This window comes from Bartonella sp. AP3QHHD, from assembly GCF_042195765.1.
In the GTDB taxonomy this organism is placed as follows: domain Bacteria; phylum Pseudomonadota; class Alphaproteobacteria; order Rhizobiales; family Rhizobiaceae; genus Bartonella.
On record NZ_JBHIPC010000012.1, the window covers coordinates 1 to 57671 of the forward strand.

At 37.2% G+C, this 57671-nt stretch carries 48 protein-coding genes (1 of these 48 running past the window's edge); 34 read left to right on the plus strand and 14 right to left on the minus strand.

Annotation, left to right across the window (positions count from 1 at the left end; translation table 11 throughout):
• The 16 genes from ACFIL7_RS00190 to ACFIL7_RS00265 all read left to right on the plus strand — a co-directional run.
• On the plus strand, positions 1-970 hold a 970-nt coding region (locus ACFIL7_RS00190; RefSeq protein WP_375683231.1), incomplete at its 5' end, for a Vomp family autotransporter.
• The gene (locus ACFIL7_RS00195; protein WP_375633892.1) at positions 967-1569 is read left to right on the plus strand and encodes an invasion associated locus B family protein; all 603 of its coding nucleotides are present in this window, start codon (positions 967-969) and stop codon (positions 1567-1569) included. The genes ACFIL7_RS00190 and ACFIL7_RS00195, both read left to right, overlap by 4 nt.
• A gap of 909 nt (positions 1570-2478) precedes the next feature.
• Positions 2479-3789, plus strand: coding sequence for a Ppx/GppA phosphatase family protein (locus ACFIL7_RS00200; RefSeq protein ID WP_375633894.1), 1311 nt, complete (start codon positions 2479-2481; stop codon positions 3787-3789).
• Between the two features lie 29 nt (positions 3790-3818).
• A complete protein-coding gene (locus ACFIL7_RS00205; RefSeq protein ID WP_375683232.1) occupies positions 3819-4565 on the plus strand; it encodes an RlmE family RNA methyltransferase in 747 nt (248 codons plus the stop codon).
• 150 nt (positions 4566-4715) lie between these two features.
• Positions 4716-5741 carry a GTPase ObgE gene (obgE, locus tag ACFIL7_RS00210; RefSeq protein WP_375633896.1) on the plus strand — a complete coding sequence of 342 codons (1026 nt, stop codon included), beginning with the start codon at positions 4716-4718 and terminating at the stop codon, positions 5739-5741.
• Between the two features lies 1 nt (position 5742).
• Positions 5743-6882 carry a glutamate 5-kinase gene (gene proB, locus ACFIL7_RS00215; protein WP_375633898.1) on the plus strand — a complete coding sequence of 380 codons (1140 nt, stop codon included), beginning with the start codon at positions 5743-5745 and terminating at the stop codon, positions 6880-6882.
• 45 nt (positions 6883-6927) lie between these two features.
• On the plus strand, positions 6928-8184 hold the full coding sequence (locus ACFIL7_RS00220; protein ID WP_375633900.1) for a glutamate-5-semialdehyde dehydrogenase: 1257 nt from the start codon (positions 6928-6930) through the stop codon (positions 8182-8184).
• A gap of 29 nt (positions 8185-8213) precedes the next feature.
• Positions 8214-8807: a nicotinate-nucleotide adenylyltransferase gene (locus tag ACFIL7_RS00225; RefSeq protein ID WP_375634603.1), complete on the plus strand. Its 594-nt coding sequence runs from the start codon at positions 8214-8216 to the stop codon at positions 8805-8807.
• A 111-nt stretch (positions 8808-8918) separates the two neighbouring features.
• Positions 8919-9305: a ribosome silencing factor gene (gene rsfS, locus ACFIL7_RS00230; RefSeq protein WP_375634602.1), complete on the plus strand. Its 387-nt coding sequence runs from the start codon at positions 8919-8921 to the stop codon at positions 9303-9305.
• 1 nt (position 9306) lies between these two features.
• The gene (rlmH, locus tag ACFIL7_RS00235) at positions 9307-9789 is read left to right on the plus strand and encodes a 23S rRNA (pseudouridine(1915)-N(3))-methyltransferase RlmH (protein WP_375618083.1); all 483 of its coding nucleotides are present in this window, start codon (positions 9307-9309) and stop codon (positions 9787-9789) included.
• Positions 9790-9922: 133 nt separating this feature from the next.
• Entirely contained in the window at positions 9923-11164 is a 1242-nt protein-coding gene (locus tag ACFIL7_RS00240; protein WP_375634022.1) for a murein hydrolase activator EnvC family protein, read from the plus strand.
• Entirely contained in the window at positions 11154-12464 is a 1311-nt protein-coding gene (locus tag ACFIL7_RS00245) for a S41 family peptidase (protein ID WP_273790634.1), read from the plus strand. The genes ACFIL7_RS00240 and ACFIL7_RS00245 overlap by 11 nt, the downstream gene beginning before the upstream one ends.
• Before the next feature lie 39 nt (positions 12465-12503).
• Complete coding sequence (locus ACFIL7_RS00250) at positions 12504-13031, plus strand: RNA pyrophosphohydrolase (protein ID WP_375633905.1); 528 nt, start codon at positions 12504-12506, stop codon at positions 13029-13031.
• 99 nt (positions 13032-13130) lie between these two features.
• Positions 13131-13691, plus strand: a complete 561-nt coding sequence (locus ACFIL7_RS00255; protein ID WP_375633907.1) for an invasion associated locus B family protein — start codon at positions 13131-13133, stop codon at positions 13689-13691.
• Between the two features lie 327 nt (positions 13692-14018).
• A complete protein-coding gene (locus ACFIL7_RS00260) occupies positions 14019-14312 on the plus strand; it encodes a YggT family protein (RefSeq protein WP_375633909.1) in 294 nt (97 codons plus the stop codon).
• A 22-nt stretch (positions 14313-14334) separates the two neighbouring features.
• Entirely contained in the window at positions 14335-14649 is a 315-nt protein-coding gene (locus ACFIL7_RS00265; protein ID WP_375618079.1) for a DUF167 domain-containing protein, read from the plus strand.
• 53 nt (positions 14650-14702) lie between these two features.
• On the opposite strand, the gene ppa is transcribed toward ACFIL7_RS00265, so the two are convergent.
• The 3 genes from ppa to mgtE form a co-directional block, all read right to left on the minus strand.
• Complete coding sequence (gene ppa / locus ACFIL7_RS00270) at positions 14703-15233, minus strand: inorganic diphosphatase (protein ID WP_375633911.1); 531 nt, start codon at positions 15231-15233, stop codon at positions 14703-14705.
• A 79-nt stretch (positions 15234-15312) separates the two neighbouring features.
• Positions 15313-17139, minus strand: coding sequence for a translational GTPase TypA (typA, locus tag ACFIL7_RS00275; protein WP_375634601.1), 1827 nt, complete (start codon positions 17137-17139; stop codon positions 15313-15315).
• A gap of 1265 nt (positions 17140-18404) precedes the next feature.
• Complete coding sequence (gene mgtE, locus ACFIL7_RS00280) at positions 18405-19781, minus strand: magnesium transporter (protein WP_375633915.1); 1377 nt, start codon at positions 19779-19781, stop codon at positions 18405-18407.
• 548 nt (positions 19782-20329) lie between these two features.
• Between mgtE and ACFIL7_RS00285 the strand changes: the two genes are divergently transcribed.
• Positions 20330-22354, plus strand: a complete 2025-nt coding sequence (locus tag ACFIL7_RS00285; protein ID WP_375634600.1) for a M3 family metallopeptidase — start codon at positions 20330-20332, stop codon at positions 22352-22354.
• Between the two features lie 163 nt (positions 22355-22517).
• Here the strand turns inward: ACFIL7_RS00285 and ACFIL7_RS00290 are convergent, their stop codons facing one another.
• On the minus strand, positions 22518-23594 hold the full coding sequence (locus ACFIL7_RS00290; protein WP_375634599.1) for an SGNH family hydrolase: 1077 nt from the start codon (positions 23592-23594) through the stop codon (positions 22518-22520).
• A 14-nt stretch (positions 23595-23608) separates the two neighbouring features.
• The gene (locus tag ACFIL7_RS00295; protein WP_375633921.1) at positions 23609-24865 is read right to left on the minus strand and encodes a lytic murein transglycosylase; all 1257 of its coding nucleotides are present in this window, start codon (positions 24863-24865) and stop codon (positions 23609-23611) included.
• Between the two features lie 265 nt (positions 24866-25130).
• Between ACFIL7_RS00295 and ACFIL7_RS00300 the strand changes: the two genes are divergently transcribed.
• Both ACFIL7_RS00300 and ACFIL7_RS00305 read left to right on the plus strand, forming a co-directional pair.
• Complete coding sequence (locus ACFIL7_RS00300; RefSeq protein WP_375633923.1) at positions 25131-26021, plus strand: UTP--glucose-1-phosphate uridylyltransferase; 891 nt, start codon at positions 25131-25133, stop codon at positions 26019-26021.
• A gap of 39 nt (positions 26022-26060) precedes the next feature.
• A complete protein-coding gene (locus ACFIL7_RS00305) occupies positions 26061-27053 on the plus strand; it encodes an SIS domain-containing protein (protein WP_375634598.1) in 993 nt (330 codons plus the stop codon).
• 274 nt (positions 27054-27327) lie between these two features.
• Here ACFIL7_RS00305 and ACFIL7_RS00310 read toward each other — a convergent pair whose 3' ends face one another.
• Positions 27328-27687, minus strand: a complete 360-nt coding sequence (locus tag ACFIL7_RS00310) for a hypothetical protein (protein ID WP_375618071.1) — start codon at positions 27685-27687, stop codon at positions 27328-27330.
• 253 nt (positions 27688-27940) lie between these two features.
• Between ACFIL7_RS00310 and ACFIL7_RS00315 the strand changes: the two genes are divergently transcribed.
• The 3 genes from ACFIL7_RS00315 to guaB all read left to right on the plus strand — a co-directional run bounded on the left by ACFIL7_RS00315 (position 27941) and on the right by guaB (position 32950).
• The gene (locus ACFIL7_RS00315; RefSeq protein ID WP_375633926.1) at positions 27941-29326 is read left to right on the plus strand and encodes a sigma-54-dependent transcriptional regulator; all 1386 of its coding nucleotides are present in this window, start codon (positions 27941-27943) and stop codon (positions 29324-29326) included.
• 403 nt (positions 29327-29729) lie between these two features.
• Positions 29730-31301 carry a phospholipase D family protein gene (locus tag ACFIL7_RS00320; RefSeq protein ID WP_375633928.1) on the plus strand — a complete coding sequence of 524 codons (1572 nt, stop codon included), beginning with the start codon at positions 29730-29732 and terminating at the stop codon, positions 31299-31301.
• Between the two features lie 149 nt (positions 31302-31450).
• Positions 31451-32950: an IMP dehydrogenase gene (gene guaB, locus ACFIL7_RS00325; RefSeq protein WP_375633930.1), complete on the plus strand. Its 1500-nt coding sequence runs from the start codon at positions 31451-31453 to the stop codon at positions 32948-32950.
• Between the two features lie 179 nt (positions 32951-33129).
• Here guaB and ACFIL7_RS00330 read toward each other — a convergent pair whose 3' ends face one another.
• A complete protein-coding gene (locus ACFIL7_RS00330) occupies positions 33130-33276 on the minus strand; it encodes a hypothetical protein (RefSeq protein WP_273722522.1) in 147 nt (48 codons plus the stop codon).
• A 519-nt stretch (positions 33277-33795) separates the two neighbouring features.
• Here ACFIL7_RS00330 and ACFIL7_RS00335 point away from each other — a divergent pair.
• From ACFIL7_RS00335 to ACFIL7_RS00365, 7 genes are all read left to right on the plus strand, one after another.
• Positions 33796-35082, plus strand: a complete 1287-nt coding sequence (locus ACFIL7_RS00335; protein WP_375683233.1) for an RsmB/NOP family class I SAM-dependent RNA methyltransferase — start codon at positions 33796-33798, stop codon at positions 35080-35082.
• Positions 35083-35214: 132 nt separating this feature from the next.
• A complete protein-coding gene (gene guaA, locus ACFIL7_RS00340) occupies positions 35215-36771 on the plus strand; it encodes a glutamine-hydrolyzing GMP synthase (protein WP_375634023.1) in 1557 nt (518 codons plus the stop codon).
• A 169-nt stretch (positions 36772-36940) separates the two neighbouring features.
• Positions 36941-37663 carry a glycerophosphodiester phosphodiesterase gene (locus tag ACFIL7_RS00345; RefSeq protein WP_375611843.1) on the plus strand — a complete coding sequence of 241 codons (723 nt, stop codon included), beginning with the start codon at positions 36941-36943 and terminating at the stop codon, positions 37661-37663.
• A 964-nt stretch (positions 37664-38627) separates the two neighbouring features.
• Positions 38628-39962, plus strand: a complete 1335-nt coding sequence (gene ugpB, locus ACFIL7_RS00350; RefSeq protein ID WP_375633933.1) for a sn-glycerol-3-phosphate ABC transporter substrate-binding protein UgpB — start codon at positions 38628-38630, stop codon at positions 39960-39962.
• 95 nt (positions 39963-40057) lie between these two features.
• Positions 40058-40942, plus strand: a complete 885-nt coding sequence (ugpA, locus tag ACFIL7_RS00355) for a sn-glycerol-3-phosphate ABC transporter permease UgpA (protein WP_375621175.1) — start codon at positions 40058-40060, stop codon at positions 40940-40942.
• Positions 40943-40952: 10 nt separating this feature from the next.
• On the plus strand, positions 40953-41804 hold the full coding sequence (gene ugpE, locus ACFIL7_RS00360; protein WP_375633937.1) for a sn-glycerol-3-phosphate ABC transporter permease UgpE: 852 nt from the start codon (positions 40953-40955) through the stop codon (positions 41802-41804).
• A gap of 2 nt (positions 41805-41806) precedes the next feature.
• Entirely contained in the window at positions 41807-42853 is a 1047-nt protein-coding gene (locus ACFIL7_RS00365; protein ID WP_375634596.1) for a sn-glycerol-3-phosphate import ATP-binding protein UgpC, read from the plus strand.
• A 1934-nt stretch (positions 42854-44787) separates the two neighbouring features.
• On the opposite strand, the gene ACFIL7_RS00370 is transcribed toward ACFIL7_RS00365, so the two are convergent.
• From ACFIL7_RS00370 to ACFIL7_RS00380, 3 genes are read right to left on the minus strand one after another with little or no spacing between them, the layout of a single operon-like run.
• Positions 44788-45705, minus strand: a complete 918-nt coding sequence (locus ACFIL7_RS00370; protein ID WP_375634595.1) for a metal ABC transporter solute-binding protein, Zn/Mn family — start codon at positions 45703-45705, stop codon at positions 44788-44790.
• Positions 45706-45715: 10 nt separating this feature from the next.
• Positions 45716-46585, minus strand: coding sequence for a metal ABC transporter permease (locus tag ACFIL7_RS00375; protein ID WP_375618061.1), 870 nt, complete (start codon positions 46583-46585; stop codon positions 45716-45718).
• Between the two features lie 9 nt (positions 46586-46594).
• Positions 46595-47344, minus strand: a complete 750-nt coding sequence (locus ACFIL7_RS00380; RefSeq protein WP_375634594.1) for an ABC transporter ATP-binding protein — start codon at positions 47342-47344, stop codon at positions 46595-46597.
• A gap of 680 nt (positions 47345-48024) precedes the next feature.
• Between ACFIL7_RS00380 and nrdH the strand changes: the two genes are divergently transcribed.
• From nrdH to nrdF, 4 genes are read left to right on the plus strand one after another with little or no spacing between them, the layout of a single operon-like run.
• On the plus strand, positions 48025-48249 hold the full coding sequence (nrdH, locus tag ACFIL7_RS00385; protein WP_005774163.1) for a glutaredoxin-like protein NrdH: 225 nt from the start codon (positions 48025-48027) through the stop codon (positions 48247-48249).
• Positions 48249-48647: a class Ib ribonucleoside-diphosphate reductase assembly flavoprotein NrdI gene (gene nrdI, locus ACFIL7_RS00390; RefSeq protein WP_375618059.1), complete on the plus strand. Its 399-nt coding sequence runs from the start codon at positions 48249-48251 to the stop codon at positions 48645-48647. Before nrdH ends, nrdI begins: the two co-directional genes overlap by 1 nt.
• A complete protein-coding gene (nrdE, locus tag ACFIL7_RS00395) occupies positions 48629-50779 on the plus strand; it encodes a class 1b ribonucleoside-diphosphate reductase subunit alpha (protein WP_375618058.1) in 2151 nt (716 codons plus the stop codon). Before nrdI ends, nrdE begins: the two co-directional genes overlap by 19 nt.
• Positions 50780-50790: 11 nt before the next feature.
• Positions 50791-51765, plus strand: coding sequence for a class 1b ribonucleoside-diphosphate reductase subunit beta (gene nrdF / locus ACFIL7_RS00400; RefSeq protein ID WP_273722534.1), 975 nt, complete (start codon positions 50791-50793; stop codon positions 51763-51765).
• On the opposite strand, the gene prmC is transcribed toward nrdF, so the two are convergent.
• From prmC to secA, 4 genes are all read right to left on the minus strand, one after another.
• The gene (gene prmC / locus ACFIL7_RS00405) at positions 51762-52628 is read right to left on the minus strand and encodes a peptide chain release factor N(5)-glutamine methyltransferase (RefSeq protein ID WP_375634593.1); all 867 of its coding nucleotides are present in this window, start codon (positions 52626-52628) and stop codon (positions 51762-51764) included. The two genes, nrdF and prmC, sit on opposite strands and share 4 nt — an antisense overlap.
• Positions 52625-53701: a peptide chain release factor 1 gene (prfA, locus tag ACFIL7_RS00410; protein ID WP_375627655.1), complete on the minus strand. Its 1077-nt coding sequence runs from the start codon at positions 53699-53701 to the stop codon at positions 52625-52627. Before prfA ends, prmC begins: the two co-directional genes overlap by 4 nt.
• Positions 53702-53923: 222 nt before the next feature.
• Positions 53924-54415 (minus strand): Fur family transcriptional regulator, encoded by a 492-nt coding sequence (locus tag ACFIL7_RS00415; protein WP_375618055.1) that lies wholly within the window; start codon positions 54413-54415, stop codon positions 53924-53926.
• The gene (gene secA / locus ACFIL7_RS00420) at positions 54354-57071 is read right to left on the minus strand and encodes a preprotein translocase subunit SecA (protein WP_375633952.1); all 2718 of its coding nucleotides are present in this window, start codon (positions 57069-57071) and stop codon (positions 54354-54356) included. The genes ACFIL7_RS00415 and secA overlap by 62 nt, the downstream gene beginning before the upstream one ends.
• 434 nt (positions 57072-57505) lie before the next feature.
• Here secA and ACFIL7_RS00425 point away from each other — a divergent pair, with 434 nt between their 5' ends.
• Positions 57506-57671 carry the 5' portion of a peptidylprolyl isomerase gene (locus ACFIL7_RS00425; RefSeq protein ID WP_375633953.1) on the plus strand. Its footprint extends 788 nt past the window's final position, so the window shows 166 of its 954 coding nt (coding positions 1-166); its start codon is at positions 57506-57508; its stop codon lies off the right edge, out of view.

Below are 57671 nucleotides of genomic sequence, written 5' to 3' on the forward strand. Positions count from 1 at the left end.
AGCGTCCTATTTAGGAGGAGGAGCGGGCTATAAGGATGGGAAATGGAGTGCACCGGAATTCAAGGTTGCACAATTTAAGAGTGACGGTAGTTCAGATGAGAAGACGAGCTATGATAATGTTGCGGCTGCGTTTGATGGTGTGAATACAGGTATGACCAATATCAACAATCGTATTCATGATGTTGAGAAGAATGTTGCGTCCAATGGTTTAAATTGGAATGAAACTGAAGGAGCGTACGACGCGAAGCATGATGACAAGTCGAGCAAGATTAAGAATGTCTTAGCTGGTAAAGTTGAAGAGAATTCACAAGAAGTTGTGAATGGAGGTCAGCTATGGGAGACGAATGAGAAAGTGAAAGAGGTTGAAAAGAAAGTAGATACGATTGATCAACATGTAAAAGATATTACAACAACGGTTATGGATGGAGCGGTTAAATATGACAAAGATGATGATGGTAAAAAGACGAATAAGGTTACGTTAGTAGGAGGCAATGACAGCGAACCTGTTATGATAGATAATGTAGCGGATGGAAAGATTGAAACAGGTTCTCAGCAAGCTGTTAATGGTGGTCAGTTGCATGATTATACTGAAGAGCAGATGAAGATAGTTCTTGAAGATGCCAATAAGTATACGGATGAGAAAGTTTCTCATATTGTAAAAGATGGAGTTAATGAGGCTAATTCGTATACGGATATGAAGTTTGAGACATTGAATTATGCTATTGAGGATGTTCGCAAGGAAGCAAGACAAGCTGCTGCTATTGGTCTAGCGGTGTCCAACTTACGTTACTATGATATACCAGGATCTTTAAGTGTTTCATTTGGGAGTGGTTTATGGCGCAGTCAATCTGCATTTGCTATTGGTGCTGGTTATACATCTGAAGATGGAAATATTCGCTCGAATGTATCTGTGACAAGTGCTGGAGGTCATTGGGGAATAGGCGCTGGAATTACTCTGAGGTTGAGATGATAATAGAAAAAATAGCTGTTATTGTAAAAACGAGAAGTATGTTAGTAAAGGTTCTGTTTGCTCTTGCCTTAATAGGCAAGAGCGAAAGCTTTGCCAACGAGAACAATAATATTTATACAGTGCATCCACCGCGCTTATCGATACCTAAGGGAGAACCTGGCGAAACACGTCGAATTATTATGCAGTTTTATGATTGGACTTTGATTTGTGACGAAAAACAAAAGCTGAAACATAAGCAAGGTATATGTAATGTGACACAGACGGTTCATGATCAAGAAGGAAATACCATTTTTAGTTGGTCTCTTGTTTCTACGACAAGTGGTCAAGCAGTGATGCTTTTTCGAACATTGCCAAATTCTGATATAAATGTTCCGATTCAAATGTTTGTAAAAGATGTCAAAAAACCTGTTCTTATTCATTATACGCAATGTAATGAAACGGTTTGTTTGGCACAATCACCTGTAGGTCCGGTTTTGACTAGACAAATAGAGCAGAACAATAAGGTACGTATTTCCTATAAAATTAAAGAAGGAAAGGTATTTTCTTTTACTGTACCATTTAAAGGGTTAAATGCGGCACTTAATTCTTTACGTCCTTAGAATCCATCGAGTCTTTTTAATAAGATTCATTTTTTCATAAATCGTTGTATTATATTTTTGAGTGTAAATTATAAGGTCAAATAAGTAATAATTTTTATATAATATGATATCGAGGTGACTTATTGGAAAGAGTGAGAGTTTTATGAATGTAAAGATACAATAGGTTCTTTATATGTAATAGAAAATCAAGTTAGTATTTTCCATAAAGCTTAAAGAGTTATTTCGTTATTTATTAAAAGTAAAAAAGATTAGAAATACTCGATTTATTCCTTACAATAATGAGTAGACTAAATTCTTTTTTTAAGCTTCAAATGGATTTTTAAAGCGGTCTGATTATGCATTAATATTTTTCAGATAAATTTATAATTCTAGAGATTTTTTTGAACGATAGTTTTTATTGGTATTCACAAAATAACAGCTATTGTAATTGCAGTTTGTGGTACTACAGAACTTTTATTTCAGCATAATCAAAGCCATTTCATTGCATATAACAAACGAGGCTCGTGTGTGGATAACGAGATTAAAAAAATTTTTCTTATAAACCGTACTAATGTATAGGTTGTTGTAACCTTAAGAGTCAGTAAATAGTATGATAGTGTAGGTTTGTTACAATAGAGGTGTGCTCCGTGTAAATGGTATAAAGAAAAGAGCATAATTTATAAAAATTGATGTGAACGTAAACGATTAATTTATAGTTTTAAGTTCATAAAGAGAAACATGATTTTACGGAAACAACCAAAAGATTATATAAAAATCTGAATGATGCTAGTGTAGAAAATTTTAATGATAGGAAAAGAAAGAGTGATTTCTTGTATTTATCATTTGATGCTGCATTATTGCTTTATTTAGAAATGAGCAGAAGAGTTTTCGCGTTTATTTATTGGGGGAAACGCTCAAGGGATAAGGGAAATGACCCCGTTAAATTATGGTTCAAAAGAATTGAAACGAGGAGAAATATACGATACCAAAGCAGATCAGTTGTATGATCAGTGCGGTAGTAATACAAATAATCATTCTGCATTGTCACGAACAGAGGCATACTCTATCCTTGTTGATATAAAGAGACAACAGAGAAAAAAACATTATGAACAGAAACAGATTTTTGTTCAATCTGAGGCAGCTTTTGAGTTTCATAGTCAGATAATGATAGGTGCTCAAAAAACAAAAAAACTCAAAGCACCTTTTCTTCGACGGTTCCATCCAGTAAAATCTCCACCTCTTTATGCGGCACTTGATCTCGGAACAAATAATTGTCGTCTTCTTATCGCATCTCCCAGTAAACCTGGATATTTTCGTGTTGTTGATGCTTTTTCTCGTATTGTACGATTGGGAGAAGGTTTAATAAATAACGGTTTTCTTAATACACAAGCTATGGATCGTGCGATTGAAGCATTAAAGATTTGTCATTTAAAGCTAAAACAAAGGCATATTAAGCGTTATCGCTTGATTGCAACGGAAGCTTGTCGTTCTGCAGAAAATGGTAGACATTTTATTCAGCGTGTTTTGGAGGAGACAGGTCTTGAATTGGAAATTGTTGATCAGCAAACAGAAGCGCGTTTTGCTGTTACAGGGTGTAGTACACTTGTTGAACCAAATACTGACGCAATTGTGCTTTTTGATATTGGAGGAGGATCATCAGAAATTGTGCTACTTGATGTTTCTCAAAAGCGTTCTTTTCGTTTAGCTCGACAAATTATCGCTTGGACTTCTCTTCCTGTTGGTGTTGTTACGCTTGCTGAACGTTTTGGAGGGAATGATATTAGCTTAGACGATTTTGAAAAAATGAAAAGTTATGTGCGAGGGTTATTAAATAATTTTTCAGATCGTCATAAATTAGGAGAGTTAGCACAAGGTTCGAAGTTTCATCTTTTGGGAACCTCCGGTACGGTTACAACTTTAGCAGGAATGTATCTTAATTTAGAGCGTTATGATAGGAAAAAAGTGGATGGCATTTGGATGAATGATGCAGACATTACACTTATGACACAACGCCTATTATCATGGGATATAGAAAAACGTGTCATAAGTCCTTTTATTGGACGCGAGAGAGCAGATTTAGTTTTAGCTGGTTGTGCAATTTTAGATGTTATTCGGGAAGTTTGGCCAAGTCAGCGTTTAAGAGTTGCTGATCGTGGATTAAGGGAAGGAATTTTGATAGAGCTGATGTTACGCGATGGAGTATGGTGTCGTCATAGAAAGAGCAGAGATTTCAAGCGTTAGAGAATTAAATATGGAGACAATGAATAACGATGAAAAAAATAACAAAAACACCGAGAGGTGGCTATGGAGGCTCAGGGTCACATGAATTATATCAGCGCGTAAAAAAGAAAGCAGGAACCATTAAAGCTTCATCACGACGATGGTTAGAGAGGCATCTGAATGATCCTTATGTCCATCAATCAAAAGTAGATGGTTATCGTTCGCGTGCGGCTTATAAACTCATTGAAATTAATGAGCGCTATAGGTTTTTGAAAAAAGGTCAAAAGGTTATTGATCTAGGAGCAGCACCTGGGGGGTGGTGTCAGGTGGCTGAGCGTATAGTAGGGTCAAGTGATGAAGATCCTAGCGTTGTTGGTATTGATTATTTACATGTTGATCCATTACCTAGAGTTGCCATGTTGGAAATGGATTTTTTGCATACAGATGCACAGCAGAAATTAATTGAAACTTTAGGGACAAAACCGGATGTGGTTCTTTCTGATATGGCAGCGCCAACAACAGGTCATCGTCAGACGGATCATTTAAGAACGATTTATTTATGTGAAGTTGCGGCTGATTTTGCTCTTTCGGTTCTCAAGCCTGGGGGATATTTTTTAGTAAAGGCTTTTCAAGGGGGAGCAGAAAACACTCTTCTTGCAAGATTAAAACAGCATTTTAAAAAAGTCTACCATGTTAAACCACCCGCAAGCCGATCAGAATCAGTAGAGCTTTATCTTCTAGCGCTTGAATTTAAGGGAAAAAATACAAGAATAGCACCTTCTTTTAAGAAGATTTAACTTTACTTAACCTATTTAAATGTGATGATTTTTTTCTCAAAGAGTTATCAGCGATAGCGACAGTTTTTCTGTTATCAATGATGAAAAACTGGTAAAATTAATGTATTGCCTATAGAGGTAGAGAGATTGATTCCTCAGTGAGTGTTTCCAATGAAATTTCTTGATCAAGCTAAAGTTTATATTCGTTCTGGTAATGGAGGTTCTGGAGCAGTATCATTTCGCCGTGAAAAATTCATAGAATTTGGGGGGACTGATGGAGGGAATGGAGGACGGGGTGGTGATGTCTGGGCTCTTGTTGTTGATGGGCTTAACACGCTGATTGATTATCGCTACCAACAGCATTTTAAAGCAAAAACAGGGGGACATGGCAAGGGGCGTAATATGACGGGTGAGAAGGGTGATGATGTCATCCTTAAAGTTCCGGTTGGGACGCAAATTTTTGAAGAAGATAATACAACGTTAATATGTGATTTAACGGAAGTGGGACAGCGCTATCGCCTTGCAAAAGGAGGGAATGGCGGTTTTGGCAATCTTCACTTTACAACATCGACAAATCGGGCACCGCGTCGTGCAAATCCAGGTTTGGCTGGAGAAGAGCGTGCAATATGGCTTCGTTTGAAGTTAATTGCTGATGCGGGGCTTGTTGGTTTACCAAATGCCGGAAAATCAACTTTTTTAGCTTCTGTAACGGCGGCAAAGCCAAAAGTTGCAGATTATCCTTTTACTACTCTACATCCTCATCTTGGTGTTGTACGAATTGATGGTCGTGAATTTGTTTTGGCTGATATTCCGGGGTTAATCGAAGGAGCCCATGAAGGGGTGGGAATTGGAGACCGTTTTTTAGGACATGTGGAACGTTGTCGTGTCCTCCTTCATTTGATTTCTGCTCAAGAAGAAGATGTTGCAAAAGCATATCAAATTGTGCGTCGTGAACTTGAGGCATATGGAAATAATCTAAGTGATAAAACTGAAATTATTGCTTTAAGCCAGATAGATACGCTAACGATTGAAGAGCGTAAAACGAAACAGGAAGCTTTGCAAAGAGCTGCGGATCAACCTGTTATGATGTTTTCTGCCGTTAGCCGCGAAGGTTTAGAAAATGTGCTGCGTGCTGGTGCACATATTATTGAAATGTCACGCAAAGAGGAGATTAGTGGGGATAGCAAGGTTGATTGAGATGGCTGTTGGATCGCAAAAACTTACACACTATAAACGTATTGTGGTCAAGATTGGATCTGCCCTTTTGGTTGATCCTCAGGCAGGTTTACGGGTTGAATGGCTTAAAAGCTTGATTAGTGATGTTGTTGAATTGCACAAAAAAGGTGTAGAGATATTGTTGGTGTCTTCAGGTGCTATTGCTTTAGGAAGGACATTGCTACAGCTTCCTAAGGGGGCTTTGAAATTGGAAGAAAGCCAGGCATGTGCTGCTTTGGGGCAAATTGAGTTAGCTAAAACCTATGGTGATGCGCTTGCTCAACATGGGCTCAAAACAGGCCAAATTTTGCTCACTTTATTTGATACGGAAGAGCGAAGGCGTTATCTCAATGCACGTGCAACGATTAATGTACTTTTACGTTTTAGAGCAGTACCTGTTATTAATGAGAATGATACTGTTGCGACAAATGAAATTCGTTATGGTGATAATGATCGTTTAGCTGCACGTGTGGCAACAATGATGGGGGCAGATCTTTTAATACTTTTATCTGATATTGATGGTCTTTATACAAAGTCTCCCCATAGTGATCCTACGGCTGAATTTATACCTTTTGTTGCATCCATTACGCATGATATCGAAAAAATGGCAGATGTTGCTGCTTCAGAGTTTTCACGGGGAGGAATGAAGACTAAGCTTGAAGCCGGAAAAATAGCTAATGCTGCTGGAACGGCAATGATTATCACCTCAGGCAAGCGTATGAATCCCCTTGCTGCAATTGACAAAGGTGAACGCAAGAGTTTTTTTGCGGCAAGTAAGAAATCTGTCAATGCTTGGAAAACATGGATTTCTGGTCATTTAGATCCATCTGGTGTTTTGACGATTGATCAAGGAGCCATTAGGGCTCTTGAAACAGGAAAATCGTTATTAGCAGCAGGGGTTATTGGCGTTGAGGGAAATTTCCAGCGTGGGGATACGGTTGCAATTGTTGGTACAGATGGGGTTGAGATTGCGCGTGGACTTGTAAGCTATGACAAAGATGAGGCTGTACGCATTATAGGACATAAAAGTGAAGAAATTGAAGCTATTCTTGGGTATGAGGCGCGCTCTGCTATGGTGCATCGTAATGATATGATTGTACGTTGCTTGATCAATTCTGTTTAAAAAAGTTACTTTTGTTTTTATTGTTTTCGCAGAGTGGATAATACGATGACTTTAGAAGAACAAATGAAAGATATGGGACAAAAAGCACGCTATGCCGCTGCAGCGTTGGCCGTTGCTTCTTCTGAGCAAAAGAATAATGCATTAGAAATGATCGCTTTAAGTCTAGAGGCTCAGTCAGATAAAATTTTACGGGCGAATTGTCAAGATTTAGAGAATGCTGCTCAGAATAATTTGAAAGCTGCAATGATTGATCGGCTAAAATTAGATGACTTGCGTTTACGTGCAATGATAGACAGTGTTCGTCAAGTTGCTCGTTTATCTGATCCTGTTGGACAGGTTATGAGTGCGTGGAAACGTCCAAATGGGCTTCATATAAGTCGTGTACGAACACCTCTTGGTGTGATTGGCATTATTTATGAAAGTCGTCCCAATGTTACAGTTGATGCGAGTTCTTTGTGCTTAAAAGCAGGTAATGCTGCGATTTTGCGCGGTGGTTCGGATAGCTTTCATTCTTCTCATGCTCTTCATTTAGCTTTGGTACAAGGTTTAGAGCGCTCTGGTTTACCCAAAGATGCTATCCAAATGGTTGGAACGACAGATCGTGCTGCCGTTGGGGAAATGCTCAAAGGATTGGATGGAGCGATTGATGTGATCGTACCACGTGGTGGAAAGAGCCTTGTTGCCCGCGTTCAGTCTGATGCACGTGTTCCAATTTTTGCTCATTTGGAGGGACTTTGTCATATTTATATTGATAAATCGGCAGATTTAGATATGGCACGCAATATTGTTTTAAATGCAAAGCTGCGGCGAACAGGGATATGCGGTGCTGTTGAGACAGTTCTCATTGACAGCCAAGCATTAAAAAAGTTTCTTCCTGTTTTAACTGCTTTACAGGAGAAGGGATGTGAAATTCGCGCCACAGAAGATATTGTTTTTCTTATACCAGATGTCAAATTAGCTTCTGAAGAAGATTGGTCGCATGAATATCTTGATGCTATTCTTTCTGTTAAAACAGTTGAGGGTGTTGAGGGAGCCATTGCTCATATCAAGCGTTATTCATCAGGACATACGGAATCGATTATTGCTGAGGATTTGGAAGTGGTGAAGAATTTTTTTAATCATTTAGATTCAGCTATTTTGCTGCACAATGCATCTACACAATTTGCTGATGGAGGTGAATTTGGTTTTGGAATGGAAATTGGTATCGCAACAGGAAAAATGCATGCACGTGGTCCCATAGGTGTTGAACAGCTAACATCATTTCAATATCACGTTAAAGGAAATGGTCAGGTTAGAGCTTGAGAACATTATTTTTTCCATGGAAAAATTGTATGCCACATGTTGAAAGATCTAATGTTGTGGGTCTTTTTGGTGGTTCCTTTAATCCACCGCATGCGGGGCATCTTCTTGTTGCAAAAATTGCCATTCGGCGTTTGCATCTTGATCAGTTATGGTGGATGATCACTCCAGGAAATCCTTTAAAGGATTGTACACAGTTGCTCTCTTTAGAGGAGAGAATGCAATTAAGTTTTAAACTTATTGACCATCCAAAAATTCGCTTAACAGGTTTTGAACAGGCTATAGGGAGCAAAGTATCAGTAGATACGATTTTTCATATTCTTACCCATTACAGTGGCGTAAATTTTGTATGGATTATGGGGGCAGATAGTTTTGCGACGATACATCATTGGTATCGATGGCATGATATCGTCTCTATGCTTCCTATTGCGATTATTGATCGTCCTTTAGGAAATCGGTCAGCACTTTCTTCTCCTATGGCACATATTTATCGCCGTTTTCGTTTGGATGAGAGAGAAAGTAAGCGATTACCTTTTATCAAGCCACCAGTTTGGACTTATTTGCATGGACCTTTATCTTTTCAGTCTTCAACAAACCTTCGTTTGAAGAAGAATGATTTTTCTTGAACATTTCATAAGATTCTGCTTCTCTTTAGAGAAGTCTCTTTTTTAGATTCCACAACGATAAGAAAGGATATTGATCTGAAAAACGTTGCACACAAACACTCTTACAATATTATGCCTTCAAAAGAAAAAAAAGTTTTTTCTGTGAGTGAGAGTCTTGAAGTTATTCTCAAGAGTTTAGAAGATACAAAAGCAGAAGATATTGTTGCTATTGATATTCGAGGGAAGTCATCTTTGGCTGATTATATAGTCATAGCTTCAGCAAATTCGCAGCGTCATGTATCGTCTGTTGCTGATCATTTATTACATACTTGGAAAGATAGTGGGCAGGGGCTTGCGCGTGTAGAAGGGCTTGCTGGAGGTGACTGGGTATTGATTGATACAGGTGATATTATCATTCATCTTTTTCGTCCAGAAATTCGTCTTTTTTATAATTTAGAAAAAATATGGATGACGCCGGATTTAAACGATACGGCTTTGCTTCTCTTCGGAGATCATTAAAATGCAAATTTCTGTTTTTGCGGTTGGTCGTATGAAAAGTGGGGCGGAGCAAAAATTAGTTCAGCATTATTTGGATCGTTTTTCTAAAATTTCTGGAGATGTAGGCTTGCATTTAAAAAAGTTACAAGAGATACCAGAAAGTCGTGCTCAAACAGTTTGTCAACGTATGGAGGAAGAGGGGAGAAAACTTATTGAATTTTTACCTGAAAAATGTCGATTAATTGTGTTAGATGAGCGTGGAGAATCGATTTCTTCAACTTCTTTTTCTGAAAAATTGAGGTGTTATCGTGATGAGGGCATTCGAGATGTCGTCATCGCTTTGGGAGGACCTGATGGGCATAATGAACAAATAAGGAAGCGTGCTGATTTTCTTTTATCTTTTGGTTTGATGACGTGGCCACATCAAATTGCACGTATTCTTCTTACAGAACAACTTTACCGCGCTGTAACAATTGAAAATAATCATCCGTATCATCGTTTTTAATATTTTTGTTCAATTTTTAGCACTTATTTATATGTTTATTAATATTGTTTTAGCTGACACCATTTAAAGCATCTCTAATGTATACGATGAGGTGTCATGGTTTTTGCAAATGAAAAAGCTTCTTCATAGAAAGATGCTATATTTATATGAGGAGTGCGTCATATTTGTCATTCTGCTCTTGAGTATGTTTTTTTGCTTTTCTGTATCGCATGCGGAAGAAATGAGGAGTACGGAAGTACATAAAGAATTGGGAGAAATTCGCCAAAATATTTCACTTTCGCGTGAGCGTGTTACTTTTCTTATGCATCAAGTTGAGCATTTAAAAAAAGATCAACGTGTTTTGAGTGATGCACTCATAAAGGCGGCTAAAGAAGAACGTATAGTAGCAGATGATATTGCTAAAAGGGAAGAAAAGCTTAAAAAAATGATAGAAAAGCGGGTACAAGTCTATCAAAGTTTAAAAAATCGTCGTGCTGAATTTGCGGAAGTTCTTGCAATTTTGGAACGTATGGGATTGAATCCGCCTCCTGCTCTTATGATACAGCCAGAAGACGCGTTGGCTTCTATACGTAGTTCTGTTTTATTAGGTACTGTTATTCCTCAGATGCAAGAGAAAACACGAGATTTAAAAGGGGAACTCAAGGAGTTGACCAATTTGAGTAATTCCATTACTACGGAATATACGGCATTAAAGACAAAACTGCAAAATCAAGCAGAGCAGCGAAAACGTCTAGAGCTTTTATTAGACCAAAAAAACAAACTACAAAAAAAATCAGAAAAAGAACTTACAGAACAGCAACAAAAAAATATTGCTCTTGCTAAAAAAGCGCAGTCTTTGGAAGAATTGATTTTAGAGCTCGATCGTCAGTCAAAACTTAGCTCTGATGCATCAGTACAGGTACGGAAAAGTTTACAATTGTTAGAACAGTCCAATTTTGAAAGCCGAAAAGGTTCTTTACTTTTTCCTGTTTCAGGAAAAAGAATACATCACTCTAACAAAAGTTCGCAGATTACGCGCTTTGGTGAAACGATAGAAACAGAGTCAGGAGCTGTTGTTATTTCACCTGTGGATGCTTTTGTTGCTTTTGCTGGGCCATTTCGTTCTTACGGACATTTAATCATTCTCAATGTTGGAAATGGTTATCATATCATTTTTACTGGAATGTCGAGAATTAATGTAAAACAGGGGCAGTTTGTTCTTTCAGGTGAGCCTCTGGGTATAATGGAGATGCAATTTATTTCAAACAGTGTTGCATTGGATATAGGAAAAACTTCTCCAATGCTTTACATTGAGTTTAGAAAGCAGGGAAAACCTGTAAATCCAACTCCTTGGTGGCAGACTGAAAAAATAAGAAGGAGCCAAAATGATTCGTAAAGTTATTCTTTTGGTCGCTGGGGTATTGCTCGGCGCCTGTTCAATGATTATGGTGCAGTCTGTTGCTGCGAATAATGAAGATAATGCATATAAAAAGCTAGCTATATTTGGCGATGTTTTTGAGCGTGTGCGTATGCAATACGTTACAGTTCCAGATGATAAAAAGCTTATTGAAAATGCTATCAATGGCATGCTCACATCACTGGACCCTCATTCATCTTATTTGAATGCTGAAGAAGCCAAGGATATGCGGGATTCTACGAAAGGAGAGTTCGGAGGTCTTGGTATTGAGGTCACTATGGAAAAAAACTTAATTAAAGTTGTTTCACCAATGGATGATACTCCCGCTTCAAAAGCAGGTATTCTAGCAGGAGACCTTATTTCAAAAATTGATGATGTACAAACGAATGGTCAAACATTGAATGAAGCTGTTAATAAGATGCGAGGTGCTCCTGGAACACCAATTACCTTAACAATTATTCGTTCTGGCGTTGATAAGCCATTTGAAGTGAAGATTGTTCGTGATATTATCAAAGTAAAAGCGGTGAAATATCGGGTTGAGGGTGATATTGGATATTTAAGAGTTATCCAGTTTTCTGAACAGACATTAAATAATCTTCTAGCGGCAATTAAAGATATCCAATCTAAAATTCCTGAAGATAAGCTAAAAGGTTACGTCCTTGATTTGCGGCTTAATCCGGGTGGGCTTTTAGATCAAGCTGTTAATGTTTCGAGTGCTTTTCTCAATAAAGGTGAAATTGTGTCGACTCGTGGGCGCAAAAAGAGTGATGTGACAAGATTTGATGCGAAGCCAGGTGATGTCATCAATGGAAAACCGCTCATTGTTCTTATTAATGGTGGTTCAGCAAGTGCTTCTGAAATTGTTGCGGGTGCATTGCAAGATCATCGTCGTGCAACAATTTTAGGGACGCAGTCTTTTGGTAAAGGATCTGTTCAAACAATTATTCCTTTGGGTGAAAATGGGGCTTTACGCTTAACAACAGCACTTTATTACACGCCATCAGGCACTTCTATTCAAGGAACAGGGATTACGCCTGATATTATTGTAGAGCAACCACTTCCTGAAAAATATAAAGGTTATGATGTAAAAGTTGGTGAGTCTGCATTAAAAGGACATATCAAAGGAAAACGAGAAAGTAATAAAGGATCTGGTTCAGCTGCTTTTGTTCCCAAAGACCCTAAAGATGATATTCAATTGAATGAGGCCTATAAACTGTTACGAGGTGAAATGGCAAATGCAGCATTTCCACCAGATCCCAATAAGGATGTGTTAAAGTGAGAATTGATATCTATAGCTTGCGATTTTGAGGAATATTAAATGGATGCAGATATTAATTTGAAGATTCTTCCATATCGCAAATGTGTTGGGATTGTTGTCTTTAATCATGAGGGGAAAGTGTGGGTTGGGCGTCGTTTAATGATGCCCATTCATGCAGATGCAGATATTGACATATCTCATCGTTGGCAGCTTCCTCAAGGAGGGATTGATGAAGATGAAAAACCATTAGATGCGGCATATCGTGAACTTTATGAAGAAACGGGTATTCGATCTGTAAAGTTGATTAAAGAAGCACAAAATTGGTTCCATTATGATTTTCCACAAGAACTTATTGGGTGCACATTAACAAATAAATATCGTGGGCAAATACAAAAATGGTTTGCTTTCCAGTTTACAGGAAAGCTTTCTGAAATTGCGATTAATCCGCCACCAGATGGCAATAAAGCAGAATTCGATCAATGGAAATGGATTGATCTAGAAACCCTTCCGTTGATTGCTGTTTCTTTTAAAAAGCACGTTTATACGAAAATTGTCAGCGAATTTCGAGGTAGCCTTAGACCATTATAAAAGCTATATGATTATGAGAAAGCTTTTTTTATTAAGATGCTTTATATTATAATAAATAATAAACATGTTTATCTTTTATGTAAAGAACAGGAATATAAAATGAAAAAGTTATTTAATTTACTTATAGTTTTTACTCTCTTGAGTATTTCATCTGTTGCATTTGCAACAAGTTCAAAGCCTCCTGCATCAAAAGATGCGGCAGCGACATTGCCAAATGGAGCTTCTTCTTTGACTGAAACCTACGGTTTGTGGACTATTAACTGTGGTATACAAGAAGGGAAAAGAATTTGTTTTATGCACCGTCAAGAAGTGAATGAGCAGGGGCGTGTTGTTGTGGCTATGGGACTTACTCTCGATGCTGAGGGTGTTGTATCTGGTAATTTAACAGTTCCTTTTGGCATTTTGGTTTCTAAGCCTGTTCGTTTACAAGTTGATGAGGGAAAAGCTGTTATCGAAACCGGTATCCGGACTTGTGTACCAGCAGGTTGTGTAGTTCCTGTCGTTTTTGACAAAAATCACGTAGCAGCTTTACGTTCTGGAAAAAAGTTAAAGTTGGCGATGACAATTGCTGCTGCAGGTGAACCAGCTTTGAATGATTTATTTGTTCAGCTAGATGGTTTTAGCAGTGCTCTTAATCGTTTGACTGCTTTGCAGAAATAATTTTAAAACTAAAAGCGGACTTTAAAAGGCCGCTTTTAGTTTGTTTGTTTTTTATAATTAATAATTAAAACGATGAGATTTAAGATTAATCCTATTAAGGAATATTCAGATTTTTTGCTGTTTCTTCTATTTTATGTGCTATTTTTAATTTTGATATTTGTTTTCTAACTGCATCGTCATTAAATAGAGAGATGAAGAATTTAGATGTCTGGTTTTTATTCAAGAAAAAAGAGTATTGAAATATAAAACCATTTTTTGATACACAGACCTGCTTTAATGAAGGTTTTCTATACGCTCTTCTGTTTCCTTGATTGAAAGGGATGACGCATGATTTATGCATTGCTTCGAACGATTGATTTGATTTTTGAGATTTATATTGATATTTTAATCGCTAGTGTCATTTTTTCTTGGCTTTATGTCTTTAATATCATAAATTCGCGCAATCGCTTTGTTGTTTTGATAGGAAGCTTTCTATATCGTCTTACAAATCCCATTCTAAGCCGTATCCGGCAAATTTTACCAAATTTTGGAACAATTGATATTTCACCTATTATAGTTTTTATTATTATTTATTTTATTCGTACTTTCATGTGGCGCGTTTACGCAAACATGTATTTATAGAAATATTACTTGAGGCGAATACATGTTTTATCAAGTTGATGAAAATAACTTGATTTTGTTTGTATATCTCATTCCTAAATCATCCGTTGACAAAATAATAGGGGTTGAATGTAGGGATGGTGAAAAACAATATCTGGTTATACGCCTTCGGGCTGTTCCTGAAGATGGAAAAGCGAATAAAGCTCTCATTAAATTTCTTGCGAAGCAGTGGAAAATCCCATCTTCTTCTATTTCTCTGAAAAGCGGCGCAATATCTCGCTACAAACAACTTTACTTTTCAACACATTTAGAAGAGCTAAAGCAGATATGGCAATCCTTTAGAGATTACATCTCGTAGAAAAAATAAATAACAAAGCCTATTTTTTTATAGGCTTTATTTTATTAAAATCGTTATACTTTTTTATTGCGCTCAACAGCTTGCTTAATTAATTCATGAGCAAAGTTTTTATCACGCCATCCTTCAATTTTAGCCCATTTTCCAGGTTCCAGATCTTTGTAATGCTTGAAGAAATGTTCAATTTGTTTGAGTGTAATCTCGGGCAGATCTGTATAGTCATGAATATTGATATAGCGTTTTGTTAATTTTGTAGTGGGAATGGCAATAATTTTTTCATCTTTACCACCATCATCTTCCATCATTAGAGCTCCGATGGGGCGAACATTGATAACACAACCAGGCATAAGTGGACGGGTATTACAGATAAGAACATCAATAGGATCACCATCATCTGAAAGCGTATGAGGGACAAAACCGTAATTTCCAGGATAAACCATTGATGTATGAAGAAAACGGTCAACAAATAATGCACCCGACTTTTTATCCATCTCATATTTTATTGGTTGACCACCAAGGGAGACTTCCACAATAACGTTAATATCTTCTGGTGGATTTTTGCCTACGGGTATTTCCTTAATATTCATAGAGACATCCTTTCTGGAATATAGTGAGGCTCAATACAATTAAATATTTTATAAATATTTTACCAAAGAGATTATGAAATTAACTTGAAATTGATGCACGTGCTTTTTCAAAACGTTTACGTTCATTAGGATCAAGATAGAGTTTGCGGAGACGAATATTTTTAGGGGTTACTTCCACAAGTTCATCATCTTGTATCCACGATAAGGCGCGTTCTAACGTCATTTTAATGGGAGGCGTTAGCTTTACGGCTTCATCTTTTCCGGAAGCGCGCATATTGGTGAGTTTTTTCCCTTTTAACACATTAACTTCTAAGTCATTATCTCGTGAGTGGATGCCAATAATCATACCTTGATAGACTTTCACACCCGCATCGATGATCATAGGTCCACGATCTTCAAGATTAAAAAGAGCATAAGCGACAGATTCACCGTTGTCATTTGAAATCATAACACCATTAACACGACCAGCAATGTCTCCTTTATAAGGTTCATAAGCATGGAAAAGGCGATTCATAATTGCTGTACCACGTGTGTCCGTTAAAAGTTCAGATTGATAACCAATGAGTCCTCGGGTTGGTGCATAAAAGACAAGGCGGACACGATTACCTCCAGAAGGACGTAATTCCACCATTTCGCCTTTACGTTCAGACATTTTTTGTACAACAGTACCGGAATATTCTTCATCAACATCGATAACAACTTCTTCGATTGGCTCAAGAGTTATTCCATTTTCATCTTTTTGCATAACAACACGTGGACGTGAAACACTAAGCTCAAATCCTTCACGGCGCATATTTTCAATAAGAACTGCAAGCTGTAATTCTCCTCGTCCTGAAACGTAGAAAGAATCTTTATCGGCTGATTCTTCAATTTTAAGAGCAACATTGCCTTCTGCTTCTTTTAACAATCGGTCACGAATGACACGACTAGTTACTTTATCGCCTTCAGTTCCAGCAAGGGGACTATCGTTGACGAGAAAACTCATAGTAACAGTAGGAGGATCAATTGGTTGGGCAGTAAGAGGTTCATTGACAGTAGGGTCACAGAAAGTATCAGCAACGGTACCTTTTTGTAGACCTGCAATCGCAACAATATCACCAGCACTTCCTTCTTCAATAGGTTGCCGTTCTAAGCCACGAAATGCTAAAATTTTTGAAATACGCCCAGTTTCTAAAAGTTTTCCATCTTGTCCAAGAACCTTGACATTTTGATTGGGTTTCAAAGAGCCAGAATGAATCCGTCCTGTAATAATTCGTCCCAAAAACGGATCCGCTTCAAGAATAGTTCCAATCATGCGAAACGGTCCTTCTGCTACACTAGGAGAAGGGACATGCTGCGTCACAAGATCAAATAAAGGACCTAATCCCTGATCTTTTGGTCCTTCAGAGGCTTCAGCCATCCATCCATCGCGTCCAGATCCATAAAGAATAGGAAAATCAAGCTGTTCATCGGTTGCATCAAGAGCAGCGAAAAGGTCAAAAACCTCATTGATGACTTCATCAACGCGTGCATCCGGTCGGTCAATTTTATTAATAGCAACAATAGGGCGCAATCCTACTTTCAATGCTTTGCCAACAACAAATTTTGTTTGTGGCATTGGTCCTTCAGCAGCATCAACAAGTACAATGGCTCCATCAACCATATTGAGGATGCGTTCAACTTCTCCACCAAAGTCGGCGTGTCCTGGTGTATCAACAATATTAATTCGAGTATCTTTCCAAACAACAGATGTCACTTTCGCTAGGATTGTAATTCCGCGTTCTTTCTCAATATCGTTTGAATCCATCATACGTTCGCTTGTACGCTGATTATCACGGAAGTTTCCTGATTGCTTGAGAAGCCCGTCTACAAGCGTTGTTTTCCCATGGTCAACGTGGGCAATGATGGCAATGTTACGCAATTGCATAAATTTTCTTCTTTTCGTTTAATGAAATTTCATTTGAGGCAAAGTCTTTACATTCTTTGCCTGACTATTAGAAAATCTTTTACATGTTTTTTTATAATTTTGGAAGATGGAGGCAATATTTTTATGGCAAAACTATTTATCCAAGTCTTTAAGGCTCTATTGAGCTTCAATTTCTGAAGCTTCGTAAAAGTTTTTTATAGTACGTATGTTCTATTCTCGAGCTAAGAATTATCTCAAAAATCACAGTCAATTTGATTTTTATCAATATGACACAAGAAATTTATATGAATTCTTGTAAGAGTAAGTAAGTATAAAGCTAGCGGTATTGTTGTTGTTGTTTTGCAAAGAGATTGATAAAAATCCGGAATATCTCTCAATCCATAGCCAATTTATTGACAACTTTACAACATTTTTATTCTAAATAAAGCTTTTTCTTATTCCATAACTTGTCAATCAAAATACAGATCTAATGCAATCGTGTATTTGAGGTAAATATTGAGACGATTAAGAATTTTATAAGAAGTTCTAGCTTTTGTATGCCAGATTAGGGCAAGAGTTATATCTGTTTGATTTATTTATGAACCCGGCATACAGTCTTATTTAGAAAGAATATGAAGGCATCCAAAGAAAATTCCCATCTTTGCTGTTAATCCAATTTATGATTTCAAAAGCATCTAAAGTAATATCTTTTAAACCATGGAGATAGTGCATTGCCTTACACTTTTGTTAATTGCACTCTCTAATAGGAGTATGCTTTTTATGCCAAACAGAACACTTTAAACAGAGTATACTTTTTGTTGCATATTCATGTACTTAAGAGAGATTTCTTAACGTACACTACATCCATTCCATGATAGGGCTCATAAATGATATAACATACGCGAATAGTATACTATTAACGCCTTTGTGAAGAAATATAAAGCCTGTTGAGTATCATCATTATTATTTTTTCTCAGCTGTCAATATTGCGCCAGTTTTTGATACGAGAGAGAGGATATAAGAAGTATTTTATTTTTTCTTGAATAGTTTTTAGCCATACACCGATCTCGTTTGTGACTGGCAAGAAGATGACTTTAATCGATTTAATATGAGAAGCTTTATGATGAGGTAAAATTACGTTATCCGGAGCTGTTATTCAAAAAAATAATAAATTATCTATAGAGCGGTGCGCTAGAAAATAAATAATAAAGCTTATTCTCTTATGGAAAGAATCTTAGGTTACATGACGAGATTTTTCCATAAGTAAGAGTTTTTACTTTACATGTTTAAAGAAGAGTTCCTGACAAAATGAGAGAAGCTACAGAAAAATAGATTATAATGCCCATGACATCTACTAAAGTTGCCACAAAAGGAGCAGAAGCACTTGCTGGATCAAATTTTAAACCTTTAAGAATAAAAGGCAACATAGATCCAGAAAGAGAACCAAAGGTAACGATTCCAACTAAAGCTGTACCCACTGTTGTCGAAATAGCAATCCAATGTTGGCCATAGTCGTAGATACCCAGTTTTTGCCAAAGAGCAATGCGCGTAACACCAATAATTCCTAGTAAGAGACCAAGGGATAGTCCTGTTGGAATTTCACGAATGATCACTTTCCACCAGTCTTTCAACGTGAGTTCACGTAAAGCCAATGCACGGATAATAAGGGATGTAGCCTGTGAGCCGGAATTTCCTCCTGAGCTCATAATGAGAGGTATGAACAGTGTAAGAATAATCGCTTTTTCGAGTTCTGTTTCGAAATGTTGCATAGCGCTTGCTGTCAGCATTTCACCGATAAAGAGTAAAGCGAGCCAGCCTCCGCGTTTTTTCATCATTTCAGGAAACTTAATTTGCATATAGGGCTTATTAAGTGCTTCCATACCCCCAAATTTATAGGCATCTTCATTCATTTCATCGACCATAGTATCAAGCACGTCATCAACGGTTACAATGCCAATGACATGGTTACTTTCATCAACTACAGGCACAGAGAGAAGATCATGGCGCTGGAAAAGGCGTGCGATATCTTCATGATGTGTGAAAGGTGATATTGTAATGGGCGAGTCATGGGTAGGGACATTAAGAATTTGTTCATCAGGTGAGGCAAGAATAAGGTTACGCAGGGAAACAGCTTTGAGAAGAGTACCTGTTTTGGGGTCAATTACATAGCTGGTATAAACTGTTTCACGTGTTCGCTCGACCTCACGAATGTGATCCAAAGTTTTTTGTATGGTCCAGTTTGAAGGAACGGCTATAAACTCTGTTGTCATCAGTGCTCCTGCTGTATGATCAGGATAACTGATGAGTTTTTTAAGTTCAGCGCGCGTTAAGGGGTTAAGCAAGGCATAAAGTCGTGTACGGGTTTCCTTATCCATTTCTTGAAAGACGTCTGCAGCAGCATCGGCAGACATGCCATCAAGAATTTCAACAGCACGATTTATAGGGAGAAGTTCTAGGATGGCAGCAGGTTGCTCAAGCTCTGGTTTATCAAAAAGTTCGATAACATAATCAAGAGGCAGAAGACTAAGAATAGTTACACGTTCCATGATATCGAGCTCATTGATGATATCAATAGAGTCTGCAAAATGCTGGTTCTTTAACTTTTCAGCGAGAGCTTCAGGAGAAAAATTTTTGAAGTCGAAGGCCGTTTTGATTTCAGTCATGATAAAGTACCTCCTGAAGAGTTGGAGAGTTGTAAATCTAGATAATAGATGAGATAAAAACAAAAGTTTATGGAAGATTTAAAAAAACTCCCCAACTATATTCCCAATTGTTAATATTTGAAGTAAAGTCAAGGATAAATTATAAGTTATAAACAAGTTTCTGAATCACTAAAACGAGAATACAGCTTAATTTGAGGATAATATAAAAACGTAAATGTAAAAATCAGTTCTGATTTTACCATCATTTCTTTAATGCAGTTTGCGATTTTCAAAATAATCTACAGCAATATTTTATAAAGAGTGGAGATTATGCTTTTCTCCAAGTGTTTTTGTTAATATGTAATTCTATTGTGATGTGCGAGCGAATAATCTTTATTGCTTCAATATAATATGGTTTGAATGAAAGAATTTTACGATTTTCAGGTTTTTTATTCAATAGCGTTTTGAAAGGTAGTTTTGAAACTCACGAAATAGTTTTAGTATGTTATCAATTTGTGTCGTAAAGATAATTGTTACAGTTTAAATTTATAATGGAGACATAAAGTATTATGACAAAAGCAGCAGTGCTGGACTGGAAGGGATTTTCAGGTCTTCCTGATTTTTCTTCTATAAGTGACGAAGATTTTAAACCCGCTTTTGAACAGGCACTTCAAGAAGCAGAAGAAGAACTAGAAGCAATTGCGATGGTGCAAGAACCACCAACGCTTGAGAATTTTTTGCAGCCTTTTGAGCTTTGCGGCAAAGCGCTTGATCGTGTCTGTTCAATATTTTTCTTACGCACCAGTGCTCATACGAATGTATTAATTCAACAGCTAGAGCAAGAGTTCGTTGTAAAACTTTCTCGTTATTCTTCAAAAATGATGATGGATGCACGGATATTTGCGAAAATAGATATGCTTTATAAACAGTCGCAGTTGGGCACATTTGAGAGTGAAACAACACGTGTTCTGGAATTATGGTGGAAAAAGTTTGTTTGTCATGGGGCAAAACTCGATGAAAAAGCTAAGAAACGGCTTTTGGAAATTAATGAAAGACTTGCTTTTTTAAATGCTACTTTTGGACAAAATGTCTTAAATGATGAAGCTGAATGGATTCTGTTTTTAAAACAAACAGACTTATCTGGTTTACCGCAAGATCTCATTGCTTCAATGAAGGAAATTGCGTGTGAAAGAGGCAATGAAAAAGCGTATGCATTAACACTAGCACGTTCGATTGTTGAACCTTTTTTAAAATTCTCTGATCGTCGTGATTTGCGTGAGGTTGCATTCCAAGCTTGGGCTAAACGTGGTGAAAATAATAACAAGAATGATAATAAAACAATTATTGTAGAGATTGTTGCGCTTCGAGATGAGCAGGCTAAATTATTGGGATATAAATCTTTCGCAGATTTGAAGCTCGATAATACTATGGCTAAAAGTGTTGATTCCGTTATGGATTTGCTTATGCCTGTATGGGAGCGCGCAAGAGCGAAAGCTTCTACTGAGCAAATTGACTTACAAAATTTTGCCAACAATCAGGGCAGCAATGAATCTTTAGCTGCTTGGGATTGGCGTTATTATGCTGAAAGACTTCGCACTGAAAAACTTTCTTTCGATAGCGCTGAGATTAAATATTATTTTCAGCTTGATCTTATGATTAAAGCGGCTTTTGGGGTAGCCGAAAAACTCTTTAGCATTACATTTGAAGAAAAAAACGCTGTTACACTTTGGCATCCTGATGCACGTTTGTGGGAAGTAAAAAAGTCTGATGGAAGTCTACTTGGGCATTTTATTGGTGATTATTTTGCGCGTTCTTCAAAACGCTCCGGTGCGTGGATGAGTAGTTTGCAATCACAACATAAATTGGATGGCGGACAAAAGCCTATTATCTACAATGTTTGTAATTTTGCTAAACCACCTAAAGGGGAAGTTGCTCTTTTATCACTTGATGATGCACGTACGCTTTTCCACGAATTTGGACATGCATTGCATGGTTTGCTTTCTGATGTCACATGGCCATCTGTGTCGGGAACATCTGTTTCACGTGATTTTGTTGAGCTACCTTCTCAACTTTACGAACATTGGTTAACAGTACCAGAGATATTAAAATCTTATGCTATACATACAAAAACAGGTCATCCTATGCCACAAGAGTTGATAGATAAAGTCTTAGTAGCACAGACATTTAATGCAGGATTTTCTGCCGTTGAATTTATCTCATCAGCTTTAGTGGATATGGCTTTTCATCAAGGCGAAACAGTCACTGATCCAACAGTGTTTGAACGCCAAGAATTAGAAAAGCTGCAAATGCCTGATACAATTATTATGCGTCATCGTCCCCCACATTTTATGCACGTGTTTGCGGGGGATGGTTATGCATCTGGTTACTATTCTTATATGTGGTCGGAAGTCCTTGATGCTGATGCTTTTCAAGCTTTTGAAGAAACGGGAGATGTTTTTAATTCAGAGCTTGCTGATAAGTTGAAACGTTTTATTTACTCCGCTGGAGGAAGTCGTGATCCAGAGGAGCTTTATAAAGCTTTTCGGGGACGAATGCCTTTACCAGAGGCAATGATTAACAAACGTGGACTATAAGATATAACGGTATGGTTAACACCATGCCGTTTTCATATTATTCGAAAGGTGCAGTTGCGATTTATGCAAATTTTTTCTTCATTATAGCTCTGTAAACAGAGTTTTTTTATCGTATTCGCTTTTTGTTTATAGAGGAAAATAGATTTTGTATTTTAAATAGACATTATGGGAAAGAAAAATTATCAGCTCGATCTTTTTGATGCCCATTTGGTGGAAACCATGATTTTTTTATAAAACTTGACTTTCTTTTGCCTAAAAGGTGAGTGTTTTTTTGTACCATATCATCGAGGCTCATTGGAAGCTGACGCATAATTTTACTCCGCTCTTGATTCTCTGATTCTTGTATAAGTTTTTGAATAGCTTTATCGGTTGAGTATGAATTTTCATGAGAAAAGGCGTGAAAATTTAAAATATTTTTCAATGGTTTTTCTAAATAAGAGGCAAGTTTTTTCTTTCCTTCAGGGGTGAAATGCATGCCATTATTGGTGCGTAATTTGGTTGTTTTTCCATTAATATCATAGCCTGAAAAAGAAAAAATTCCTTCTTCATCACTAAAGCCGCTCCAGATATCGAGAAAATACCCTCCTGCTGTTTCTGTTTCTTGTTTATAGAGCGCATTAAAAATTTTCATTTTTTGTGTCAAAAGGTCATTTCCAAAAGAAGGTTGACCTATCCATATCCATGATTTTCCAGAGGCGTGAAGACTTTCAGTAATTTCGATAATTCTTTGTTTGTAGATGCGTATCCATTCTGACTGATCTGTGTTAATCATGTTATGAGAGTCTGTGATGGGTTGATTATCATTTGCACCGATCATCATGATAATAACATCGGGGCTATTTTGGTCAATGAGTTTAGAAATATTGCTTTGCCAAGAATAATAATCCGTTCGAACTAAGCCGGAAGCTGGTATTGTGTTGTTCATGATAACGATATCGCTATTATTTATAAAAAACTTTTTAAGTGCATCGGCAACAGCGGAGGCTGCAAAATCCCCTACAACAAGAATGCGTTTTGCATTCTCATTTTTTAGCTTTTGTATGTTTTTTTGTGTTACGATCTTTTTTTGCGGCTTGTCTATTTTTTGTTCTATAATTTGCGGTGGCTGCTGTGTCTGTTTGTTTTGTTGTGATAACCATTTGAAGAAGTTCGTTGCTTTACTTGGGGATGGCTGTAAGATCCCCACAATAGAAAGTGAAAACAGCAATAATGTCAAGTATATCAGGCGAAAAGAAGACAAAACCTTAGTCTCCATTATTGTTTGCGAAGGAGAAAAAGCACTTGAGATGATGGATATCCATTTTCTTTTAGACCGTAATGCAGCTGAAAAGCTTTGATTGCTTTGCGAGAGGCGGTTCCGATTTGTCCATCAATATCTCCTTTATAATATCCCAATGCACTTAAGCGAGATTGCAGTTCTTTGCACTCTTGGAAGGTAATAGGCTGAAAAGGTCTTTGCCAATCATGCACTAATCCAAGATGTCCAGCAATACGATCAGCAAGAAGGGAAACAGCAAACGCATAACGATCTGCATTATTATAATGTTTCAGAACAAAGAAATTTTTTGTGACTAAAAATATAGGTCCTTTTGCTCCATCTGGATATTTTAATATTGCTTGTTCAGCTGATGTAGGAAGAGGGTGCCCATTTGCGTGTTTTACACCTAATTTTTTCCATTGATCAAAGGAATACCAGCCTTCAGGAAGGTTTTTCCCCTGCGGCACTTTTACCTCTACTCCCCAAATAAGATTAGGTTGCCAGCCATTTTTGTGGAGAAGGTTAGCAGCAGTAGCCAGAGCATCTGGAACAAAGTTCCAGATATCACGCCGTCCATCTTGATTTATATCAACAGCATAGGCGAGATAACTGCTTGGAATAAATTGTGTATGCCCCAATGCACCGGCCCAAGATCCTGTGAGTTGAGAGCGTTTAATTTCGCCACTTTGTAGAATTTTCATAGCAGCAATCAGCTGTGTATATGCATATTTTGCACGTTTTTTATCAGCATAGGCTAAAGTTGCAAGAGAGCGAATGGTATCACGCATTACACTTTTATTGGCTAAAATTTTCCCATAATTGCTTTCCATTGACCAAATAGCAAGCAGAATATTACGGTCAACACCAAAACGTTCTTCAATTTGAAGAAGCCATTTGTTCCATTTTTTTGCTTGGCGCCGTCCTTCCACAATTGCGATATCATGGACACGATTATCAAAATAGTTCCAGGAAGGAGCAACAAATTCCGGTTGGTATGCGGCGCTTTTTAGAACTTCAGGATCAATGGCATTAACACTTTTAAACGCCATATGAAACGTAGAAGGGGTAATATTGTGAGCAATAGCTATTTTTTTAAATTCTTTAATCCAGTGTTTAAATCCGCTATCAGCATATGAAAGGGATATAAAAAACATAAAAAAAGCAGAAAAAATAACGGCAGAGACAGTGAAAAGAGTTCTCCAAGCTATTGACTTCTCTAAAAAAGAGAAAGTCTTCAATTCTGTTTTTTGCATTTTGAAATCCCCATTAATATTCAATTTATTAGATGTGCAATAACTTTATTTTGTATTTAGTTTAATCGATAATATGATCAAGAAGAGGAAAAAACTGAAATAAATAATTCGTTTAATCCTTTCAATAAATTCTCAGACTCTTTTTACATTTTTGATTGCCCATTATAATGATAATCAAAACAATAAGATATCTTTTTTACCATTTCGTAAAAACATATGATAAATAAAACAAAAAAGTTATATGAATTCATTGAGGAGGGTGAGTGTGCGTAAAATCCGGAAAGCAGTATTCCCAGTAGCAGGTCTTGGTACGCGTTTCCTTCCTGCGACAAAAACGATTCCTAAAGAAATGTTAACAGTTGTTGATAAACCTGTTATTCAATATGTTGTGGATGAGGCGAGGGAAGCTGGTATTGAGCATTTTATTTTTGTGACTGGACGTAACAAAGCAGTCATTGAGGATTATTTTGATGCGCAAGTTGAATTATACACGACACTTGCTGAATGTGGAAAGAAAGAAGATCTTGCACACTTATACCGTTTACAGCCATTACCAGGGTCAACTTCTTTCACTCGGCAACAGCAACCTTTGGGATTAGGGCATGCTCTTTGGTGCGCGCGTGAATTAGTTGCAGGGGAACCTTTTGCTTTATTATTACCCGATATGTTGATACAGGCGAAAAAGGGCTGTCTTTCTGAAATGATGAGCCTTTATGAAAAGGTGGGTGGGGGAAATATTATAGCAGTTCAGGAATGCGATCCTAGAGAAACACATAAATATGGTATTGTTGGGAAAGGCAAACAGATTGCAAATGGTTTTGAAATCACAAAAATGGTAGAGAAACCGGCACAAGGAACGGCACCATCAAATTTGTACATCAATGGACGTTATATTTTGCAGCCAGAAATTTTTAATATTCTTTCCACTCAAGAACGGGGAACAGGAAATGAAATTCAATTAACAGATGCTATGATACGGCTTTCAAATGAGCAAGATTTTTGGGGTTTGCAAGTAAAAGGGCGCACTTTTGATTGCGGTTCTAAAGCTGGTTTTATTGAAGCCAACGTTGCATTTTCTTTGGCACGCGCTGATATGCACAGCCACGTTTCTACTTCATTGAAAAATTTACTAGAAACCATTAATGTTGAAAAGTGATATAGATCTCTCACTTAATTTTATTGATCGAATTTGATTATGACAATACCGTCTCCTCATATGGCTTTGCAAGGTGCAGTTGCATCAGCGCTTAAAACACTTGCTAGTGAAAAGCAGGGGCTTGAAGCCCTTGAAAAAGCTCTTCTGGAAAGTCTTTCTTCTTCTTTTGAAGCGGCTGTTCAAACTATTAGAAATGCTCGTGGACATGTGGTCATTACTGGTCTTGGAAAAAGTGGTCATATAGGGACAAAAATTGCAGCAACCTTAGCCTCAACTGGAACACCTGCCTTTTTTGTGCACGCTGCAGAAGCCAATCATGGTGATCTTGGTATGATTGGTTCTGATGACGTTATTCTTGCTTTATCATGGTCTGGTGAAACTCAAGAGTTAAGTGGTATTATGAGTTATGCGGCGCGTTTTCGTATTCCTCTTATTGCGATGACATCAAGTAAGCACTCTGTGTTAGGACGACAAGCTGATATTGTGCTATTATTACCAAAGATAGAAGAGGCTTGCCCCTATGGTTTAGCCCCTACAACTTCAACAATTATGCAATTGGCAATGGGAGATGCATTAGCGGTTTCTCTTTTAGAAATGCGTGGTTTTACCGCAACGGATTTCAAAATATATCATCCTGGTGGCTCTCTTGGTGCAAGCCTTAAATACGTGTGTGATATTATGCATGAGGGTGATAATATTCCTTTGGTTATGCAGGGAACAGCTATGACTGAAGCGATGAATGTTTTGGTGGAAAAACATTTTGGTTGTGTTGGTGTTGTGAATCAAGAAGGTGAACTAATCGGAATTGTAACTGATGGCGATCTTGCACGTAACATTCATTTTAATTTATCAAAATTTAATGTTGACGAGGTGATGACCAAAGCTCCTAAAGTTGTAAAGCCAAATACACTTGTTGGTGCAGCAACAGCTTTTATTAATGATCATCAGATTGGTGCATTTTTTGTGGTTGAAGATAAAAAACCGATAGGAATTGTTCATTTTCATGATCTTTTGCGCATTGGCGCTGCTTAGATTAAGCTTCCCTATCAAATAAAATGTTATAGGTTGAAATAGATTGAATGATACAAAGTTACAATTTTATTGTGAGGTGGCTTTATTGATATTTTGTGGAAGAAAATGATTATTTTACGCATTTCATAATGTTTAAAAAATTCTCAGGGGCTAGATTATACTAGCCTCTTTGCGTATTTTAGAGAGGATTTTCTATCAGGAGGAGAAAGGATATCGCCTTCTGCTTAATGTATGTGCTCCCTCTGTTCTTAAGAGAGGTTTCCCTTGTACTTTGTTAAGATTTCCGCTTAAGGAAAAACTGTGCTCCTGTATGCGAGGTGCAGAGAAGTTGTGTGGCGTCATATGACATTGTACAATTGACTCTAGAAATTGTTCCACGGAGAATAGAGCGTATTTCAATTTCTATATTTTGGGCATTGAGATAATTATATGCTCCTTCTGATAGTTTTTCTTCTGTATCTGCTGCACGCGTTTCAAAAACACCATTGTGGAAAGAAGAAATAATACCATTCTCATCAACCCATTTTCCATCAATTCCAGTTGGCATATTTGAGTTATAATATCGCGAAAAGTTACAGGCACTTAACAGCAAGGCGGTAATTGTAAGACATAAAATATGATAGGGATGTTTCATTTATTGCACTCTATTTAGATTATTTTGCTCTCTAGTTTCTATAACATTATTAAATTACCCCATGAGTCAATATGAAAAATTTGATAAAAATCAATGAAAAAGCAAAAAAATGGAAAAAAATGCCTTAATGTTGTATTTAATTGACAGCTTGATGAAGTTCGTAAGTGAAACACAAGAGGTAAAATATTTCTTATGGTTTACAACAATTTTTATATTAAGCTGCTAAGTAGTCTCAAAGGAGATTATTGACATTATGGTTGGTCCCATTCTTGTTGCGAGTGAAGATTATGGAAGACGTATAGAACTTTCTTCTATGCTGCGAGGTTTTGGTTATCGTGTCATTGAAGCAGAAAATGGTCTCCGTACGATTGATCTTTTACACAGGCGTAAAAACATTGTGCTTGCACTCCTTGATGTTGTTATGAGTGATTTGAGTGTGAGCGATTTGATTAAAATGATTAGAGTTGCTGGTGTTTCTGTTCCTATTGTCGTTATAGCACAACAAGAGAATCAGCATTTACTCCAGAAAGCTTTAACAGCTGGAGCTATTGATTATTGGATCCATCCAGTAACATTATTACGCGTAAGAGTTACTTTGGATATCCTTGCTCTTATTTCTGCCTTGGAGCATGAGGTTCGAGATATTCGGCGAAAAAAAGAGAATCATTTACGGTTTTCTGATCTTTGCGTAAAAAGTAGAGCTATGCAGATAGTGTTAGAACAATCGAGACAAGCAGCAACTTCTTTACAGAATCTTTTGATAGAGGGGGAAGCTGGAACAGGACGTGAGACATTAGCTCGGATTATTCATCATGAGGGATTATTTTCGGAGGGTGTTTTTGTTCGCTTTCAATGTTCAGCCATCGTTGATCCAGAAGAAGAAAATCAGCAGTGGTTTAAAGAATTCCTACCATTGGTTTCTTCTCTTGAAAAAGGGACACTTTGCCTTTGTGATATTGATCGACTTGAGCCCATACAGCAAAAACGGTTTGCTCATTACCTTAAAGAAAGGGAAAGGGATAAAAAAGGAGATTTTTTTCCTTTTCGGATCATCGCTATTTCAACATCGCGTTTAAAGGACTTGGTTAATGAGAACTTTTTTTTGCATAGTTTGTTTGAACAATTTTCTCACTTGTCTATTAGCGTCCCTGCTTTACGAGAATTAAGGGATGATTTTCCAGAGATCACACAACGTTTGATTGATCGCATTATCACAGAAACAGGGCGATCACATGTCCATGGTTTAGCAGGCTCTGCTCTTTCCTTGCTTATGCAGTATGATTGGCCTGGCAATAGAAATGAGCTTGAAACCTTTTTATTTCGTGCGATTTTACTCAGTGAAGGACCGTTATTAACTGTTCGAGATTTTCCGCAATTAATGGGAAATTCATTAATGAATGTTCCCAATATCATTGAGGGTAATATGCAAGAAGATAATGAGCAAGAATCGATAAAATTTTTGAATACTGATGGGCATGTACGTACTTTTGCAGAGATGGAACATGATATTATAGAGAAAGCGATTAAACATTATAAAGGACATATGAGTGAGATTGCGCGCCGCCTTCATATTGGTCGCTCTACACTTTATAGAAAAATGGAAGAATTGAGAGCAATAAGAAATCAAGAACGAAAGTAAAATTCATAACAAATTTCTCTTCATGACAAGCATGCGTTTCAAAAAAATAGAGTGGATTTTGATAAAGTCCGTGGAGGAAGCTTAAGAAAACAATCATTTATTGTAAAATTTATCTATAGAGGATGATTTTGTAGATTTAAATCAAATATAAATTTTATGTGACTATTTTAATCGTTTGTTTCAATTTATACAATTTTAGTTAAGTTTACATTTATTAAAAAAGAGAAGCATTTTTAAAAACTTTTAAATACTACCGCTAAAATTTTTGTATCATCAATATTAAATTTATACTCTCTTAAGCAAGAAGTGGCATTTTATTTGCTATACGATTAAGATAAAGTGATTAGTGTTATCGTTTGCATTACTGATGATGTGATAGTTTAAAATAGAAAGTTTACCCTCTTTGACTCTTTTACAGATTGTTATTGGTTTTGTCCTCTTTTTTTTTATTGCATCTATGTTGGCAATCTACACCTATGGGCGTTTTGTGAAAAATGCTAGGGGGCAATGTTCTTATGCGTTACCTATTCAGAAAGATGAAACTAAGCTTGATCGTATCGTCAGTCAATTAGCTGAGGAAGAAAATGGATTGGGGATTGATAAAGATGCCCTTTCCCTCATTATCAGCAATTTGGATGCGTTTTGTGTTCGTGCAATAGGAGCTGCAGAGGCTGGGCGTAGCCTTGATCTGATGTATTATATTTGGGATGATGATTTAACGGGGCGTCTATTATTAAGTGAAATAGTTGAGGCAGCTGATCGAGGGGTTCGGGTACGGCTTCTTTTGGATGATATTAATGCTCAGGCACGTGATCCAGCTTATATTGCGCTAGATAGACATCCTCATATTGAGGTGAGAATGTTTAATCCAGGGCGATCGCGTAAAGGTGGTTTACGCCGTGGTTTAGAAATTATATTACGGGCAATTACTGTAACACGTAGAATGCATAATAAAGCTTTTATTGTTGATGGCAGGGTCGCTTTTGTAGGAGGACGTAATCTTGCAGATTCTTATTTTGATGCTGGTAAAGAATCCCATTTTCGAGATTTAGATTTGATGTTAATCGGTCCTTCTGTTAAAAAGGTAGAAAGTATCTTTGATGATTTTTGGAATAGTGCTGTTGTTTTGCCAATTCATACTTTGGTTGTTCCTAAAAGCGCAAGTGATCTTAGCTATTGGAAAGATAAATTACGAAAGTTTCGTGATTCCAAGGTTGCAAAAGTTTATTTAGATTATGTCAAAGAGCACATTAACTTTAATTGTTTTATCCAAACAGGAAAGCGGTTATTTTTAGCAGACAAAGTTGTTGTTCTTTCTGACCCTCCAGAAAAAGCATTGCGTAAAAAAGCAAGCAATTGGCTTATGAAGGCACTTTCAAAGGTTATTGGAAATGCCAAAAAAACGGTTCAGATTACGTCACCTTATTTTGTTCCTGGTAAGGTTGGCACGCAGAATTTTAGTAATTTGGTTTCAAAGGGTGTTGATGTCAAAATTCTGACAAATTCTTTAGCTGCTACTGATGTAGCATTAGTGCATGGTGGTTATGTACCTTATCGTAAGGCATTGTTGAAAAGTGGTGTTAATCTTTATGAATTAAAAGCGGAAGGCAATACTCATGGGTTGCGATTGTTTCGATCGAGTAAGGCAAGTTTACATGCTAAAGCTTTTTTAATTGATCGTAAAACAGCTTTTATTGGATCTTTAAATTTTGATCCAAGATCAGCATCATTAAATACAGAAATGGGCATTCTTTTTGAATGTGCTCCCATTACAGCAAGATTAGATTTGTTGTTTTCTGAAGAAACCACAGGGGAAATGAGCTATCATCTGCGTCTTGGTGATAATAATCGTATTTATTGGGATTTTATTGAAAATGAAAAAAAATATAGCATTGACTATGAGCCAGAAAGTAATTTTTGGCGTCGCGCATTTGCAAAAATAATAAGTTGGTTACCTATTGAATCACAATTGTAAATTTTTATAAACCACACTTAAAAAAATATTTATTTTTCTTTTCATTTTGTTTGTAGCATGGCATAATTTTTTGCCAATCTACCATGTATGAGAACCGCAGTTGTATTTTAAAGCTTCTTGCGGTGTTTTATTATAAAAGGAATTTTGATATGGCAAAGATTGTTGAAACGGGGACAGGTGCATTGGCACTGACTTTTGATGATGTACTTTTACAACCCGGTCATTCTCTTGTTATGCCTAGTCAAGTGGATCTCAGTACGCGCATTGCAGCGGATATTAAGCTCAATTTGCCATTGCTTTCTGCGGCAATGGATACGGTAACAGAATCGCGTTTGGCAATTGCTATGGCTCAAGCTGGTGGTCTTGGGGTTATTCATCGTAATATGTCTCCTGCAGAGCAGGCAGAAGAAGTTCGCCAAGTAAAAAAGTTTGAATCTGGTATGGTTGTTAATCCAGTCACCATTGGACCAGATGCAACACTTGAAGAAGCAAAATCTTTGATGCGCTCTCATGGTATTTCCGGTATTCCGGTTGTTGAAAATGGTGCTAAAGGTGAAACTGCTGGACGGCTTGTTGGCATTTTGACAAATAGGGATGTGCGTTTTGCAACGGATCCCAAACAAAAAATTTATGAATTAATGACGCATGAAAATTTAATCACAGTGCGTGAAAATGTTCAACTCAATGAAGCGAAGTATCTTTTACACCATCATCGTATTGAAAAATTATTAGTTGTGGATGAACAGAATCGTTGTGTCGGACTGATAACAGTTAAGGATATTGAAAAAGCAAAATTAAATCCAAACGCTGCCAAAGATTCACAAGGTCGCTTGCGTGTTGCAGCTGCAAGTAGTGTAGGGAACGATGGGTTTGAGCGGGCTGAACAATTAATTGATGCAGGCGTTGATATTCTAGTAATTGATACTGCACATGGACATTCTCAGCGTGTATTAGACACTGTTGAGCGTATTAAAAAAATGACGTTTTCTCCAGCTATTATTGCTGGTAATGTGGCGACTGCTCAAGCAACACAGGCTTTGATTGACAGTGGTGCGGATGCTATAAAAGTTGGGATTGGTCCTGGTTCTATTTGCACAACGCGAATTGTTGCAGGTGTTGGTGTTCCTCAGCTTGCAGCCATTATGAATGCTGCAGAAGTTGCTGAAAAAGCGGGCATTCCCGTTATTGCTGATGGGGGGATAAAAGCTTCCGGTGATTTTGCTAAAGCCTTAGCAGGTGGGGCTTGTGCTGCTATGATTGGCTCTCTTTTAGCGGGTACAGAAGAAAGTCCTGGCGAAGTTTATCTTTATCAAGGACGATCCTTTAAAGCTTATCGCGGCATGGGATCTGTTGGTGCTATGGCACGAGGATCGGCAGATCGCTATTTTCAAGATGATGTTCGTGATGAACTTAAGTTAGTTCCTGAAGGTGTGGAGGGGCAGGTTGCTTATAAAGGTCCTATAGCATCAGTTCTACATCAGCTTGCTGGTGGACTTCGTGCTTCGATGGGGTATGTTGGAGCAAAAGATCTCGTAGAGTTTCGTGAAAAAGCAACGTTTGTACGTATTACGAATGCGGGACTCCATGAAAGTCATACGCATGATGTTTCTATCACACGAGAGAGTCCAAATTATCGTGGACCAGTTTAAAGATACAAGATCCTAATATCATATTGCATAAATATAAAATTTTCCGAGAACAAGAAAGAGAGACTGCGCTTTTTTCTGTTTGTAATTTGGTGTAATAATCCCAAAAAGGAAAGAATTAGAGGTTAAAACTCTAATTCTTTCTGTTAAGACTATATGAAATAAGTTATATAAAATTAGAATTAACTTTTTGTTGTCTTCCGTCCAGTCTTTGACGCACGTTGGCGAGTGTTTGTCTGATCACTTTGGACGGATTTCTTTCCGTTGTTTGAGGGCATTGTATTATGACGGCTTTTAGACGAAGTTGTTTTTCCATTATTATAAGTCATTATTTTCTCCTTTAAAATTGTCTGGCAGTTGCCATTAGAGTAAAAACGGTCATGCCAAATAGTGGTTCCAAGCATTTTCTAAAAAGTTAATTTTTTGTTGAACGTAAGATGAACTTGTTTAATTTTATGAGAAGATTTTTTCTATTTTTTCAGAAGGATAGCCATATAAAGATGGGAGATATTTGATTTTTTTCTATTGTTCAGACAATCCTCGTAAATTTTATTTTACGCAAATAAATTAAAGAGTTTGGTTTTTTCGTAATGCATGGCGGAAATAAGTTCTTTATGGATGGCTACGTATCTTTTAGCATAAGAGGTAGAAGGATAAAAAGCGAATGGGCAGAAGATGAAAGGAAAAATTTAAATACTCTAAATTGGATCTTATAAAAAAGTATGATCAGATCATTTTAATATTGAATGTAAATTTTTTATGGCTTTGAGAAGGTTTCATTGGCAAAAAGGCGATAATATTATTTTTTTAGATGATTTAAAATTTTATTATTTTAATGGGAGAAATGAATGCGATTAGGTGGGCGTTTGCAAGCAGCAATAGATGTTCTCACAGAGATAGAAGTGAAGCATCGCCCAGTAGGAGAAGCTTTAAAGGATTGGGGTCTTTCTCATCGCTTTGCTGGAGCAGGTGATCGTGCAGCTATTGGTACAATCGTTTATGATGTTTTAAGACGACGTTATTCTTTACAATGGCGTATGGAGAGTGATGATATCCGAGATATCGTTTTTGGTGCCTTATTAGATTCTGAAAAAATGACGCTGGAGCAAATTGACGGTGAATTGGCAGAAGATCGGTTTGCACCGCAGTTATTAGGGGCTAAACAGCGTAAATCGTGGCAAGGTCAGCAATTAGTGGATGCTCCAGACTATATTCGTGGTGATATTCCGCAATGGTGTCAAGCGCATCTGCGTCCTTTATTTGGTGATAATTGGATCACTGAAGCGGCTGCGTTAGCAACGCGTCCTTCTTTAGACCTACGGGTAAATAACCTAAAGGCAACACCAGAAAAGGTGCTGAAAGAATTAGCAAAAACCAAACTTAAATCTTTTCCATGGTTTGGGCAAGCTTTAAGAATTGCACCGATTGAAAAGTTTAATCGTCATCCCAATGTTCAAGTGGAACCAGCTTTTCAAAAAGGACACTTTGAAATACAGGATTTAGGATCTCAAATTGTTGCTCACCTTGTGGAAGCGCAAGAGAGCATGCAGGTATTAGATTATTGTGCAGGTGCTGGGGGCAAAACATTAGCTTTAGCTTCCGATATGAACAATCGTGGGCAAATTTATGCTTATGATTTTGATAAAGCGCGCTTAGCTCCTATTTTTGATCGTCTTCGACGCGCTGGTGTTCGTAATGTACAAACACGAGCACAAAAAGAAGAATTGAAGCCATTAATAGGCCAGATGGATAGAGTTCTACTAGATGCACCATGTAGTGGGACAGGAACATGGCGTCGTCGTCCAGATGCGAAATGGCGTTTAACATTAGTACAGGTGAAACAACGCCAAACAGAACAGAGGGATATTTTGAATGAAGCGATAGCTTATCTTAAGCCAAATGGGCGCCTAATCTATATTACCTGTTCTCTTTTTACAGATGAAAATGAGGAACAAATTTCCCATTTCCTTCAACAACATTCTCATTTTTCTCCAATAGATATGACAGCGCTTTGGCAGAAACATTTTAGTTTTTCTCCTGTGCAACCAGTTTTTTCAAATTATGGACTTACTTTGTCGCCGGCCACAACACAAACAGATGGGTTCTTTTTATCTGTGTTGCAAAAAAAACATTGATCCATATTCTTACACTTTTTATCATAAACTTTACGAGAATAATCTTTTTCTTAAGAAAACAGGCTTGTGAAAAGAGAAAGATTGAATCATAACTCTCATGAGTTTTCTTTTACAATTGTTGATTGGTTTTCTATGAGCATATCACATCCAGACACTGTTCTTATTATTGACTTTGGTTCACAAGTTACACAACTTATTGCACGACGGGTACGAGCAATGGGAGTGTATTGTGAAATTACTCCTTTTCAATTGGCTTTAGAAGCTGTGCGCCGCATAAATCCTAAAGCTATTATTTTATCAGGGAGTCCTTATTCCGTTATTGATGAGGGCTCTCCGCGTGCTCCAATGGAAATTTTTGAGGCGGGTGTTCCGATTTTGGGCATTTGCTATGGTGAACAAGTCATGTGTGTTCAGCTTGGAGGAAAGGTTGAAGCTGGACATGAGCGTGAATTTGGGCGTGCTTTTTTGGAAGTTCAAGAAGAGAGTGCCCTTTTTGATGGAGTGTGGGAAAAAGGTTCTCGTTATCAAGTATGGATGAGCCATGGTGACCGTGTGGCAGCTTTACCAGAAGGTTTTCGTGTCATAGGAACCTCAAAAGGAGCTCCCTATGCGGCTATTGCTGATGAGAAAAGATATTTTTATGCGGTACAGTTTCATCCTGAAGTTATCCATACACCGGATGGTACAAAACTTTTGCAAAATTTTGTTCATAAGATCTCTGCTATTAAAGGCAATTGGTCAATGGCTTCTTATCGTGAGCAGGCAATTGCTACGATACGACAAAAAGTTGGGAAAAGTCGTGTGATTTGTGGTCTTTCAGGGGGAGTGGATTCATCTGTTGTAGCGGTACTCCTTCATGAAGCCATAGGAGATCAACTGACATGCATTTTGGTAGACCATGGGCTGATGCGCAAGAATGAAGCTGAAGAAGTTCTCACGCTCTTTCGTGATCATTATAATATAGAGCTTATTCACGTTAATGCTGCCGATATATTTCTTAATGCTTTAGAAGGTGAGACAGATCCAGAAAAAAAGCGCAAAACGATTGGTCGCCTTTTTATTGAAGTTTTCGAAGAAGAAACTAAAAAAATAGGAGGTGCAGAGTTTTTAGCACAAGGAACACTTTATCCAGATGTTATTGAGAGTGTGTCCGCTATTGGTGAAACGGTAACCATTAAAAGCCATCATAATGTGGGGGGGCTACCAGAACAGATGAATATGAAACTTGTAGAACCGTTGCGTGAGCTCTTTAAGGATGAGGTTCGCTTGCTAGGGCGAGAGTTAGGATTACCGGAGCAGTTTATTGGTCGCCATCCTTTTCCAGGTCCCGGTCTTGCAATTCGCTGTCCAGGTACTGTGACCCGTGAAAAATTAGAAATTTTACGTGAAGCAGATGCTATCTACCTTGAGGAAATCCATAAAGCTGGTCTTTATGACGAAATTTGGCAAGCTTTTGCTGTTCTTCTTCCTGTTCAAACTGTTGGCGTGATGGGGGATGATCGCACTTATGAATTTGTTTGTGCTCTTCGCGCCGTCACATCTGTAGATGGAATGACTGCTGATTTTTATCCCTATGATATGGCGTTTTTAAGTAAGACAGCAGCACGTATTATTAACGAAGTTAGAGGGATTAATCGTGTTGTATATGATGTAACCTCAAAACCTCCTAGTACTATTGAATGGGAATAATTAAAATGAAGGATAAGTTTTTTAAGAATAAAATATGACTGAGGGTTTGATATTCGAGAAGTGTAGAAAAAATCATTTAAAAATGATTGTGTATTTTCATATGATATAAGCCTTTATCTGACAATCTGTACGTCAATATCGTTTAAAATTGAGAAGTGTGGGATTTTGCATGTCTGAGAAAAAAATTGTTGCACACCGTGGAGGAGCTCATCTTTATCCTGAAAATACCCTTTCGGCATTTAATAATGCTATAGCGTTAGGTGTTGATGAAGTTGAATGCGACGTTCATTTGCTAAAAAGCGGTGAAGTGGTTGTCTTTCACGACTTCCGTCTAGACCAATTGGTTGGAAAAAAGGGGTATATTCATGACATTGATAATGAAACACGCAAACAACTCTGCGTAAAAGGAAGCCAAGAAGCACCTCCCTTATTAGAAGAAGTGCTTGATCTTTTAGCACCAACGAATGTTGCATTGCATCTTGAAATCAAGACATGCGGTGAAGTGGAGCGCGAAACAATATTATCCCAAAAAGCGCTTGCGCTAATAAAAAGCCGAAATTTATCAGAACGGGTTTCTGCAATTAGTTTTGATCCTTTTATCCTTCGTCCTTTTATTGAAGCAGGAATACCATCTGGTCCATGTGTTGATAATTTTGAAGGTGATATGTACCGTCATTTTTCTGAATGGAAGCAATTAGGTTATTCTGACCTAAGTTTAGATGGCTCTATTGTTTCACAGAACTTTATTGAATCAGCTCTTGAGGCTGGTTTTACTGTAGGGGTATGGACAATTAATGGAAAAGCTCGGTTATCATATTGGCTTGATATGCCTGTACATTATATTACGACAGATCAACCTGATCTCGCATTGCAATTGTGTGCACAAAGGTAAAAATACATCAACACAAAAGGAACTATATATCTTCATAAAGTTAGCGTAATGAAAGAAGAAAAATTATCTAATATATAACAATAATACATTGATTTATAATGATAATTAATATTTTACTCATGTGAGTAAGAGACCTTAATACGTAAGATTCTCTTATTTCAAATATTTTTACAATGAATCAATCAAAATCATTTGTTTGAACATTACAAGTAGGGTTGGTGTGTGGATAAAAAATAATTGAGAAAAGAATAAAAATATTCATTTAACGTATTTCAAATGCAAGGCTTATTAAGCATTAGGGTCTCATATGATGATGTCGTTTTGCACTTTTATGAAGTGTAAAAATGATGGCATACAAAAAGTCTTATATACTTTAATGGAGAGGCTTTATGTCTTATTTTACAGGTTCTATCATGAAATGTAGATGTATTGAAAGATTTTTTAACAGCATGGAAATTGGTCATACAGTGTCATTTTGTTTTGCATGAGGGGTGTGATCTTGTTACAGGGAAAGAGACTATTAAGCGCTTCAAAATGATTTTCTTAATTTTAAAAAAATTCTATTTGTCTCTTCTTTAAATTCAGTAGCAACATCGTGTTAAAGTTATAAGCCGAAAGTTATAAGACAAATAATAAAAGAATAAACAATTCTTTTTAAAAAAGTAAATCCAGATATTAAAATAGTCATTGAATGATATTTACGATCCATATCTTTTTACCAAGTGGCTTTGCTTATTTAAGCCATCTCACTTTTTTCAGATAGTTACAAACGCGTATTTCGTGAATATATAAGAAAGCTTATAAAAGAAAATAAATAAATTTAAATAAATTCATTTGACCTTTAGGTGGTTCCTGTTTAAATGAGAGAATATGTTTCTGAAATAAAACTGTCATAGCATGTTCATGTGTAATACTATAAATTTAGGGGGTAGTTTGTATTCCATCACTTCAGAAAGGGTGAAGCATGAGTCGTTTTTATCTTTCCATAGCGGCCACGGTTGCTATCATAATGTCCACAGCGGGGATGACAGAAAGTTTTGCACAGACAAAAATCAGCTTTTGGCATTCTATGAGTGGTGAATTAGGAAAGCAAACTGAAAGTCTCATTAACGATTTTAATGCAAGTCAATCTGAGTATAAAGTTGTTTCTTCATTTCGCGGTGAATATGAAGAGGGATTGATTTCACTCATTGCAGCATTTCGTGGAAAGAAACAGCCAGTACTTGCTCAAATTTATGACGTTGGTACTGGAACTATGATGGCTGCAAAAGGCGCAATCTACCCATTTTATCAACTTATGGCTGATACAAAACAAGAATTTGATCCTACAGATTATTTCCCTGTTATTAGTGGTTATTACTCCGATGAACAGGGACGTATCGTCTCTATGCCATTTAATATTTCAACACCCATCCTTTATTATAACAAAGATATCTTTAAAAAAGCAGGGCTTGATCCAGAACAGCCTCCTAGAACGTGGCAAGATATAGAAAACTTTTCCAAGAAAATTCTTGAGACTAAAGCGGCAAATTGTGGTTTTACAATGGCTTATGCCGCTCAATGGATTGGTATAGAAAATTTTTCAGCGTTGCATAATGTTCCTTTTGGAACGAAGGAAAATGGCTTTAAAGGACTTGATTCAGAACTTACATTTAATGGACCTTTACAAGTGCGTATGTGGGCTGACCTGAAAAAGTGGTCTGATCAAGGTATTTTCCGTTATGGTGGTCCAGCAGGTGCATTAGATTCAACACCAATGTTTATGGCACAAAATTGTGCAATTTTTATGCAATCTTCAGGATCACATGCTGGGATTGTTTCTGAAGCTCAGTTTAATGTGGGGGTTGGTATGCTACCGTACTATAAGGATACAGAAGGAGCACCACAAAATTCAGTTATTGGGGGAGCTTCTATTTGGGCGTTTAAGGGCCATACTCCAAAGGAATATGCAGGGGCAGCCGCTTTTCTTAAATTTCTTTCAAAAACAGAAAATCAAGCAAAGTGGCATCAGGAAACAGGTTATCTCCCAACCACAAAAGCGACTTATGAATTGAGCAAAAAACAACATTTCTATGAAAAAACGCCAGGTGCGGATATAGCTATCAAACAGATTAATCTTAATCCACCAACAGTTAACTCAAAAGGGATAAGATTTGGTAATTTACCACAAATTCGTGCCATTCTTGATCAAGAGTTGGAAGCTGTTCTTAGTGGTTCAAAAACGCCGAAAGATGGTTTAGATGAGACCGTTGAACGTGGAAATAAACTCTTGCGTGAATTTGAAAGATCTAATCATTAATTTCGTTTTATTGTTAAACATTAAAGACTCAACAAAAACGGTTGAGTCCTTTTTGTTTACTTTTTTAAAGTCTCTACATTTAAAGAGCCCTACGAATGCAAGAAAAACATGCATATTTTAAAAATAGTCTACTTTCTTACGGACTGCTTTTTCCTCAGCTTCTTGTGACTTTTTTGTTTTTCTTTTGGCCTGCTGCTCAAGCAATAAAATCATCTTTTGAGCGTGAAGACCCTTTTGGCTTTACAACAACCTTTATTGGTTTTGAGAATTATCTAACCGTTCTTTCTGATCCTACATATCGGCAATCGCTTCTTACAACCGCAGTATTTTCCATCTCAGTTACTGTCGCTTCAATGACAATATCACTTCTCTTAGCTGTCTGTGTTGATCGTGTCATCCGTGCAAAAAAGGCTTATACAATGCTTTTGCTCTGGCCCTATGCTGTTGCTCCAGTATTGGCAGGTATATTGTGGCTGTTTATCTTTCATCCCACCATCGGAATTATCCCTTTTTTTCTCGAGAAAATAGGGGTGCTATGGAATTATCGTATTAATGGCACTCAAGCAATGATTCTTATTGTCATTGCGGCTAGTTGGAAACAAATTTCTTACAATTTTCTCTTTTTTCTTACAGGTCTTCAGTCTGTTCCGCGTTCTCAAATAGAAGCAGCCGCCATTGATGGTGCTGGTCCCTTTAAACGATTTTGGACAGTGGTTTTCCCGCAAATTTCACCAACGACGTTTTTCCTTCTTATTGTCAATGTCAATTATGTTATGTTTGATACTTTTGGTATTATTGATAATACAACTTCTGGAGGTCCTGCGCGTGCAACGAGCATCCTCGTCTATAAAGTATATGACGATGGCTTTAGAAATCAAATAATCGGTGCATCAGCAGCACAATCAACAATATTGATGTTGATGGTTATTGTCTTAACGTTTATCCAGTTTCGCTGGATTGAGCGCCGTGTACAATATTAGGAAACAAATTATGGTTGAAAATCGCCCTGTTTTGAAATTTCTAACCCATATTACTCTTATTGTTGGTATTATCATTATTTGCTTTCCAGTTTATGTTGCTATCATTGCATCAACTCATAGTTCAGCAGCATTTAACTCAGGAACACTTCCTCTTTTGCCTGGGAAATATGCTCTGGAAAATTATAAAACAATCTTTGGTGATGGCCTTGCACAGCTGGGTTTGCCCAACCTCTGGCCACTCTTAATGAATTCATTCATTATGGCTCTTGGGATTAGCGTTGGAAAAATTATTATTTCACTTTTGTCTGCTTATGCAATTATTTACATGCGCTTTCCCTTCCGAAAAACTGCTTTTGTTCTTATTTTTGTTACATTGATGCTCCCTGTCGAAGTTCGTATTCTTCCAACCTATGAGATTGTTGCGAAATTGGGGATGGTTAACACCTATAGTGGAATGATTATTCCACTTATTGCATCTGCAACCGCTACATTTTTATTTCGCCAGTTTTTTTTGACTGTTCCAGATGAACTCTTAGAGGCGGCACGTGTTGATGGTGCAGGTCCAGTTAAATTTTTTAAGGATATTCTTCTTCCTCTTAGTAAAAGCAATATCGCTGCTTTATTTATCATTATGTTCATTTATGGATGGATACAATATCTCTGGCCTCTTATCATCACAACGGATCAAAATCATCAAACGATCCTTATTATTTTAAAACAGCTTATTGTCGAATCACTTCAACATGATCCTCAATGGAATATACTCATGGCAGTATCGGTTGTTGCCATGGTTCCCCCTGTTCTTGTTGTTATCTTCATGCAGCGGCTTTTTATCAAAGGCCTTATTGAAACGGAGAAGTAATTGTGGCCATAATCCAGTTATCAAATATAAAAAAACAGTATGACAACGGCATTCTGGTCATTGATGATTTAAATTTAACTGTTGCCGATAAAGAACTTCTTGTTCTTGTCGGTCCTTCAGGGTGCGGAAAATCGACCTTATTACGTATTATAGCAGGACTTGAACAAGTTACTTCAGGTGAATTATGCATTGATAACGAATGTATCAATGATCGTGAACCAGCTGATCGTGATATCGCTATGGTTTTTCAAAATTATGCCCTTTATCCCCATATGACAGTTCGTGGAAACTTAGAATATGGTCTTAAAAATCGTAAAACTCCTAAAGAAGAAATTAAAAAACGTATCGCACATGCTGCAAAGCTTTTGGAGATAGAACCATTTCTTGATCGTAAACCACGACAATTATCAGGAGGACAACGTCAGCGTGTTGCAATGGGGCGTGTGATTGTACGTCAACCCCGTGTTTTTCTCTTTGATGAACCTCTTTCAAATCTTGATGCAAAATTACGGGCGCAAATGTGTATTGAAATAAAAACACTACAGCGTTCATTAGGAACAACGAGCCTCTATGTTACCCATGATCAACTAGAAGCTATGACATTAGCTGATAGAATAGTCGTTTTGAATAAAGGAGCTATCGAGCAAATTGGAACACCAATGGAAATTTACGATACTCCAGCAACAACATTTGTTGCTGATTTTATTGGTTCTCCTCCTATGAATTTTCTTGATCGCCATGTCTTAGAACAACATTTAGGGCATTCATTTTCTTATGGCGAAGAAACTGATCTTTTGGCATTCAGACCTGAAATAATCTTATTGGGACAACATCCAGATAAAGGGCCTGTCTTTCACACAAAAATTGAGCTTATCAAGCTTATTGGAACAGGTTGCCATGTTTTAACGCGTTGGAATGGTATCATCTTTACGATTGAAATAAAAGAACGCTTGACACAAGACTATGGTCAAAAACTAAGTTTCACAGTTGCTCATCAGAATTTTCATACTTTTAATAAAAACACAGGAAAGCGCACAAATAATAAGTAAGCATTACTTGATGTGACACGACTCTCTTTTATGCTGCGTCATGATAATGTTGTGTTTTGACTTTCTCGATTACATTTACAAACTCAGGTTGTAACCGATGGGATTAAAAACAAAATTTTAACAGTTTTGGTAATGATCCATTGTCCCATGGCGCTGAGAATGTCAAAACATTTATATGAAGAAATTTTGCATTTTCACGGTCTGTAAGAAGAATATAATTTTCAAACATCATTTTCATTATAAAAAAATATCAATATAGAATAAATCTTTATTAACCATATTTTTACTCATTTATAATTTTGTTATAAAAAAAACATATTATAATATGTTTCTTGATGTAATAATTTATGTGTATTATAAAAGTAAATGAGAGAAATAGAGAGAAAAAATGAGTCACAGATAAGGGAGGATGCGCCCCATATCTTGGCTTTGACCCCTAACATAAGAAGTCTACTTGATCCACAAAATACGACGCTGTTTTAAATAGTCTGTACGAAAATAGGCGCATTCTATTTTACCGCTGGCCATATGATCTAAAATGGTTTCAGAGCTCCTATAAGAAGCATTTGTTTTTTCTACCAATCACATAAATTAGAGAGAAACCTATGCGCGCATGCTGCAAGTTTATTTTTTTCTCATGTAAATCACTATGCAATTCTCAGCGAGGGTATCTGATAAGTTGCAAAAAAATCACTGAGAGATAGAAGGCGTGCTTGTTTTAGAATTTTCATTACTTTTAACGATAAAAGCAGATGAAACACATCTGTAACATCTCATCGATCTTTTCTATATTCTTGAGTTAAAAATTGCCTATAGATCATCCTCAAACAGATCTTTATGAATATAGCATAAGGGATCGATGCGAACACCTATAAGAATCAGCAGAGACAAAGACAGTTATATTATTGTTTTACAAAGCATTTTATAAAAGCTGGTATATTTTTTCAATATATTACCAGTCTATTAATGGTTTTATGATATTACTTTCTTATAAAGCGCGTGCTTTTTGTTGCTTATAAATCAACCTAAACTTTATACAGCAGTATGTTTGAGACAAATATGAAGACGGTTCAGTGCTGTATTCAGTTTTGTATGCCAGAGTAGAATAAGCTTATCTGCTTGTGTAATTTTTAAAATGAGGAGACAGCTTAATTTAGGGGGGGGAATATGAAAGCATCAAGATAAAAAATAGATTCTGTCTTTAGCATCATCTTTTAATTTAGTATTGCAATTTTCAAAAACATCTGAGCCAGTGTCTCTTACATAATGGCGATTAAGCATTGCCGAACACATTTTTTTACGTTCTTTGAATAGAATTGCATCTCTCATACAAAACAGAATACCTAAACAGAAGGCTATTGGGTTGCCAATTTACGCACTTTTTTTAAAAAATATCTTGCAAGGTTGTTCCAACTATTTATTCACGCAGTCGTTTATAAGTAGTATAACATAAAATCCATTGTGTATCGCCATCTTTATGCTTATAAAAATGCAAGCTGGGGCCATCATCATACTCTCTTTCAGTCTCCAACATTGCAACAATTATTGTGTTGAGACTCTTCATAAGAGGCATTTTTTCTTCAAGTGGTTTTTATTCATACACTAATTCTACTTGCATGTTATAAATGAAGTTGGATAGATAAAAATACTTTAAGAAAAAGACACCAAATTCTTCTTATGAATCGTTTCAAGTGTCGAGAGTTATTGTAAAAGAAGCATTGAAAAATAGAATGCTACTGCTGACAGTTTGGGCACCATGAGGCAATAAATCCACTTACTTTATCTATCTTAGAATCTATAGAGTATAAATTTCTCTGTAAAAGTAACTTTATTTCATATCAATGTTATCAATTATAGCTGTTGGAGCATCATTAGTAACATAATCATAGACCTACGATTTTATGAACTCTTTTTTATCTCTTTTATAGAAGATCTTAATGTTTTGTGATAGCATCAATGATGGTATTCACATTGTGTTCCATCATATCGAGATAAGTTGCTGCAGGGCCATTTTTGTTTGACAATGCATCAGAATAAAGTGTTCCACCAATTGTTAAACCTGTTTCTTTTGCAATCTGTTTTATGAGACGGGGATTAGAGATATTTTCAACGAATAGGGCAGTTGCTTTATTCGCTTTAATTTGTTTTATAAGTTTAGCAACATCGGCTGCGGTTGCTTCAGTTTCTGTTGAAGCACTTTGAGGGGCAAGGATAGTAAAACCATATTCCTTGGCAAAATAGCCAAAGGCATCATGAGATGTGATAATGATACGTTTATCTTTAGGAATGGTAGAAATTTTTGTTTTCAGGGTATCTTGTGCTATTTTAAGTTTTTGGATGTAGGTTTCGGCATTTTTTTTGTAGCTGGTGCAGGATTGTGGATCGATTTTACAAAAAGCAGCAGCGATATTTTTCACATAGATTTTGACATTGGGAATTGTTTGCCAAGCGTGTGGATCAATAACGCTATGGTGGTGATGGGCATTATGTTCTTGATTTTTCATTTTGAGAGAGGGAATGTTAGCGCTAACTTCGACAAGAAGTGCTTTTGTACCGCTTGCTGTAATGAGGCGATCAATGAATCCTTCTAAATGAAGCCCGTTGATGAAAATAATTTGAGCATTTCTAAGCGCTTGAGCATCATGGGGGGTAGGTTCATAAGTGTGGGTATTCGCATTTGGACCTACAAAAGTAGTCATAGAGATATGGTGGTCTCCTACATTTTTTACGAGATCTGCGAGAATAGAAAAGCTCGCAACAACTTTGATTTTATTGTGTGCAGAAGCAGAAAATGGAGAAAGGGCAAGCAATAAGGCTCCAAGAATAACAAATTTTTGAGCAAACTTAGGCACATTTTTTTCCTTAAAGTGAGGAGGTATAAAAGAGGTGGGGAAACCATGTTACAATAAAGCCACGTGGACTTATCAAACAGGAAACGAGATAAATAAATCCTGCGGCAATGATGATAGCAGGGCCGGAGGGAAGTGAAAGATGAAAAGAAAGCAGGAGACCACATACGCTAGAAATGATTCCAAAAAGAGTGGAAAGCGCGCAAATAGGGACTAGCCGTGAAAACCAAAAACGGGCTGTAATGGCTGGAATCATCATAATACCAACGGAAAGTAATGTTCCTAGTGATTGAAAGCCTCCAACCAGATTCAACACCACAAGTCCAAGCAATGAAATATGAATATATTTACTCAATGGAGAGAGTGATTTAAAAAAGAGGGGGTCAAAGCTTTCTAAAACGAGTGCACGCCAAAAAATACAAAGGCTGCATAGTGTAATCAGCATTATAGTAGCGATTAACCAAAGGGCTTGTGCATCAAGTGCAAGAACCGATCCGAATAAGAGATGAAGCAGCTCAATTGTTGAGTCTTTCAGTGAGATAATAATAACACCTGCCGCGAGTGCAATAAGATAAAAGACGGTCATGGATGCATCTTCTTTCTGAAAGCTGTTTCGTGAAATCAAAATGGTTGCTAAAGCAACAATAAGACCAGCGAAGATGCCACCAAGTGTCATAGATATGAGGGAAAAACCACAAATCAGAAAAGCAGTTGCAACACCAGGAAGAATGGCATGAGAAATAGCATCTCCTGTCAAGCTCATTCCACGGAGCATCAAAAACACACCAACAGGACAAGCGCTAATAGACAGAAAAATAGAACCGATAAGGGCGTTTTGCATAAATTGGAAATCAACAAAGGGGGCAAGAAAAAATGCATACACGTCTTATACCTAAGTAAGAAAGAGAGGATCATTGATGGGAAGATTTTGTTTTTGTGCGCTAATAGGGAAAGAATTGGATGTGAGAGGTGGCATAACGTGATGAATGGTGTTGTTTAAAAACTGTGTTGTTTCTCCATAAAAGGCGTTTTGTTGATCAATTTGAATCATTTGGGGGAAAAATTCTTGCACGATGAGAGGATTATGGAGTGCTGTGAGAATTGTGCGTCCTTGCTGTTGCCAGTATGTGATCAGTGCAAGAAGGTCTTTTTGGGTATTATGATCTACACCATTGAAAGGTTCATCAAGTAAAATAATATTGGCATCTTGTATAATGATACGTGCAAAAAGAGCGCGTTGCAATTGCCCGCCTGATAATGTTTCAAGCGAACGGGATGCGAGTTCTGTAAGCCCAACCATTTTAAGAGCATTTTGAATCTTAGAATCATAAGGGCGCTGATTCTTCCATAATCCACAAAAAGACCACAGTCCTGTTTTTACAAGCGTTTTCACATCAATTGGAAATGTTTGATCTATATTACATTGCTGAGCAAGATAAGCAATGCAGCTTTTTTTTGGTTTTGTAATTTTTCCTTTAAGAGGTTTAATCAATCCGGCGATAGCTTTTAGCAGTGTCGATTTTCCAGCGCCATTATCACCTGTTATTGCAACCAATGAACCAGCTTTTAATTTTGCTGAAAAGTTCTTTATTGCTATTCTATTCCTATAGCCTAATGTTGTCTTATTGAAGTGCAGATCCATATTTTTTACCATCGTTGCTTATTATTTTGGAAACTATGTAATAATATAACGTTTGTCAACAAAATGTTATATTATTACATAGTTTTGAGTACTGAAAATTTTAGTGGGAAGATCGTGGAAAATTAAAAATAATAATTGAATTCACCTTGACGAAAGAGAGAGAGTATATACTATATATAGTATCAAAATGATTGGTGATTCTAAATAAGCACAAGAGAGGGTGTTAGTGTGTTTCGTTTGGTATCTAAGTTATTTCCATTATTGTAAAGAGTTTATTGGCCAAAGGTATAGCAGTATTTTTACTGAAGGGTCTCTTTTGGAGGGATTTCCTTTCGTTTTTGTAATTGATTTTTGCCGTAAAAGAGCAAACAGAGCTCTTGAAAAACGGTAGTTTAGAACATTAGTTTTTTAGACAGCAGGAGGGAATTGTAATGCAAGCAAAAGATTGTTTTATAACTAGGGGGCTTTGCCATTTAAGTTGTAGAATAATCGCTTATTCTCATCATAGTTTTTGAAGTTATTTGATGAGGAATTCTGTTATGTTCAGGAAGCTGTGTATTATTTGAAAATAATCACATGTTTTGCGTACAATTTCTGTTTTTTGTTATTCTTGAGTACCTATAAAATTATTAGATTGACCTTTCAGGGTTGATTGTTTGGAATTGTGAAAGTTGAAGAAAATGTCGATCACTATTTATAGCAAACCATCTTGTGTCCAATGTGATGCTACACGCCGCGCTTTTGATGCAAAAGGCATTCATTATCGTGTTGTTGATATTTCCTGTGATGAACAAGCATACAGTTTTGTTCAATCTCTGGGGTATCGTCAGGTTCCTGTCGTTGTTTGTGGTGAAAATCATTGGTCTGGTTTTAGACCAGATATGATTAGTGGTCTTTGTGCTTAATGGGGCTTATTGTTTATTATTCGAGTGCAACGGGTAATACAGAACATTTTGTCTCGCAGCTTGGTCAACGACTCTTCAAAATTGATAAAAGAAAGCCTTCTGCATTGGTTGGTGAACCTTATGTATTGGTTGTTCCTACATATGCAGATGGTGAAGGAAGAGGGGCCGTGCCGAAAGCCGTTGTCCAGTTTCTTAATGAAGCTGAGAACCGAAAATTAATTTGTGGTGTTATTGGCGGTGGGAATCGTAATTTTGGTCGCTATTATAATTTAGCAAGTAAAATTATTGCTGAAAAATGTTGTGTACCTTGCCTTTATCGTTTTGAGCTGCGTGGAACTGATGAAGACGTTATTTATGTAAAAAAGGGATTGGAAAGATTTTGGAAACAATTAGCATAGGACAATCGCAGAAATCGGATCAGATTACTGATTATCATGCGTTGAATGCAATGCTTAATCTTTATGATGAAAATGGTCATATTCAATTTGATATGGATCGGCTTGCTGCGCGGCAATATTTTCTTCAGCATGTTAATCAAAATACAGTTTTTTTTCATAACCTGAAGGAAAAAATAGATTACTTAATAGAAGAAGGTTATTATGAAAAAGCTTTATTTGAGCTTTATGATTTTTCTTTTATTAAAAAGCTTTTTAAACGTGCTTACGCATTTAAGTTTCGTTTTCCTACCTTTTTAGGCGCATTTAAGTATTATACCAGCTATACACTGAAGACTTTTGATGGAAAACGTTATCTTGAACGTTATGAAGATCGTGTCTGTCTTGTAGCTTTATATTTGGCACAAGGGAATAAAGCTCTTGCTGAAAGTTTTGTGGATGAAATTATTACAGGACGTTTTCAACCGGCAACACCGACATTTTTAAATGCTGGGAAAAAACAACGAGGTGAATTGGTTTCGTGTTTTTTGCTACGTGTTGAAGATAATATGGAATCGATAGGTCGTTCGGTTAATTCGGCTTTGCAGCTTTCAAAACGTGGTGGAGGTGTAGCGCTTTGTTTAACGAATTTGCGGGAAGCTGGGGCGCCAATTAAGCAAATAGAAAATCAGTCCTCAGGTGTTTTACCGGTGATGAAACTCTTGGAAGATTCTTTTTCTTACGCCAATCAGCTTGGGGCACGACAGGGGGCTGGAGCTGTTTATTTGCATGCTCATCATTTAGATATTATGAAGTTTTTGGATACAAAGCGTGAAAATGCTGATGAAAAAGTTAGAATCAAAACGCTTTCGCTTGGTGTCGTTATTCCTGATATTACTTTTGAGCTTGCACGGAATAATGAGGATATGTATCTCTTCTCATCGTATGACATCGAGCGTGTGACAGGTAAGCCCTTTAGCGATATTTCTTTAACGGAGCATTATCGTTCTTTTGTTGATAATGCAAAGATTCGTAAAAAGAAAATAAGTGCACGCGTTTTTTTCCAGACATTAGCGGAAATTCAATTCGAGTCGGGTTATCCCTATATTTTATTTGAGGATACTGCTAATCGATCGAATCCGATAGCTGGGCGCATAAGTATGAGCAATTTATGTTCAGAAATTTTGCAGGTGAGTGAGGCGAGTGAACTGGAGACAGATTTAACTTATCGCACGATTGGAAGTGATATATCCTGTAATCTTGGATCCATGAATATTGCCAAAGCAATGGAAAGTCCTGATTTTGGACAGACCGTGGAATCTGCTGTTCGTGCTCTGACTGCTGTTTCGGATATGAGCAATATTGCTTGTGTGCCTTCCATTGCGAAAGGCAATGCTGAAAGTCATGCGATTGGTTTGGGACAAATGAATTTGCATGGGTTTCTAGCGCGTGAGCAGATCTATTATGGGTCTCCAGAAGCGATTGATTTTACCAATATCTATTTTTATATTGTGACATATCACGCCATACGGGCTTCCAATTTAATTGCGCACGAACGTCAAGAAATGTTTGCAGGGTTTGAAAAATCAGCTTATGCAGATGGACGTTTTTTCGAAAAATATATTGAAAAAGAATGGAAACCGCAATTTCCACTTGTGCAAGAGCTTTTTGCACGGAATAATATTGTTATTCCAGATCAAAAGGATTGGCAGGAACTCAAAAAATTAGTTATTGAGTATGGGCTTTATAACCGCAATTTGCAGGCAGTTCCACCTACGGGATCTATTTCCTATATTAATCATGCCACTTCTTCCATTCATCCAATTGCTTCAAAAATTGAAATTCGCAAAGAGGGAAAAATTGGGCGCGTTTATTATCCTGCTCCTTATATGGATAATACGAATTTGAATTTTTACCAAGATGCTTATGAGATTGGTCCTGAAAAAATTATAGATACCTATGCTGCTGCAACACAGCATGTTGATCAAGGTCTTTCATTAACATTATTTTTTCCTGATACAGCGACCACACGTGATATTAACCGCGCACAAATTTATGCTTGGAAAAAGGGAATCAAGAGTATTTACTATGTACGATTACGGCAAGTAGCATTAAGTGGAACAGAAGTTGATGGCTGTGTTTCGTGCAGTTTATAGGAGATCATCATATGACAAAGATTACAACCAAAAATCCTGTTGTGTGCGCTGTTAATTGGAATAGATTACATGATGAGAAAGATCTTGAAGTATGGAACCGCTTAACTGGGAATTTTTGGTTACCTGAGAAGGTTCCACTTTCCAATGACATTCCTTCATGGTCAAGCTTAACGGATGAAGAACGTAAGCTAACGATTCGTGTTTTTACAGGACTAACGCTTCTCGATACAATTCAAAACACTGTAGGAGCCATTTCGCTTCTGGCTGATGCGATAACGGAGCATGAGGAGGCAGTTTTGACGAATATTGCTTTTATGGAAGCTGTTCATGCACGTTCTTATTCCTCTATTTTTTCAACCCTTTGTTCGACGGTAGAAGTTGATGATGCGTTTAGATGGTCAGAAGAAAATATTCATTTGCAGAAAAAGGCTAGATTAGTACTTGAGCGTTATGAAGCAAATGATCCACTTAAGAAAAAAATTGCTTCGACTTTGCTGGAAAGCTTTTTATTTTATTCTGGTTTTTATTTGCCCATGTATTGGGCCAGTCGCGCTAAGTTGACCAATACAGCAGACCTCATTCGACTAATCATTCGTGATGAAGCAGTCCATGGTTATTATATAGGTTATAAATTCCAATTGGGCTTTGCAAAGCTTGATGAAGCCAAAAGACAAGAAATTAAAGATTTTGCTTTTAACCTGCTCTTTGATCTTTATAACATCGAGTGCAAATATACTGAAGATCTTTATGATGCGCTTGGATTGACAGAAGATGTTAAAATTTTTCTTCATTATAATGCTAACAAGGCTTTAATGAATTTAGGTTTTGAAGCTCTTTTCCCCCCTGAGGTTTGTCGTGTTAATCCCGCTATTTTGGCGGCTTTATCACCAAACTCTGACGAAAATCATGACTTTTTTTCAGGAGCAGGTTCTTCTTATGTCATTGGCAAGGCTGTTGCTACTACGGATGATGATTGGGAATTTTAATGTTTGCATGCAAATAGAAGTGCGCGGGGTATTCCACTTAGATCTTTGCGCACTTCTAAACATTGAAAACCATTTTTTTCAAACAAATTGCAGGCTTCATTTTCTTGAGAGAAACCAATTTCAACAGCGACATAGCCGTTTTCTTTTAAGTAATTGGCTGCTTCATGGGCGAGTTTTCGATAAAAATCAAGTCCATCTTCCCCTCCTATCAGAGCGCGCAATGGGTCATGTAAGCGCACTTCTTTTGCAAGTTTTTTGATATCTTTTGCGGGAATATAAGGTGGATTGGAAACAATAAAATCAAAGCGATCTGTGACAGAATCAAACCAGTCGCTAAGAAGAGGTGTGAAGCGGTGTGCTACTTCAGCATTTTTTGCATTTTTTTTCGCTGTTTTAAGGGCATCTTCAGAAATATCGACTGCCACCGCATAGGATTGGGGAATTTGTTTAAGGAGTGCAATAGCAATGGCGCCACTTCCTGTTCCCATATCAAGGAATGTTGTTCTTCTCGAATTTTCGACCTGTTTTTGGAGAAAAGGGAGAACAAGATCTATCAGCGTTTCTGTATCAGGACGAGGTTCTAACGTCTCTTGAGACAATGTAAAAGATATACCATAAAATTCTCGTACTCCTATAATACGGTAAACGGGTTCGCCTGCAATACGCCGTTGTAAAGCCTGTTCTATTTGTATAATATGCTCAGAAGATAGATGCATATCTGGTTTAGAAATTCTTTCAGCAGCATTTATTCCTGTTATCCATTCAACGAGTATTTTCGCATCGAGATCGGCTTCAGCAATCCCTTTCGTGCGCAATTTTTCTTGCATTTGTTGGATAACATTCTTGAAAGAATATTTGCTCAATTATTATCCATTTCCATTAGCAGTGTTGTTTGATGATCTGAGATGAGTGCATGAAGAAGTTCATCAAGATCTCCCTCTAGAATGCGATCAAGCTTATACAAGGTTAAATTAATACGGTGATCCGTGACACGTCCTTGTGGAAAATTATAGGTACGAATACGTTCTGAGCGATCACCAGAACCAACTTGGCTTTTACGAGAAGCTGAACGTTCACTTTCCGCTTTTTGTCGTTCGATATCGAATAAGCGTGCCCGTAAAATTTGAAGGGCTCGTGCTCGGTTCTGATGTTGTGATTTTTCTGCTTGTACGACCATAATTCCTGTTGGAATATGCGTGATACGAACAGCTGAATCCGTTGTATTAACATGCTGTCCTCCTGCTCCGGATGCACGCATTGTGTCGATACGAATATCTTCAGGACGAATATCAATATCAATATCTTCAGCTTCTGGAAGCACAGCAACGGTAGCAGCAGATGTATGGATACGCCCACCTGTCTCTGTTTCAGGGATGCGTTGCACACGATGAACCCCCGATTCATATTTCAATTTAGAAAAGACACCTTTTCCTGAAATGCTAGCAATAATCTCTTTATATCCGCCAACTTCCCCCTCACTAAGTGAAATAACTTCTACTTTCCAATGGTGAGCATGGGCATAACGTTCATACATGCGGAAAAGATCACCGGAAAAAAGTGCTGCTTCTGAGCCACCCGTTCCTGCTCGAATTTCAACAATAGCGTTTTTTTCATCAGCAACATCTTTAGGCAATAACAGAATTTGGAGTTCTTTTTCAAATTGCTCCACTTTTTTATATAACGATGGTAGCTCTTCTTGGGCAAGATTACGCATCTCTATATCTGTTTGTTTATCGTTGATAATCGTTTCTAATTCTGTAATCTCTTCGTAAAGAGCATTTAATGCGCGTATAGAGGTAATAACGGGTTGTAGTTCTGCATATTCAGAAGCTAATTTGACATATGTTTCAGCATTTGGATTCGTCGTCATTTGGCTTTCAATTATTTCAAAGCGTTTTTCAAGCTGTCTCATACGATCTTGTGGCAAAGAAACCATGATAATATTGGCCTAATTTTTCATAATACAATTTTTATAATATTTTGTTGCAATGATTTTTTGTTATAATATTGGCAATGAATTACCGTATAGCATCATACAAAGAGGGGTAATAAAGCAATTCTTTTTTTTTGCCAATGAAAACTATTATATTTTAAAGGTAAATTTTTATAAAATTTGATTTGCCTGAGGTATTTTATCTAATGATATATGATTACTTTTTTAAGAGTTTTTTTTTCCGTAAAGTTCAAGGCGGTGATGAATAATATCATAGCCAAGGGATTTTGCAATTTCCTCTTGCAGCTTTTCAATAACATCAGAATGAAACTCGATAACTTGTCCTGTTTCTATATCAATGAGATGATCATGATGTTGCCCATCTGCTTGCTCAAAACGAGATGGACCACCACTAAAGCTATGGCGATGAATTGTTCCATTTCCTTCTAATATTTTCATGGTTCGATAAACAGTTGAGAGTGAAATATTCGAATCTATTTTGTTTGCACGCTGAAAAATTTCAAATGCATTAGGATGATCATTTGTATCAGTCAAAATATCAAGAATAACTCGTCGTTGACGTGTTACTCTTAAACCAGCTGTGCGCAATTCTTGCTCATAATTTCGCTTTTTATTCATTTGCATAATTTGCTTTTCAAACAAAGGCTCCATGACAGTGTTTGTATTTTTTTTCTGAACCGCAAGGACAACGCTCATTACGTCCAACTTTTCCCCATGTGGTTATATCGTTAGGGTCACGATCTTGTGGATTAACAAATCTATTTTCTTGTGATCGTGCCCATAAGGTGGGAGCATTTTCTTGACTTTGATCATTAAAGACAGAAGAAGCAGCATCAGTTTGCTCAGGCATGGTCGGTTCTGTGGGGTGTTGAATGATTTCAAAGCGCATAAGCTTAGAAGTGACAATTCGGCGCAAATTTTTCAACATACTTTGAAAGAGTTCAAATGATTCTGTCTTATATTCATTGAGCGGATCCCGCTGCGCATAACCACGAAACCCAACAACAGAACGCAAATGGTCTAAACTCATCAGATGTTCACGCCATAACGTGTCAATAGTTTCGAGCAATACTGCTTTGTGAAAATAAGCCATAACTTCTGGAGAATATCGTTCAGTACGCTCATTTTCAAGTTTTGTAACAGCATCTGATACACGCTCTAGAATTTGCTCCTCGGCAATTCCATCTTCTTTTGCCCATTCTTCCACTGGAAGCTCAAGATTAAAGAGTTGTTGAAGCTCTTCTTCGAGAGTTTTTGCATCCCATTTTTCAGAATATGTCCCTGATGGAATATAAGCTTCTACGAGATCCTCTACGACTTCATTGCGCATTTCAAGGATCATTTCTGATAAATCATCTGCGTTCATAACCTCCATACGCTGTTCAAAAATAACCTTGCGTTGATCATTCATTACATCATCATATTTTAGCAGATTTTTACGAATTTCAAAGTTTCGTGCTTCGACCTTTTTTTGCGCTTTTTCAAGGGCTTTATTAATCCATGGATGGATAATAGCTTCATTTTCTTTCAATCCAAGTTTTTGCAGCATACTATCCATACGGTTAGAGCCAAAGATACGCATAAGATCATCTTGAAGAGAGAGAAAGAATTTTGAGCGACCAGGATCGCCTTGGCGACCAGAACGTCCACGAAGCTGGTTATCAATACGACGGCTTTCATGACGTTCAGTAGCGATAACGTAAAGCCCTCCAGCCGCTAAAGCTTTTTCTTTAAGCTTCTGAACATCTTTTTTTATTTCTTCAATTTTAGCTGTCCGCTCTGGACCTTCGGGGATATCCTGTAACTCTTGTCGGATGCGCATTTCAACATTACCACCAAGCTGTATATCCGTACCGCGTCCTGCCATGTTGGTTGCAATAGTGAGAGCTCTAGGAACTCCTGCTTGCGCAATGATATATGCTTCTTGTTCGTGATAGCGAGCATTTAAGACTCTAAAATCGGTAATGCCTTCTTTTCGCAAACGCTCTGCCAATTGTTCTGATTTTTCAATAGAGGTTGTTCCAACAAGAATAGGCTGTTCTTTTTCGTGTGCTTGACGGATATCACGCACAATTGCCCGATATTTCTCTTCTGCTGTTCGATAAATCTCATCATCTTCATCAATACGTTGTATTGGCAAATTGGTAGGGACTTCGACAACGTCAAGACCATAAATATTTCTGAATTCTTCGGCTTCTGTTGTTGCAGTTCCAGTCATGCCAGATAATTTTCTATACATACGGAAGTAATTTTGGAAAGTGATGGAAGCAAGTGTCTGGTTTTCTGGTTGAATAGCAACATGCTCTTTAGCTTCTAACGCTTGATGAAGTCCTTCAGAATAACGCCGCCCAGGCATCATTCGCCCTGTAAATTCGTCAATAATAACGATTTCATCATTGCGAACAATGTAATCTTTATCACGAGCAAACAGTTTATGAGCTTTTAGAGCATTATTGACATGATGAACGATAGCGACATTTTCTATGTCATAAAGACTCTCACCTTTAAGATGCCCAGCTTGTTCGAGCATTTTTTCAATTTTTTCAGTACCAACTTCGGTAAAGGTCGTTGTTTTTTGTTTTTCGTCTATTTCATAGTCTTCTGGAGTTAAGGCGGGAATAAATGTATCAATAAGGTTATAGAAGTCAGTACGATCTTCTAGAGGACCAGAAATAATAAGGGGGGTACGGGCTTCATCAATAAGAATCGAATCAACTTCATCAACAATTGCGTAATGATGTCCACGTTGGACCATTTGACTATGATCGAAGGCCATATTATCACGCAAATAATCAAAACCTAGTTCATTATTTGTGGCATAGGTAATGTCGCATGCATAGGCCTCTCGGCGGGCATCACTATCAAGATCATGAAGAATCACGCCTGTTGTAAGCCCTAGAAAACTAAAAATTTTCCCCATTGTTTCAGCATCACGACTGGCGAGATAATCGTTTACTGTCACAACATGAACGCCTTTACCTTCCAATGCATTGAGATAAATTGGTAGAGTTGCCATTAATGTTTTACCTTCACCAGTACGCATTTCAGCTATGCCACAGTCGTGAAGGACCATTCCACCAATAAGTTGCACGTCAAAAGGACGCATGTCATAAACACGTTTTGCGGCTTCACGAACAGTCGCGAAAGCTTCTGGTAAGAGCAAATTAACACTTTCACCTTCACTAAGACGTTTACGAAAGGCATCTGTTTTTTGGCAAAGCTGCTCATCACTTAATTTTACGAATTGTTCTTCCAAAGCATTAATTTGTGCAACTTTTTGGCGGAGTGCTTTGAGATGTCGCTCATGAGCTGAACCAAAAAACTTACGGGCAAAAACACCTAAACTGACCATCTCTGGCCCTTTCTTTTAATTGTTGTCACTCTTGTTGGGTAATTCATATGCTCTCCCCATACTCTACATTTCCTTCAGGTTGTCTGATATCATTGGAGACATCATGAAATGCAGATGGTACCATTATACTTGCTGGTGTGCAATTTTTCACTCTAATTGTAAAGTAGAGATAAGAGGCTAAGCGCTTTATGTCAACTTTAAGTATGCTATTTAACTGATACAATACAAAGTAATTTAAGATACAATATGTCATTTTTCTCTATTATCATGCTTTTCATCTGCATTAGATAGGATTGGAGAAACTGAGATAAAAGGATAATTTTATACTTTTTTAAAATAAATTACTAATTTATTTCTCTATGTTTAAAGATTAAAGTGTTATGTTAAAGAAAATTGGAATCTTGAACCTGCCTTCATTTTTAAGGAGTATATTTATGAAATTTAACTTTATCGCGCTTTTTTTAGCATCAACTTTATTGGCAAGTACAAGTTTAGGGGTGAGAGCCCAAGAAGGTTTGAATTCATCGTCGAATGATTTAAAGACTTTGGAGAAAGCTTCTGAAAAAGCCGTTTCTCCTTCTCATGTTATGGCGGTTATTG

Excerpts from the sequence above, each read along its gene's own strand:
- ACFIL7_RS00220 (WP_375633900.1), top strand. The coding sequence starts at position 6,928 with ATGACTTTAGAAGAACAAATGAAAGATATGGGACAAAAAGCACGCTAT.
- ugpE (WP_375633937.1), top strand. The coding sequence starts at position 40,953 with ATGGTTGAAAATCGCCCTGTTTTGAAATTTCTAACCCATATTACTCTT.
- nrdF (WP_273722534.1), top strand. The coding sequence starts at position 50,791 with ATGACAAAGATTACAACCAAAAATCCTGTTGTGTGCGCTGTTAATTGG.
- ACFIL7_RS00380 (WP_375634594.1), bottom strand. The coding sequence starts at position 47,344 with ATGGATCTGCACTTCAATAAGACAACATTAGGCTATAGGAATAGAATA.
- rlmH (WP_375618083.1), top strand. The coding sequence starts at position 9,307 with ATGCAAATTTCTGTTTTTGCGGTTGGTCGTATGAAAAGTGGGGCGGAG.
- ACFIL7_RS00205 (WP_375683232.1), top strand. The coding sequence starts at position 3,819 with ATGAAAAAAATAACAAAAACACCGAGAGGTGGCTATGGAGGCTCAGGG.
- ACFIL7_RS00260 (WP_375633909.1), top strand. The coding sequence starts at position 14,019 with ATGATTTATGCATTGCTTCGAACGATTGATTTGATTTTTGAGATTTAT.
- proB (WP_375633898.1), top strand. The coding sequence starts at position 5,743 with ATGGCTGTTGGATCGCAAAAACTTACACACTATAAACGTATTGTGGTC.
- ppa (WP_375633911.1), bottom strand. The coding sequence starts at position 15,233 with ATGAATATTAAGGAAATACCCGTAGGCAAAAATCCACCAGAAGATATT.
- ACFIL7_RS00310 (WP_375618071.1), bottom strand. The coding sequence starts at position 27,687 with ATGAAACATCCCTATCATATTTTATGTCTTACAATTACCGCCTTGCTG.
- ACFIL7_RS00195 (WP_375633892.1), top strand. The coding sequence starts at position 967 with ATGATAATAGAAAAAATAGCTGTTATTGTAAAAACGAGAAGTATGTTA.
- secA (WP_375633952.1), bottom strand. The coding sequence starts at position 57,071 with ATGGTCAGTTTAGGTGTTTTTGCCCGTAAGTTTTTTGGTTCAGCTCAT.
- ACFIL7_RS00285 (WP_375634600.1), top strand. The coding sequence starts at position 20,330 with ATGACAAAAGCAGCAGTGCTGGACTGGAAGGGATTTTCAGGTCTTCCT.
- rsfS (WP_375634602.1), top strand. The coding sequence starts at position 8,919 with ATGCCTTCAAAAGAAAAAAAAGTTTTTTCTGTGAGTGAGAGTCTTGAA.
- ACFIL7_RS00415 (WP_375618055.1), bottom strand. The coding sequence starts at position 54,415 with ATGAGCGTTGTCCTTGCGGTTCAGAAAAAAAATACAAACACTGTCATG.
- ugpB (WP_375633933.1), top strand. The coding sequence starts at position 38,628 with ATGAGTCGTTTTTATCTTTCCATAGCGGCCACGGTTGCTATCATAATG.
- ACFIL7_RS00245 (WP_273790634.1), top strand. The coding sequence starts at position 11,154 with ATGATTCGTAAAGTTATTCTTTTGGTCGCTGGGGTATTGCTCGGCGCC.
- ACFIL7_RS00345 (WP_375611843.1), top strand. The coding sequence starts at position 36,941 with ATGTCTGAGAAAAAAATTGTTGCACACCGTGGAGGAGCTCATCTTTAT.
- nrdH (WP_005774163.1), top strand. The coding sequence starts at position 48,025 with ATGTCGATCACTATTTATAGCAAACCATCTTGTGTCCAATGTGATGCT.
- typA (WP_375634601.1), bottom strand. The coding sequence starts at position 17,139 with ATGCAATTGCGTAACATTGCCATCATTGCCCACGTTGACCATGGGAAA.
- ACFIL7_RS00305 (WP_375634598.1), top strand. The coding sequence starts at position 26,061 with ATGACAATACCGTCTCCTCATATGGCTTTGCAAGGTGCAGTTGCATCA.
- ACFIL7_RS00240 (WP_375634022.1), top strand. The coding sequence starts at position 9,923 with ATGCTATATTTATATGAGGAGTGCGTCATATTTGTCATTCTGCTCTTG.
- ACFIL7_RS00335 (WP_375683233.1), top strand. The coding sequence starts at position 33,796 with ATGCGATTAGGTGGGCGTTTGCAAGCAGCAATAGATGTTCTCACAGAG.
- ACFIL7_RS00265 (WP_375618079.1), top strand. The coding sequence starts at position 14,335 with ATGTTTTATCAAGTTGATGAAAATAACTTGATTTTGTTTGTATATCTC.
- guaA (WP_375634023.1), top strand. The coding sequence starts at position 35,215 with ATGAGCATATCACATCCAGACACTGTTCTTATTATTGACTTTGGTTCA.
- ACFIL7_RS00330 (WP_273722522.1), bottom strand. The coding sequence starts at position 33,276 with ATGACTTATAATAATGGAAAAACAACTTCGTCTAAAAGCCGTCATAAT.
- ACFIL7_RS00250 (WP_375633905.1), top strand. The coding sequence starts at position 12,504 with ATGGATGCAGATATTAATTTGAAGATTCTTCCATATCGCAAATGTGTT.
- ACFIL7_RS00255 (WP_375633907.1), top strand. The coding sequence starts at position 13,131 with ATGAAAAAGTTATTTAATTTACTTATAGTTTTTACTCTCTTGAGTATT.
- ACFIL7_RS00315 (WP_375633926.1), top strand. The coding sequence starts at position 27,941 with ATGGTTGGTCCCATTCTTGTTGCGAGTGAAGATTATGGAAGACGTATA.
- prfA (WP_375627655.1), bottom strand. The coding sequence starts at position 53,701 with ATGGTTTCTTTGCCACAAGATCGTATGAGACAGCTTGAAAAACGCTTT.
- obgE (WP_375633896.1), top strand. The coding sequence starts at position 4,716 with ATGAAATTTCTTGATCAAGCTAAAGTTTATATTCGTTCTGGTAATGGA.
- mgtE (WP_375633915.1), bottom strand. The coding sequence starts at position 19,781 with ATGACTGAAATCAAAACGGCCTTCGACTTCAAAAATTTTTCTCCTGAA.
- nrdI (WP_375618059.1), top strand. The coding sequence starts at position 48,249 with ATGGGGCTTATTGTTTATTATTCGAGTGCAACGGGTAATACAGAACAT.
- ugpA (WP_375621175.1), top strand. The coding sequence starts at position 40,058 with ATGCAAGAAAAACATGCATATTTTAAAAATAGTCTACTTTCTTACGGA.
- ACFIL7_RS00225 (WP_375634603.1), top strand. The coding sequence starts at position 8,214 with ATGCCACATGTTGAAAGATCTAATGTTGTGGGTCTTTTTGGTGGTTCC.
- ACFIL7_RS00295 (WP_375633921.1), bottom strand. The coding sequence starts at position 24,865 with ATGCAAAAAACAGAATTGAAGACTTTCTCTTTTTTAGAGAAGTCAATA.
- guaB (WP_375633930.1), top strand. The coding sequence starts at position 31,451 with ATGGCAAAGATTGTTGAAACGGGGACAGGTGCATTGGCACTGACTTTT.
- ACFIL7_RS00200 (WP_375633894.1), top strand. The coding sequence starts at position 2,479 with ATGACCCCGTTAAATTATGGTTCAAAAGAATTGAAACGAGGAGAAATA.